The organism is Clostridium sp. NSJ-49 (assembly GCF_014287725.1).
Lineage (GTDB): Bacteria > Bacillota > Clostridia > Clostridiales > Clostridiaceae > Clostridium > Clostridium disporicum_B.
The window spans coordinates 1-57,671 of sequence record NZ_JACOOP010000018.1; the positions used below are offsets into that span (position 1 = coordinate 1).

The 57,671-nt window shown below is 27.4% G+C and carries 65 protein-coding genes and 1 pseudogene (1 of these 66 running past the window's edge); 2 read left to right on the plus strand and 64 right to left on the minus strand.

Annotation, left to right across the window (positions count from 1 at the left end):
- Positions 1-283 precede the first annotated feature (283 nt).
- The 17 genes and pseudogenes from H8S10_RS08070 to H8S10_RS18355 all read right to left on the minus strand — a co-directional run.
- Entirely contained in the window at positions 284-1,456 is a 1,173-nt protein-coding gene (locus H8S10_RS08070; protein WP_186838531.1) for a MalY/PatB family protein, read from the minus strand.
- A complete protein-coding gene (locus tag H8S10_RS08075) occupies positions 1,446-2,306 on the minus strand; it encodes a DUF3737 family protein (protein WP_186838532.1) in 861 nt (286 codons plus the stop codon). The genes H8S10_RS08070 and H8S10_RS08075 overlap by 11 nt, the downstream gene beginning before the upstream one ends.
- Positions 2,307-2,575: 269 nt before the next feature.
- Positions 2,576-2,983 (minus strand): MerR family transcriptional regulator, encoded by a 408-nt coding sequence (locus H8S10_RS08080; protein ID WP_186838533.1) that lies wholly within the window; start codon positions 2,981-2,983, stop codon positions 2,576-2,578.
- 173 nt (positions 2,984-3,156) lie between these two features.
- Positions 3,157-3,735: a sugar O-acetyltransferase gene (locus H8S10_RS08085; RefSeq protein ID WP_186838534.1), complete on the minus strand. Its 579-nt coding sequence runs from the start codon at positions 3,733-3,735 to the stop codon at positions 3,157-3,159.
- 116 nt (positions 3,736-3,851) lie between these two features.
- Positions 3,852-5,111 carry an MFS transporter gene (locus tag H8S10_RS08090; protein ID WP_186838535.1) on the minus strand — a complete coding sequence of 420 codons (1,260 nt, stop codon included), beginning with the start codon at positions 5,109-5,111 and terminating at the stop codon, positions 3,852-3,854.
- 85 nt (positions 5,112-5,196) lie between these two features.
- Positions 5,197-5,997, minus strand: a complete 801-nt coding sequence (locus H8S10_RS08095) for an MBL fold metallo-hydrolase (RefSeq protein ID WP_186838536.1) — start codon at positions 5,995-5,997, stop codon at positions 5,197-5,199.
- A 500-nt stretch (positions 5,998-6,497) separates the two neighbouring features.
- On the minus strand, positions 6,498-7,514 hold the full coding sequence (locus tag H8S10_RS08100; RefSeq protein ID WP_186838537.1) for an oxidoreductase: 1,017 nt from the start codon (positions 7,512-7,514) through the stop codon (positions 6,498-6,500).
- Between the two features lie 9 nt (positions 7,515-7,523).
- Positions 7,524-8,348, minus strand: coding sequence for a Gfo/Idh/MocA family oxidoreductase (locus tag H8S10_RS08105; RefSeq protein ID WP_186838538.1), 825 nt, complete (start codon positions 8,346-8,348; stop codon positions 7,524-7,526).
- 1 nt (position 8,349) lies between these two features.
- Positions 8,350-8,811 (minus strand): heme-binding protein, encoded by a 462-nt coding sequence (locus H8S10_RS08110; RefSeq protein WP_186838539.1) that lies wholly within the window; start codon positions 8,809-8,811, stop codon positions 8,350-8,352.
- Positions 8,812-8,928: 117 nt separating this feature from the next.
- A complete protein-coding gene (locus tag H8S10_RS08115) occupies positions 8,929-9,765 on the minus strand; it encodes a MurR/RpiR family transcriptional regulator (protein WP_055266844.1) in 837 nt (278 codons plus the stop codon).
- Positions 9,766-9,814: 49 nt separating this feature from the next.
- Positions 9,815-10,126: a MerR family transcriptional regulator gene (locus H8S10_RS08120; protein WP_347707672.1), complete on the minus strand. Its 312-nt coding sequence runs from the start codon at positions 10,124-10,126 to the stop codon at positions 9,815-9,817.
- A gap of 645 nt (positions 10,127-10,771) precedes the next feature.
- The gene (locus tag H8S10_RS08125; protein ID WP_186838540.1) at positions 10,772-12,049 is read right to left on the minus strand and encodes an FAD-dependent oxidoreductase; all 1,278 of its coding nucleotides are present in this window, start codon (positions 12,047-12,049) and stop codon (positions 10,772-10,774) included.
- Positions 12,046-13,038 carry a sulfide/dihydroorotate dehydrogenase-like FAD/NAD-binding protein gene (locus tag H8S10_RS08130; RefSeq protein ID WP_055265760.1) on the minus strand — a complete coding sequence of 331 codons (993 nt, stop codon included), beginning with the start codon at positions 13,036-13,038 and terminating at the stop codon, positions 12,046-12,048. The genes H8S10_RS08125 and H8S10_RS08130 overlap by 4 nt, the downstream gene beginning before the upstream one ends.
- 299 nt (positions 13,039-13,337) lie before the next feature.
- Positions 13,338-14,081: a hypothetical protein gene (locus H8S10_RS08135; RefSeq protein ID WP_186838541.1), complete on the minus strand. Its 744-nt coding sequence runs from the start codon at positions 14,079-14,081 to the stop codon at positions 13,338-13,340.
- Between the two features lie 115 nt (positions 14,082-14,196).
- Positions 14,197-15,531: an APC family permease gene (locus H8S10_RS08140; protein ID WP_186838542.1), complete on the minus strand. Its 1,335-nt coding sequence runs from the start codon at positions 15,529-15,531 to the stop codon at positions 14,197-14,199.
- Positions 15,532-15,550: 19 nt separating this feature from the next.
- The gene (locus H8S10_RS08145; protein WP_055265766.1) at positions 15,551-16,153 is read right to left on the minus strand and encodes an NUDIX hydrolase; all 603 of its coding nucleotides are present in this window, start codon (positions 16,151-16,153) and stop codon (positions 15,551-15,553) included.
- A gap of 477 nt (positions 16,154-16,630) precedes the next feature.
- Positions 16,631-17,332, minus strand: a pseudogene (locus H8S10_RS18355) (D-alanyl-D-alanine carboxypeptidase family protein); the annotation flags it as partial.
- 895 nt (positions 17,333-18,227) lie between these two features.
- On the opposite strand from H8S10_RS18355, the gene ytfJ reads away from it, so the two are divergent.
- Positions 18,228-18,653 (plus strand): GerW family sporulation protein, encoded by a 426-nt coding sequence (gene ytfJ, locus H8S10_RS08160; protein WP_055265772.1) that lies wholly within the window; start codon positions 18,228-18,230, stop codon positions 18,651-18,653.
- A 94-nt stretch (positions 18,654-18,747) separates the two neighbouring features.
- On the opposite strand, the gene scpB is transcribed toward ytfJ, so the two are convergent.
- From scpB to H8S10_RS08400, 47 genes are all read right to left on the minus strand, one after another.
- The gene (scpB, locus tag H8S10_RS08165; RefSeq protein WP_186838543.1) at positions 18,748-19,365 is read right to left on the minus strand and encodes an SMC-Scp complex subunit ScpB; all 618 of its coding nucleotides are present in this window, start codon (positions 19,363-19,365) and stop codon (positions 18,748-18,750) included.
- Positions 19,358-20,122, minus strand: a complete 765-nt coding sequence (locus tag H8S10_RS08170; RefSeq protein ID WP_055265776.1) for a segregation/condensation protein A — start codon at positions 20,120-20,122, stop codon at positions 19,358-19,360. Before H8S10_RS08170 ends, scpB begins: the two co-directional genes overlap by 8 nt.
- 68 nt (positions 20,123-20,190) lie before the next feature.
- Positions 20,191-20,850 carry a hypothetical protein gene (locus tag H8S10_RS08175; protein WP_186838544.1) on the minus strand — a complete coding sequence of 220 codons (660 nt, stop codon included), beginning with the start codon at positions 20,848-20,850 and terminating at the stop codon, positions 20,191-20,193.
- A gap of 12 nt (positions 20,851-20,862) precedes the next feature.
- Positions 20,863-21,774, minus strand: coding sequence for a permease (locus H8S10_RS08180; protein WP_186838545.1), 912 nt, complete (start codon positions 21,772-21,774; stop codon positions 20,863-20,865).
- Between the two features lie 22 nt (positions 21,775-21,796).
- A complete protein-coding gene (locus H8S10_RS08185; protein ID WP_055265782.1) occupies positions 21,797-22,420 on the minus strand; it encodes a GTP-binding protein in 624 nt (207 codons plus the stop codon).
- Positions 22,421-22,434: 14 nt separating this feature from the next.
- Entirely contained in the window at positions 22,435-23,379 is a 945-nt protein-coding gene (locus H8S10_RS08190) for a GTP-binding protein (protein WP_186838546.1), read from the minus strand.
- A gap of 918 nt (positions 23,380-24,297) precedes the next feature.
- The gene (gene mgsA, locus H8S10_RS08200) at positions 24,298-24,666 is read right to left on the minus strand and encodes a methylglyoxal synthase (protein ID WP_055265788.1); all 369 of its coding nucleotides are present in this window, start codon (positions 24,664-24,666) and stop codon (positions 24,298-24,300) included.
- 86 nt (positions 24,667-24,752) lie between these two features.
- Positions 24,753-25,382 (minus strand): hypothetical protein, encoded by a 630-nt coding sequence (locus H8S10_RS08205; RefSeq protein WP_186838548.1) that lies wholly within the window; start codon positions 25,380-25,382, stop codon positions 24,753-24,755.
- 104 nt (positions 25,383-25,486) lie between these two features.
- On the minus strand, positions 25,487-26,710 hold the full coding sequence (locus H8S10_RS08210; RefSeq protein WP_055265792.1) for a D-alanyl-D-alanine carboxypeptidase family protein: 1,224 nt from the start codon (positions 26,708-26,710) through the stop codon (positions 25,487-25,489).
- A 91-nt stretch (positions 26,711-26,801) separates the two neighbouring features.
- Positions 26,802-28,106 (minus strand): pyrimidine-nucleoside phosphorylase, encoded by a 1,305-nt coding sequence (locus tag H8S10_RS08215; protein ID WP_055265794.1) that lies wholly within the window; start codon positions 28,104-28,106, stop codon positions 26,802-26,804.
- A 22-nt stretch (positions 28,107-28,128) separates the two neighbouring features.
- On the minus strand, positions 28,129-29,298 hold the full coding sequence (locus H8S10_RS08220; protein ID WP_186838549.1) for a phosphopentomutase: 1,170 nt from the start codon (positions 29,296-29,298) through the stop codon (positions 28,129-28,131).
- Between the two features lie 56 nt (positions 29,299-29,354).
- The gene (locus H8S10_RS08225; RefSeq protein WP_055265798.1) at positions 29,355-30,233 is read right to left on the minus strand and encodes a tyrosine-type recombinase/integrase; all 879 of its coding nucleotides are present in this window, start codon (positions 30,231-30,233) and stop codon (positions 29,355-29,357) included.
- A 71-nt stretch (positions 30,234-30,304) separates the two neighbouring features.
- Entirely contained in the window at positions 30,305-30,940 is a 636-nt protein-coding gene (gene spoIIM / locus H8S10_RS08230) for a stage II sporulation protein M (RefSeq protein WP_055265800.1), read from the minus strand.
- Positions 30,941-31,021: 81 nt separating this feature from the next.
- Positions 31,022-31,693 carry an HD domain-containing protein gene (locus H8S10_RS08235; RefSeq protein WP_186838550.1) on the minus strand — a complete coding sequence of 224 codons (672 nt, stop codon included), beginning with the start codon at positions 31,691-31,693 and terminating at the stop codon, positions 31,022-31,024.
- A 198-nt stretch (positions 31,694-31,891) separates the two neighbouring features.
- Positions 31,892-32,698, minus strand: coding sequence for a sporulation transcription factor Spo0A (gene spo0A, locus H8S10_RS08240; RefSeq protein ID WP_186838551.1), 807 nt, complete (start codon positions 32,696-32,698; stop codon positions 31,892-31,894).
- Positions 32,699-32,942: 244 nt separating this feature from the next.
- Complete coding sequence (spoIVB, locus tag H8S10_RS08245; protein ID WP_055265806.1) at positions 32,943-34,133, minus strand: SpoIVB peptidase; 1,191 nt, start codon at positions 34,131-34,133, stop codon at positions 32,943-32,945.
- 179 nt (positions 34,134-34,312) lie between these two features.
- On the minus strand, positions 34,313-36,013 hold the full coding sequence (gene recN, locus H8S10_RS08250) for a DNA repair protein RecN (RefSeq protein ID WP_186838552.1): 1,701 nt from the start codon (positions 36,011-36,013) through the stop codon (positions 34,313-34,315).
- A gap of 23 nt (positions 36,014-36,036) precedes the next feature.
- The gene (locus H8S10_RS08255) at positions 36,037-36,486 is read right to left on the minus strand and encodes an arginine repressor (protein WP_055265810.1); all 450 of its coding nucleotides are present in this window, start codon (positions 36,484-36,486) and stop codon (positions 36,037-36,039) included.
- Position 36,487: 1 nt separating this feature from the next.
- Positions 36,488-37,339 carry an NAD(+)/NADH kinase gene (locus H8S10_RS08260; RefSeq protein WP_055265812.1) on the minus strand — a complete coding sequence of 284 codons (852 nt, stop codon included), beginning with the start codon at positions 37,337-37,339 and terminating at the stop codon, positions 36,488-36,490.
- 41 nt (positions 37,340-37,380) lie between these two features.
- Entirely contained in the window at positions 37,381-38,190 is an 810-nt protein-coding gene (locus tag H8S10_RS08265; RefSeq protein WP_055265814.1) for a TlyA family RNA methyltransferase, read from the minus strand.
- An 11-nt stretch (positions 38,191-38,201) separates the two neighbouring features.
- Positions 38,202-40,061, minus strand: a complete 1,860-nt coding sequence (gene dxs, locus H8S10_RS08270) for a 1-deoxy-D-xylulose-5-phosphate synthase (RefSeq protein WP_186838553.1) — start codon at positions 40,059-40,061, stop codon at positions 38,202-38,204.
- Between the two features lie 17 nt (positions 40,062-40,078).
- Positions 40,079-40,948 (minus strand): polyprenyl synthetase family protein, encoded by an 870-nt coding sequence (locus H8S10_RS08275; protein ID WP_055265818.1) that lies wholly within the window; start codon positions 40,946-40,948, stop codon positions 40,079-40,081.
- Positions 40,938-41,153 carry an exodeoxyribonuclease VII small subunit gene (gene xseB / locus H8S10_RS08280; RefSeq protein ID WP_055265820.1) on the minus strand — a complete coding sequence of 72 codons (216 nt, stop codon included), beginning with the start codon at positions 41,151-41,153 and terminating at the stop codon, positions 40,938-40,940. Before xseB ends, H8S10_RS08275 begins: the two co-directional genes overlap by 11 nt.
- Positions 41,153-42,367: an exodeoxyribonuclease VII large subunit gene (gene xseA, locus H8S10_RS08285; protein ID WP_186838554.1), complete on the minus strand. Its 1,215-nt coding sequence runs from the start codon at positions 42,365-42,367 to the stop codon at positions 41,153-41,155. The genes xseB and xseA overlap by 1 nt, the downstream gene beginning before the upstream one ends.
- Entirely contained in the window at positions 42,357-43,205 is an 849-nt protein-coding gene (locus H8S10_RS08290) for a tetrahydrofolate dehydrogenase/cyclohydrolase catalytic domain-containing protein (RefSeq protein WP_186838555.1), read from the minus strand. The genes xseA and H8S10_RS08290 overlap by 11 nt, the downstream gene beginning before the upstream one ends.
- A gap of 30 nt (positions 43,206-43,235) precedes the next feature.
- Positions 43,236-43,640, minus strand: coding sequence for a transcription antitermination factor NusB (gene nusB, locus H8S10_RS08295; protein ID WP_055265826.1), 405 nt, complete (start codon positions 43,638-43,640; stop codon positions 43,236-43,238).
- A 191-nt stretch (positions 43,641-43,831) separates the two neighbouring features.
- Positions 43,832-44,221 carry an Asp23/Gls24 family envelope stress response protein gene (locus H8S10_RS08300; RefSeq protein ID WP_055265828.1) on the minus strand — a complete coding sequence of 130 codons (390 nt, stop codon included), beginning with the start codon at positions 44,219-44,221 and terminating at the stop codon, positions 43,832-43,834.
- An 87-nt stretch (positions 44,222-44,308) separates the two neighbouring features.
- Complete coding sequence (locus H8S10_RS08305; protein ID WP_055265830.1) at positions 44,309-44,812, minus strand: SpoIIIAH-like family protein; 504 nt, start codon at positions 44,810-44,812, stop codon at positions 44,309-44,311.
- 54 nt (positions 44,813-44,866) lie between these two features.
- Positions 44,867-45,472: a stage III sporulation protein AG gene (spoIIIAG, locus tag H8S10_RS08310; protein WP_055265832.1), complete on the minus strand. Its 606-nt coding sequence runs from the start codon at positions 45,470-45,472 to the stop codon at positions 44,867-44,869.
- Entirely contained in the window at positions 45,473-46,060 is a 588-nt protein-coding gene (locus H8S10_RS08315; RefSeq protein ID WP_186838556.1) for a stage III sporulation protein AF, read from the minus strand.
- A 3-nt stretch (positions 46,061-46,063) separates the two neighbouring features.
- Positions 46,064-47,251, minus strand: a complete 1,188-nt coding sequence (gene spoIIIAE / locus H8S10_RS08320) for a stage III sporulation protein AE (RefSeq protein WP_055265836.1) — start codon at positions 47,249-47,251, stop codon at positions 46,064-46,066.
- Between the two features lie 9 nt (positions 47,252-47,260).
- A complete protein-coding gene (spoIIIAD, locus tag H8S10_RS08325) occupies positions 47,261-47,644 on the minus strand; it encodes a stage III sporulation protein AD (protein ID WP_055265838.1) in 384 nt (127 codons plus the stop codon).
- A 9-nt stretch (positions 47,645-47,653) separates the two neighbouring features.
- Positions 47,654-47,851, minus strand: a complete 198-nt coding sequence (gene spoIIIAC / locus H8S10_RS08330) for a stage III sporulation protein AC (RefSeq protein ID WP_055265996.1) — start codon at positions 47,849-47,851, stop codon at positions 47,654-47,656.
- Positions 47,852-47,872: 21 nt separating this feature from the next.
- Complete coding sequence (spoIIIAB, locus tag H8S10_RS08335) at positions 47,873-48,391, minus strand: stage III sporulation protein SpoIIIAB (protein WP_055265840.1); 519 nt, start codon at positions 48,389-48,391, stop codon at positions 47,873-47,875.
- Positions 48,376-49,299 (minus strand): stage III sporulation protein AA, encoded by a 924-nt coding sequence (spoIIIAA, locus tag H8S10_RS08340; protein WP_055265842.1) that lies wholly within the window; start codon positions 49,297-49,299, stop codon positions 48,376-48,378. Before spoIIIAA ends, spoIIIAB begins: the two co-directional genes overlap by 16 nt.
- Positions 49,300-49,451: 152 nt before the next feature.
- On the minus strand, positions 49,452-49,814 hold the full coding sequence (locus H8S10_RS08345; RefSeq protein WP_055265844.1) for a CD1247 N-terminal domain-containing protein: 363 nt from the start codon (positions 49,812-49,814) through the stop codon (positions 49,452-49,454).
- A 133-nt stretch (positions 49,815-49,947) separates the two neighbouring features.
- Complete coding sequence (gene efp / locus H8S10_RS08350) at positions 49,948-50,505, minus strand: elongation factor P (RefSeq protein ID WP_186838557.1); 558 nt, start codon at positions 50,503-50,505, stop codon at positions 49,948-49,950.
- 162 nt (positions 50,506-50,667) lie between these two features.
- Positions 50,668-51,015, minus strand: a complete 348-nt coding sequence (locus H8S10_RS08355) for a hypothetical protein (protein WP_055265848.1) — start codon at positions 51,013-51,015, stop codon at positions 50,668-50,670.
- A 2-nt stretch (positions 51,016-51,017) separates the two neighbouring features.
- The gene (locus tag H8S10_RS08360) at positions 51,018-51,410 is read right to left on the minus strand and encodes a hypothetical protein (RefSeq protein ID WP_055265852.1); all 393 of its coding nucleotides are present in this window, start codon (positions 51,408-51,410) and stop codon (positions 51,018-51,020) included.
- Positions 51,391-52,038, minus strand: coding sequence for a hypothetical protein (locus H8S10_RS08365; protein WP_055265854.1), 648 nt, complete (start codon positions 52,036-52,038; stop codon positions 51,391-51,393). Before H8S10_RS08365 ends, H8S10_RS08360 begins: the two co-directional genes overlap by 20 nt.
- A gap of 8 nt (positions 52,039-52,046) precedes the next feature.
- A complete protein-coding gene (locus H8S10_RS08370) occupies positions 52,047-52,481 on the minus strand; it encodes a prepilin-type N-terminal cleavage/methylation domain-containing protein (RefSeq protein WP_186838558.1) in 435 nt (144 codons plus the stop codon).
- A complete protein-coding gene (locus tag H8S10_RS08375) occupies positions 52,472-52,939 on the minus strand; it encodes a type II secretion system protein (RefSeq protein ID WP_055265858.1) in 468 nt (155 codons plus the stop codon). The genes H8S10_RS08370 and H8S10_RS08375 overlap by 10 nt, the downstream gene beginning before the upstream one ends.
- 4 nt (positions 52,940-52,943) lie before the next feature.
- Positions 52,944-53,345 (minus strand): prepilin-type N-terminal cleavage/methylation domain-containing protein, encoded by a 402-nt coding sequence (locus tag H8S10_RS08380; RefSeq protein ID WP_186838559.1) that lies wholly within the window; start codon positions 53,343-53,345, stop codon positions 52,944-52,946.
- Positions 53,346-53,358: 13 nt separating this feature from the next.
- On the minus strand, positions 53,359-53,805 hold the full coding sequence (locus H8S10_RS08385; protein ID WP_055265862.1) for a type II secretion system protein: 447 nt from the start codon (positions 53,803-53,805) through the stop codon (positions 53,359-53,361).
- On the minus strand, positions 53,798-54,832 hold the full coding sequence (locus tag H8S10_RS08390) for a type II secretion system F family protein (protein WP_055265864.1): 1,035 nt from the start codon (positions 54,830-54,832) through the stop codon (positions 53,798-53,800). Before H8S10_RS08390 ends, H8S10_RS08385 begins: the two co-directional genes overlap by 8 nt.
- Positions 54,798-56,219 (minus strand): GspE/PulE family protein, encoded by a 1,422-nt coding sequence (locus H8S10_RS08395; protein ID WP_231071617.1) that lies wholly within the window; start codon positions 56,217-56,219, stop codon positions 54,798-54,800. The genes H8S10_RS08390 and H8S10_RS08395 overlap by 35 nt, the downstream gene beginning before the upstream one ends.
- Positions 56,220-56,297: 78 nt before the next feature.
- A complete protein-coding gene (locus H8S10_RS08400; RefSeq protein WP_186838560.1) occupies positions 56,298-57,299 on the minus strand; it encodes a hypothetical protein in 1,002 nt (333 codons plus the stop codon).
- Between the two features lie 165 nt (positions 57,300-57,464).
- On the opposite strand from H8S10_RS08400, the gene H8S10_RS08405 reads away from it, so the two are divergent.
- Positions 57,465-57,671 carry the start of an NFACT RNA binding domain-containing protein gene (locus tag H8S10_RS08405; protein WP_186838561.1) on the plus strand. It continues 1,530 nt past the right edge of the window, so only the first 207 of its 1,737 coding nucleotides appear in the window; its start codon is at positions 57,465-57,467; the stop codon falls past the right edge of the window.

Below are 57,671 nucleotides of genomic sequence, written 5' to 3' on the forward strand. Positions count from 1 at the left end.
AGAAATGGTATATTATTGCATGAAAAGAAAATAGCGTAAAGGTATATTTTTACAGAGAATAGGAGGCTTATAACCTCCTATTTGTCGTGTCAAAAAACTTGTTCATTTAGAAATAATTTCATATAAATATATGAATAAAAAATAAAAAGACCGTCTACTGAAATGATTTTAAAAATCATTTCAGAGACAGCCCCATTTATTATATTTCTATTAGATTATTTATCTTATATCTAACTTCTTAAAATTAAACTTGGTTATATTGGTTTTTCTTACATAAAATTACTTATCTTTTATTTTCAATATAACTCTTAATTCCAGCTTCAAGTCTTGATAATCCGTCTTCTAATCTGATTCTTGGGCATGCTATATTCATACGCATAAATGTTTTACCATTTCCACCATAAACATATCCATTAGATACATATAATCCTGTATTGCTTCTTATATATTTGCACAATTCTGCACTATCTTCTGTTACTTTGCTACAATCAATCCATAATAAATATGTTGCATCAGATTTAACAACCTTAAGCTCTGGTAGTTTTTCATTAATAAACTCAAGTACTACACTCTTGTTTTCTGATAAATATTCAATTAGGCCATTTAGCCAAGGCTCTCCTTTTGTAAATGCTGCTATTGTAGCCTCCATTGCAAAGGCATTAGGTTCTGCAACTTCATCTGTATTTATTCCTCTATTCACTTTCTTTCTTAGCTCTTCATTTGGAATGACAATACTTGCTGTTTGTAACCCTGCTATATTAAAGGTCTTTGTAGGAGCTATACATGTTATGCTATTTTGAGCAATTTCTTTAGAAACTGATGCAAATGGAATATACTCTTTATTGCCATAAGTTAAATCACAATGAATTTCATCTGAAAGTACAGTTACATTATGCTTTAATGCTAAATTACCTATTCTTTCAAGAGTTTCTCTATCCCAAACCTTTCCTATAGGATTATGAGGATTACAAAGAATCATTAATGTTGTTTTATTATCTGAAAGCTTTCTTTCTAAATCATCAAAATCAATATAATAATTGCTACCATCATAACATAAGTCACTAGAAAGTATCTTTCTATCATTATTAACTATTGAATTATAAAAAATATTATATACAGGTGCTTGTACAACTACATTATCTCCTACAGATGTTATTTTTCTTACTATTGAAGATATAGCTGGAACAACTCCTGTACAGAATAATATCCATTCCTTCTCTATTTTAAAGTTATGCCTCTTCTCCCACCAGTTGCTTATTGATAAATAATACTCTTCTGGAATGACTGTATAGCCGAATATACCTAACTTAACCTTATTAGAAATAGCTTCAATTATCTCAGGAGCTGTTTCAAAATCCATATCTGCCACCCACATTGGCAATTCATTTTCTTTAACATCCCATTTTAATGAATTAGTATTAAATCTATTTGTTAATTTAGAAAAATTATACTCCATCTACTCCATACCCCTCTTCAATAAAAATCTTTGTATTTAATTCATCTATATCAATATCATCCATAATTACTTCATCAATTGATTTTGCTTTGATTTTACCCTTTATAGGATTCTTTACACTTTCAATTGAAGTTGAACTTTCAACATCAATAGTTGAATATTCGAAAGCAAGATCCGTCTTTATAAATTTCGAATTTTTAATTACTAGATTTTCAACATAGCATAACCCTTGTTCACTTTTAATAAAGCAATTAATAAAAGTTAAGTTTTTTGAATTCCACCCTAAATATTCTCCAATTATTGTAGAATTATAAACTGTAACATTTTCACAGTTCCAAAATGCATCCTTTGAAATTATTTCAGAGTCGTAAACTTTTATATTTTTACCTCCATCAAAAGCATAATTACCTGATAAATTCAAATCTCTAATGTCTATATCTTTACTATTTATTCCAAAGTAATCACCTTTTGCACTTACCTTATTAATCTCAATATTATTACAATTCCATAATGTCTCTAAAGCATTAGGCATAGTTACATTTTCTAATGTAATATTTCTAGATCTTCTAAATGTTTTAGGTGCATCAATTGTACTATCTTTAATATTAATATTATCTGTATACCAAATCCCTGATCTTGCCGTTTCTAAAAATGTAGTATTTTCAACATTAATATTTTGGCAATACCATAAAGGATATTTCCATTCAAAAACACAACTTTTAATATTAATATCGCTACTCTCTTTTAAAGGCGATTCTCCATCAAAAAAATTTGAATTTACTATATCTAAATTTCTACTTTTAAAAAGTGCTCGTTCACCTGTTAATAGCTCTTCATTAATTAATTTCATAACTCTCAATCCTCTCTTTTACAACACTTCTTTTTAATATCTTAGCTATATCTTAAAAGAAACTCTTACTAATTATATCTGTGCTCAAATACCTTGTTATTATAAGGCCTAAAGTTAACTTTCACTCAAGATATTTTTTTTAATATTTTTATATATTATTTACTAAGGAAAAACACCAGGAATTATCCTAGTGTTTTCATTTTTTCAATAAATATCTATCAATAATATTTATTAAATACTTCTGTATTCATATATAATTTATCAAATAGTTATTTACTGCTTAAATCTTTATTATCCTTATGAATTGATTCACTTCCAGCCTCAATTGCTGTTTCGTAGTACCAAATTTTATGCTTAATAAGTTCCATAATATTATTTAACTCTTCTATTTGTTGCTTTACAATTTTTTCTCGTTCATGAAAAACTTCTAACCTTGCTTGTAAAGTACTATCACCTTCCATACACATATCCATATATCTCTTTATATCTTTTATTGGCATACCAGACCTTTTCATACATGATATTATTTCTAACCCTTTAAAATCTTCATCTTTAAATACTCTAGTTCCATTTTCTTTTTTTTCAATAAAAGGCATAAGTCCTTCTTTATCGTAATATCTTAATGTCGGAACTGATACTCCCATTTTTTCTGCCACTTCTTTTATGGTATATGTCATATAAAAAACTCCTTTTTCAGTGATAATTATACCTTTCTCTACTTAACTTGTAATTGTAAATTTTACATTTAAAACTTAAAAGTTGCATATTTGACGTTAAGGAGAAGGTATTTCGTTTCATTTGTATATATCATACAGGATAAAGTTAACTTTATGTCAAGACTATATGATATTTAAATTTCCGACTCTACTTCTATATTTTTAATAAATTTTGCTGGTACTCCTGCATATACACAGTTATCTGGTACATCTTTAGTGACAACTGAACCTGCTCCAATAACAGAATTTTCTCCAACTGTTACCCCTGGACAAATTATTGCTCCAGCTCCAATCCAAGCATTACGCTTAATTTTTACACTTTTTATAATTACACCACGTCTATTTTGTGGTTCTATAGGATGGTTAAGTGATAATATTTTTACCTCTGGTCCAACTAATACATTATCCTCTAAGGTGATACCACCTAAATCAACAAACATACAAGATTTATTAATAAATACATCCTTACCAATCTTTATATTTCTTCCAAAGTCAGTATTAAAAGGTGTTAAAACTTGTACAGAATTATCAATTTCACTATCTGTTATCTTTGCTAAAATCTCTCTTACTTCCTCTGGAGCTTTATACCCTAAGTTTAATTCATTTGTTAATTTTAATGTTTCTTCTAAAATTGCATTAATTTCAGTAAATATTGCATCTTTATGTGATATAAATTCCATAGTCTCTAATCTTTTTAATAAGTCCTTGCTCATATTTCCTCCTAAATTCATCATAAGCAATAAATTAATTTCAATGTCATTATATCCCTAAAGTTAACTTTACCTGCAATATATTTTTATAATTTTTCATTTTTTATCTAATATTTTTTTTATAAATTAACTACAGCATTTTCAAGCTTTAATTTTTTTGCAACTAAATAACTTTTTACTACTATATATAATAAAATTAAATTAGCGACATTAATAGTTAAAGCAATAATAAATGCATACACATAAGACCCAGTAAAATCATAAATATATCCTACTAAAGACAATGCAAATGCTCCTCCAAAATTAGTTGCAAATGAAATAATTGGATAAACAGTTGAGTAATTCTCCACCCCAAAGAAATGCTTTGTTAATAAAGCAAAACCAACTGCGCCAACTGAATAAACCGAGCCAAATAAAAATGATCCAATTAATAGTACTGTTGATGATGGTGCAAGCAATAATATAACAATTGATATAATATTTATAGCTATCATAATAATAGTTGCCTTAACTGGACCTAGTTTATCACTTATTAATCCAATTACAAGCTTTGATAAAATATTTCCAACCATACTTGCTGATAACATCATTGCTCCAATAGTTGCACTATAATTTAGAGTTTCTGCAAAACCTGGTAAATGTTGAGTTATACCTGCTATTGCTGTGTGTAATATAGCAAATACAAAAAAGCATACAAAGCTTACAGTAAAGAAATTAAAATTGTTATTATTTTTCACGACATCATTAGTTCTTTTACTTTCCTTCTCATTATATCCATATGCTAACAATCCTATCTCTTCAGGATCAATAGAAAATGGATATATTACTGCTGGAATACATAATACAATTATACTTATTCCCATTATTATATAAGCTATTTCCCATCCAAAACTCTGTATACACTTAGTAAATATAGGTGAGCATACTGCCCCCGCTATTCCACTAAAGCTTAATACAATACTTGTAGCTAAACCATGATTTTTATAAAACCACTTATTAATAATCATTGTAATAGGAACTATAGCAAACAAACCTGAACTAACTCCTCTAATAGCACCTAAAATATAGAAACCTAGTACTCCTTTAGAAAATGCCATTAAAATTGTTGAACCACCTGCTACTAATACACTAAATATTAGAATTACTTTATAAGAATACTTTTTCATAATTGCTGGTACAAATAATGATATAACTGCTGTTGCTAATAATGATATAGTTCCATGCATCGAAAAAGTTCCTCTCATTATACCTAAGCTTTCAGATACAGGAGTATAAAAAACTCCAGCTGAATTGACACAAACTCCTATTGAACTAGCTGCTAATCCACAACATACTATTAATACGATTAAATGTTTTATACTTCTATTTTTATTGTTCATATTACCTCTCCTAAAACTCATATCCCTATATACTTTTTCTATTAGCTCTTTTATATTAACCTATAGATTAAAAACATAGCCTAATTTACAATTTAAAAGCTTCTCCTGGTGCCATTATATAAATTCTATCTTCATTAATAACTTTTCCAATTAAAGCTGCTGGGTCTGCATTAAATGCATCCATTTCAGGTGCATCTACACTTCCCCAGTGTGAAAGTATAAGCTTTGCATCTGGATAGGCATTAGCAAGTTTAATTGCATCCTCTAAACCGATGTGCCATGAGTTATTAGAAAAATCAAAGATAATAACATCTGGATTTTTCATATTAAGATGCTCTTCTAAAAGACGTGAATCTCCTGGTGCCCATATAGTTCCATCCTTTGTTTCAATCCAAAATCCACAATAATCTTCAAAGTTAAACTTTCTTATTTTGCTATATTTACTACTTTCATTTTGCCATGCGTGATCTGCCGGTGTTAATGTTATATCCATATCTCCAATTTTAAATGTTTCTTCTATATTATGTCCTATCCCTTTAAGTCCTTCTTCTCTCATAAGCTCTGCAACATAATGAGGTCCATGATATGAATTACAAACCTCTGATAATTCTCTACAGGTTACTCTACTAAAATGATCATTATCACAATGTGTTATTAATATTCCATCTAAATGAGATATCTCCTCAACACTTATAGGCATATCAATTAATAATGGCATATCGAATCCTTTTAAAAGAGGATCTATCATTATACAAGTTCCTCTACTATTAATCATAACACCAGCGTTACCTAGCCAACGGATAACTGTATCTTTACTTTTATTAAACGCTTCTTTACCAAAAGCTTTTGTTTTTGGTGCTACTGCTTGTTTTATTGTTTTATTCATAAATTTTCTCTCCTTAGTTTTATAATCTTATTTAAAATACTTTTTACCCTTCTATAAATACTTTTTGCTATTGAAAAAAAATTAGATTCTTTTCCATAATTTTATTTGTTAATTATATAATAACATAAACAAATTCCATGTCTAATACTTATATTAAATACCTATATATGCTTAAAAAGCATTGTATATTGTAAGTATGTAATAATTGTACATTAAAGCAACCATCTTCATACTCAATGTACTTTTCTGTTATTCTATAATTATTGATAAATTAAACCCTTTTATTTCTTCATAACTTTCTCTCTATTTATATTTTGTATAAGATTATTTTTTAACCTGGCCTATTGATAAACACTTAATAAATCTGTCTGTAAATCAATAATTAAAATATAAAAAAATCACCGATGCTTTAGATATTAATACACCGGCGCTTATAATAAACTTACAGATTTTCCTATTAACTTTTAGTAAACTAGCTACATAAACGTAAGTATATATTCCTATTTTAAATCTTTTATACCTTGCTCTAGCATCTCCATTTGTAATAAAGTTTGTTCATCTGTTATTGTTTTTTCTTTACCGTTTATTATTGCATTATATAAATCATCGTAGACTCTCCCATAATCACCTTTTTCCGATTTTACCTTTTCTTCATGGTAATTTCCTTCATTATCATAATAAGTTAAAGTACCATAATGCTCTGGTAAATCAATACCAAAGTCCTCATTATGAGGCATATAGAATAATTTTAAATGTTCTTCTTGTCTATCCTTAGTCTGTTTTACAAAGCATCCTTTTTTGCCATACACAACAAAACTTGGTCTTTCTTTCACTCTAAAATAACTTGATTTTACCGATACCTTTAATGTTTCATAATATAAATCCAAGTCAAAATAATCATTCATTCTACCTTTACCTAATAACTGACGTACATCATAATGAATATTATCAGGTTTACCAAAATAGCTTATAACTTGATCTAAAGTATGACACCCATGTCCATATAAATATGAAGATGATGGTATGAAGTTATCAACTGATTCTGGTATATATGGTCTATAGTAGTCATAATGCATTTCTACTTCTAATAAATCTCCCAGCTTACCACTCTCAATAACTTTTTGTACTGTCAAAAAATCACTGTCAAATCTTCTATTTTGATAAGCTTGTACTATTAATCCTTTTTTCTTTGCTAGTTGAAATATTTCTTTAGCTTCTTTTGATGTTTCCATAAAAGGTTTTTCAACTAAACAATGTTTATTATGCTCTAAAGCTAATTTTGCATATTCATAATGACTATCATGTCTAGTACATACAACTATTAATTGAATTTCTTCATCATTTAATACTTCATTCAAATTAGAAGTATAAGTCACACCTTCAATTCTATCCCATGATTCATTTTTAGGATTTCTTTGATAAATTGTTTTCACCTTTATATTTTGTCTTTGTAATACAAATGGGAGATGATATCTATTTGTACTTTTTCCATTACCTATATAACCTATTGTTAACATAATTACCTCCTAAATTATCTCTATTCCAACTTGCTTTCTAGCTTCGTCTAATATTTCAATAACATTTAATGTATGATTATTATATTCCGCAACTACTTCATAATCTTTTTCTTTAATAACTCTTGCAAACTCTTTAATTTCATAAAATAATCTATTTTTATTGCTATTAAGATTATAATGTTTAATTTCACCTAAATTACTGCCTTTAATAAAATTATTAAATACATTAGCTGGCTCATCACTATGAATAAATCCTTTATCCCCTTGAATATTTATAGTGACAGGCGCTTTACAATCCTTGGCACCTATTGATACACATTTAAATGTTGGATATTCTAATGTAAGTATTCCTGATGTATCAATATTTCTTTCAACATTTGCAATATACTGTATTTTATCTGGCTTTCCAAAAAGACCTAAAATGAAATGAATATTATATACATTAAGATAATTTGGTAAATACTCATTTGAAATCGCCTCAAAAATAAATAGTTTCTTCTCATTTGCAAAACCTATTAATTCTTTAGCTTCTTTATATGAAGATACAAATGGCTTTTCAAGTATTACATTTTTTCCCGCTTCTAATGCTTCCATTGCAAATTTGTAGTGAAGGCTATTTGGTACAGCTACATATACTATTTCAATATCATCTTTAAGCATATCACTATAACTTGTGTAAATATTATTTATAGTATTTTCTTCTGCTAACTTTTTCATTATTTTTAAATCTGATTCTTGTCCTGATATACTAACTACTTCTATATCTTGAATTTCTTTTGCTGCATTTAAGAAATCTGGTACTATAGTTCCTGCACCTACAATGCCTAATTTCATATTATTCATCTCCTCTTGATAATAAGTATTTTAATCCTTTAATAATAAGTCCATGATCCTCTTCTGAAGATAATCCTGAAACTGATATTATTCCAACCGTTCCTACACTTTTAACCCTTATAGGTACTGCACCTGGAGTTACCGCATATTCTCTAGCATCACCATATTTTTCATCAAAAGTTAAATTTTCAGATTTAAGTTTATACGCAATTAGTGCTGAACTTTTATCAAATCTTTTCACAACATTAATTTTCTTTTCTATCCAATAAAAATTATTAAACGATGCATTATCATTTAAATACTCAAAAACTATATTATTATTTTTAATTATTCTAATTGCAACAGCATAATTTTTAGATATTGCAATTTCACTTATGTATTTTCCTAAAATAAATGCATCCTTATTCATAAAAGAATCTAATATAATCTCACTATCCTCTTTAAGTAATTCTTTATAATCCATGTATACTTCTCCCCTTTCAACTTCATGTTATCATACTAAAATATCTATATCTATAAATCCTAGAATTCTGAAAAAAAAGTTCAGAATTTGCACTCTAAGAGAATACAAACCTGAACTTTATTTTTGTTCTAACTTTTCTATTTTATATTTTTTATTATAATTTTTTCTAAAATCGCTGGCAAAAATAATAGCATAAATACAATTTAAAATATAATTAATTGCTATTTGAGAATAATATGTAGCTATTTTTCCTTCAACTGCTTCTCTATTAGGAAATATTATAGTTCCATCATATCCAGATATATTCTTATCGGCAGTTATAATTAATATTTTACATCCACTTCTCTTTAAAACCCTCATATATCTATCTTGAATTAGATTTTTCCCTGAATATGATACAAACAAAGCTACATCATCTCTTGTAACATTATAAGTATTAGTAGAAATCTCACCATATTGATTTGCTATAACAGTATTTATTTTTAATTTACTCAATCTATTTGCAAAACCTATTGAACTTATAAGAGAATCACCATTTGCATATATATATGTACTATTAGCATTTATTATATATTTAGCTACTTTTGAAATTGCTAAAGAATCTATTGATTCATAACATGTATCAATAGCCTCTTTAGATAAATCAGCTATTCTCTTAATTATCTCCTCTTCACTTTCTTTTTCACCAAAAGGATGATTTATATCAACATCGCTCTTTTCTTTTCGCCTTTTTTCCACTTCTTTAATAAACTGAACTTTAAATTGTCTGTATCCACTTAATCCAATTTTACGACAAAGTCGTACTATCGTTGCATTAGAAGTAAAAGTTATTGCTGCTAAATCTGATATATTAAGATTTATTATTTTATCTTGATTTTCTAATATATATCTAACTAGCTCACACTCAACAGGAGTTAAATCATCTTGAGATTTTAATCTTTCTATAATTGACATTACATTTTCCTCCTAAAATATCAGCTCTAACCTTATTAAATTCATCTATTTACTGATTTACAGCTTTCTTACGATAATAAAAAAACTGTAATCTCTCTTCTAAAGTATCGTCATCTACTAAACACATATCCATAAACCTCTTAATTTCCTTAATTGGCATACGAGAGCTTTTCATATATGAAATCATTTGTAGTCCTCCAAAATCCTCATCCTTAAAAACTCTTGTTCCGTTTTCTTTTTTATCAACAAATGGCATAAGTCCTTCTTTGTCGTAATATCTTAATGTTGATACACTTACTCCTAATTTCTCTGCCACTTGTTTTATTGTATAATTTATAGAGCTGTTCCTTCCTGCATTAATTAAAACTCATCTTATATACATCTTTAATTCTTTACTTACTATTACATTTAATTATAGTTTACTTTTAATATATTTAGCAATTGCTATCTTTAATCTATTAAGCCAATCTTCTAATCTTTTTCTTAGACATACAATTTTTATTCTTATAAATTTTTGTCCATTTAATTTAAACACTCTATTCCTAAATAGATTTTAAATTAAGCTTCATCTATATAAATATTATTATTTCTTCATATATCCCCTCAATAATATCTAATTATCAAAATGATAAGCTTTAATTATTTATCACATTAACCACATGCTGAACTGCATTCTGTTGGTTTCTTTTCTGGTTGTTTTCATTCCTCAGCACCACATTAACTACCATAGCTAAAAGCATACGCATTGTTTTTTCATCTAATTATTTGATTATTTAATAAGGGTTCATAAAAATAGAACTTTGTACTTCCCTATTGCTAGATATAAGTACAAATTATTTTCTTCAATATCTTTTATTCCCCCATAAAATCTGCTTTTTATTACTTATTCATTACCTTAACTTCTGTATCTTTAAATCTCATTTTAATTAGATAAAATATATTAGTTATATTTTAAAATTAAGCTTAAAAGCCGTTACACTAATGTAACAGCTCCTTAAATTGAAATCTATACAAGTTTTTGCTCAAATATATTATCTAAATTAACTTTCTTAATCCTATTATTAATTTCATTTATATCAGTGGTATAAAGACCTAACTCTTCCATCCTCTTTAAATATCCTGCTCCTGCAAAAGTATATCTATTCATTCTTCCTTCTCTTGTCGCTGCTTTTTCATTTGCATATCCAATTAAATCTCCTATTGCTATTGATGCTGGTAATATTAACAGCGGCATTCCTAACATAAGTCTTACAGCATTATGACCTGCTAGTGATCCTGTACATATTGCTTCTGTATGACCAACAAATAATCCTGATTTTTCTCCTGCGCAGAATAAATTATCTACTCCTACTACCTTCATATCATTAGTTCTTGGAGCTACTGAAAGGTATCTTATTGAGTTTCCTTTACTTCCTGCATAAGGATCAACGTACTTAGCATACTCTAATCCCTTAATCTTTCTAAGCTTTTCTAATGGATAATAAGTTGTCATAAGCTTAGCATGACCTGTATCTAGTAATACAATATTTTCTGCAAATTCTTTTAAAGCATATTGTTGGCATACCTTTTTATTTAACTTATCGTAGTTTACATCCTCCTCTGGAACCTTTAATACTACAACACCCTTTTGATCTAATTCATTTCTTATATCTTCTGATAAACTTTCTTTTGCAAGTTTACAAGATCCTGAAAATGCTCCTAAAGAATCATCTGCTCTTTCCCCTTGTATATCTTGAACACCGCATCTTGCACTTATACTTAGTCTTGGTCCAAAAGCTGGACACCTTAATATGCACATTGAGCATCCATTACCATATCTTAAGCAATTACCCATTGGTCCTGTAGAGCCTGTAGTTTCAATAAATACATCTCCACTTACATAAGTATCATCACTTAATAATATTCCATTTATCTTATTTTTTTCAATGTCTACATCCTTTACTCTCTTTTCGAGATGTAGTTTTATTCCCATACCTAAAAGGTATTCTCTTACTTTTCCTTCAATTATATTTACATCATATAATGTTGCATGCTTATGACCTGGAAAATCTATATTTCTGTGTTTTGCCCATTTATCTGTAAGCTTTATTAAATCTCCTGCTCCTAATGCAATAAGTTCTTCTGATGCAGTATATCTACCATTATTACGCATTATACCGCCAACATTCCCAAGTCCTAAAAGCAAATCTGTTTTTTCGTATATATGGACTTCTGCTCCTGCTTTTTTTGCTGTAATTGCAGCTGCACAACCAGCCCATCCTCCACCTACTATAATTACCTTCATATAAATCTCCTTCCCCCAAAGATACTACGCGGATCTGTTTGAACTTTGCAAAGCCTCTTTACTCTGTGACCACTAAATCTAGCGGTACAACTACCACATATTCCTTCTCCACAACACATCTTCATATTATTACAACATGATAAATCTATATCTTTTCTTTCTAATTCATCTAAATAATCTATTACTTTATAAGTTAATATATCTGCACCAGCTATATGGATTAAAGATACATTATTATATTTTATAAGTGATTTAATAGCTACTTTACCTTCTGGTGATAATTGTCCCTTTTCAATTAAATTCATCTCTTGTGGAATTAGTCCTAACTTATCTAGCCATTCTGTAACATATATATCTTCAAATGGTTGCTTATCAACAATTAAAGTAACTTTATTGTCATTTTGAACTAATTTTTTTAATACAGGTATCATTGGTGCCATACCTATTCCTCTTGCTAATACCAAAACATGATTATCTTTTTGTTTTTCTATGTTCTTTATCCCAAATACTCCGTTCCAATAAGGACCTCTTATTACTATATTTCCTTCCTTTTTTAAATCTAATATTTTCTTTGTTTTAATACCTCTTACTTCAATCATTACAGTGATTACATTATTATCTATATCAGATTCTAATATTGATATCGGAACATCGTAATAAATATTTTCATCACTTCTTATAAATATGAAACTACCTGGTTTAGCTAAATCTATTGCTAATTTATGAGGTGCTTCAAATTTAATTATTAATAATGAGTCTTCATATAAAATTCTATCTACTACCTTACAAGTATAGACTTTTCTTTCTTCTTTAGGTTTATTGCCATTATCATGAAACTCTTGGTATATGCAAACCCCTTTCCAGTTTAAGCAATCACAAAAGTTGCTTCCATGAAGCTGTGAACATAAAATACATTCTCCAGATGCTGCTAAATGACAAGGACAATACTCAGTACCAGCATCAATGCAATCTATAGCTTCCTTAAACATGCTAGCTCCTTAATTAATTTATATACACTATATAGATTATTTTCAAAATAATAAAATGTTACAACGTGTAATTTATTATAAAATTTTATTATAAAAAATATTATTTTTATAACTTAAATAATTAAAACTCTGATAAATGCTTACTTGATATAATTTAATAAAGTATAATTTTTGATATTAAGATATTAATTTCAATAAATATTTTCTCAGAAATTAATGATAAAGTTTGCTAAAACAAAAAACAGGAATTCATTATAATAATGAATTCCAATTTTACTTGATACTACTAAAAGTAATATTTATTTAACCATTTTTATATACATCTTAAAATTACTTAAAGAAATGTTATGATCTTCTAACATTTCTATAATAATATCTCTAGAATCATTTTGCTTTGATTTCTTACCAATCACTTTTTTATCAGTATTTATATTGTTAAAGTTAAGATTCTTATCACATTTGAATTTCTTATTAAGAATATCTGCTGTCTTAACTATAGTATCATCCCAACCATCAACACACTCTTCATAGTTTTCTAGTTTCAATTTACATGGTTCATAGCCTGTAAAATCTTCATAAATAAATTTTTCTATATAATCATCTAATTTTATCTCATCTGCATCTAAAGCATTCTCTTCATCGTAAGTAATTTCTTCTTTTTCTACATTTTCAACCTTTTCTATTGCTATATTTTTTTCATTGTGATTTTTTAGATTTTTATCCATCCAATTGATATATTCATTTATATCTTTATTAATCTCATATAGTTTTTGTGAAGTCTCTCGATATTTTCCACTTAACTTATAATCTCTACTTACTTTTATAACTTCAGTAGACCTATCTTCAATTATATCAATTGATTTATCCAGAGTATTTATTAAGTTATCTAATGCATCTTTAATATCTTCTCCTAATTGTGGAAATTCATTTATTACGAATTTTATAACTTCTAAATCTAGTATGTTTTCCTTCTTTTCTGTTGCTTCTGGAGTTAAATTTTCATTTTCCTCTATGTTGCTTGTAACCTTTCCAAACAATTTCATACTAATTCCTCCAAAATTATAATTTATTTCTCTTTACTAACTTATTATTCTAAAACTTGTTTTATTACAAAAAAATAAAGGAGAGATTAAATTTAATCTATCCTAAATTCTTTTGTTATGCTAATTCTAATTCTCCAGCTCTCTTCTTCCAAAAAGCTACTGAAGATAAAATAACCATACCACATACTAATGCATATACAAAGAATAATTCATTACCTAAACTACCTGTAAGTATTATTAAAGATCCAATAATAGCTAATATAGGATTTATAGTTCCTCTCCATAATCCTTTAACTTCTCCCTCACGTCCAAGTTTAAAAACTTTTACATATAAAAGAATATACATAACATAGCTTACAGTAATTGATATCTCTGAAATATCTGAATTAGATAATAATCCAAATTTTGTAGTTAAGTAATGTACTATTGTCCAAAAAATACATAAAGCAAATGCTACCATTGCTGAGTTTAGTGGCATATTTATTTTTTTATCTAATTTAGAAATATTCTTAGAATTTGGGAACATTTCTCTAATTGCTAAAGAGTATGGTAATCTTATTAATCCTAAGATTAATCCATTAACTGTTCCAATAATTGATATTATTACAAATATTAAGATTATCTTTGCCCCAAAAGGTCCTAAAATCTTATTTGCAATTAAGTCAACATGTCCATCTCCTAAGCTCATTACTGCATCAGGTCCTAAATATGTAGATACACCAACAAAGTATATAATATATACTAGTAGGATAAATATTGGTGCAATAATTAATGCTTTTGGTAAATTTCTTTTAGAATCTTTAATTTCATGTCCAATTGATGTTGCTACTATCCATCCATCAAAAGAGAATGCTATAGGAGCAATTGCTGTTATCCATCCAGCTGATTGCATTGTTGTGACATCTGAAAATGATACCTTAGATACATCACCAAATATTAATCCAATTATAGCTATAAATATTAAAGGTATTAGTTTGATTATCGTTGATGCATTTTGAAAATATCCACCTAATTTTGCTGAAAGTGTATTTGTAATAAATAAAACTATTGTAATAGCTAGTCCAATAAATATTTGTACATTTAATGTACTTTCAAATCCAAACAACATACAAATATATATACCTGCAACCCATGATACTACAGCAATTAATGTTGGAAAATATAAAAATGTTTGGAACCATCCAAATGCACATGCAACTGATTTATTATAAGATTCTTCTGCATAAGCTATAACTCCTCCAGCTTGTGAAGTTCTTGACGCTAGTTCAGAAATAGTTAAACTTCCAAATATAATTGCTATAGCTGCTAAGCCGAAAACTAAAACTCCTAAACTAATGCTTCCACCAGTTGCAACTAAAATGTTGTCGCTCTTAAAGAATATTCCAGATCCTATCACTACGCCAACTATCATAGCAATAGCTGTAAATAAACCATATTCATTTTTCTTCATAAGTAATCTCCTCTATTCTTTAGATATCTGTATTTATATTAATAAATGATTGTAAAACCATAAGACATTTAATGTCTATTTTACTATCACTTTCTAATATAGCTTTAGCTTCTTCTTTTGATATTAATAATGGCTCAAGATCTTCATCCTCTTCTAACCCATCTTTTGAAATATCACCTTCACAAGTACAATAAACTAGATTTACTGACTCATCAGTCATTCCAGGTGATAAATAAACTTTATCTCTTCCTATACCTGGTATAATTTCAACAAGATCTAAACCTGTTTCTTCTTTTAATTCTCTTTTTAATGAATTTAAAGCATCTTCTCCCTGATCAACTAGTCCTGCAGGAAGCTCATATATATAATCATTAATTGGAACTCTAAATTGTTTAACTAAAACTAACTTTTTTTCACTCTTATGAAAAGCTACTATAACTACTGCATCAACTTTATCTTCTTTTCCTTGAAGTAATGTTTCATTTAAAACTTCAGTTCCTTTTCTTGAAGCAATAGTCCAATTTTTTTCTCTACCATTCTTATTTTCATATTTTGCATTATATAAACTTAAAAATTTTGTTCTAGCTAAAACTTCAACATCTTTAATTTTAGTCTTCTTCATAACCTAACTCCTTTTATTTAACAACACTCCTATTTATTACTTAACATTGTATACTAATAAAACCAATATTTGAATATATTTTTTTCATTTTTTATTACTTTTTTTTAGATATCGTTTTCTTATTTTAAATTTCAAATTATTACTTCAATAAAAAAGAAGATACTAACTTTCACTAGTATCTTCTTTATCAGAATGACTCATAGATAAAACCGTATCGTATTTATCTTTTGAAATATTCTTATTGCATCTAATTTCTTGTCTTAAAACTTCATTTCCCTCATCTTTTAATGAAATTTTACCTATAATATCACCTTTTAATACATTCATTATAGGTTTAAAAACTTCAACTTCTAAGTTTGCCTTTTCTTTACTACCATACTGAAAATCCGCTTCTTCAACGATAGATCCTAAATTAGAAATAGCATTAGACTTAATTATCTCACTATTACTTTCTTTCTTAAAATCATAGTTTGTACAAACATAATTAAATATTTTTTCTGTAACATTCCATCTATCGCTGCAGTTTAATACTACAATAATTATGTTTCTTCCTTCATGCTTAACTGAAGATACTAAGCATTTTCCAGCACCGCCTGTATATCCTGTTTTAACTCCATTTGCATCAGGTATCTTCCACAATATTTTATTTATATTTTGATACTCTCTTGTAAAGTTATATTTATCTTGTGTAATTAATTTTTCTCCACAAATCTCTTTAAAAGTATCATTTTCCATAGCTTTTGCAGTTAATATAGCTAAATCATAAGCTGATGAATAATGTTTTTGGCTATCTAATCCATGAGGAGTTTCAAAATGTGATGTAGTTAACCCTAAACTTGTAGCATAATGATTCATAATCTTAGAAAAGTTTTCAATACTTCCTCCTAAACCTTCTGCAATAGTAATAGCTGCATCATTTCCTGATTTAAGCATTAATCCATATAAAAGCTCTCTTAGCTTAATAGTTTCTCCTGCTTTATATCCAACCTTTGACCCTCTAATACTTGCAGCATTTTTAGTTACAGTAAGTTCTCTATCTAAATCACCTTCATTTAAAGCTACTAAAGCTGTAAGAATTTTGGTCGTGCTTGCCATAGGAACTACTTCATAACAATTTTGTTCATATAAAATTTGTCTTGTTGTTCCATCTATAGCTATAGCGTTTCTTGCATTTACTCTTAATTTATCTAAAACTAAGCTATTATCTACATCATTTATCTCTCTATCTTCTGTTATTATTATTTCATCTTCCATTTCTTCACTATCTTCTTCAAAGAGAACACTAGCACTGCAAATAGAATAACTTTGCATAATTAATAGAATTGAACATATTACCTTTATAATAGTTTTCCTATTCATTCTATTCACCTCCATTTGTCTATCTGATATCTAGTTTTTTCAAAAATCTTATTTTTACTCCCAATACAATATAAATTTTATTGTTTATTTTTCATATTTTTGGATATAATCATAAAAGAGTTTAGGAGAGATTTTTATGATTTTTTTTATATTATTATTATTCTTTATTTTTATAATTTTATTACCAATTCCAATAAAGGTTAGTGCCCATTATAGCAATGATAATTATTATTTAAAGCTATATGGAATTAATCTTTATTCTAATAATGATGGTATCATACGTAAATTACTAAATCGTAAATCTAATTCTTCTAAAAAAAATAATAAAAATCAAAAAGTAAATAATGCTAAAACTAAAAATAAAGAAAGTAATAAAAAATCATTTTCAATGAAAAAAGTTTATTATAGGCTAAAAATTAATAAGTTTAAGCCTTCAATAAAATTTTCCCTTTTAGGAAATTATAGTTTTAGTGACGCTGCATTAACTGCTATGTCATATGGATTTTTTAGCAATTTAAACTTTATATTCCTTAAAGTTTTTTCTGATTTTTTTAAAGTAAAAAAATTTAACTATTCCTTAAATCCAAACTTCAAAAATAAATTTAATATTAATTTGACTTTAAATTGTATAATTACTTTTAATTTTGCACAAATTATTTATATATTGTTTTTGATACGAAAAAAGGAGGTGTCCCTATAGTTTTAGGGCAAAGCTATGGAAAATAAACACGAACTTGAGAATCTTATGAGAAGTACTATGGAAAATTTAAGAGATATGATAGACGTAAATACCGTAATTGGTGATACTATAGAAACCGCTGACGGGAATTATATAGTTCCAATATCAAAAGTTTCTTTTGGTTTTGCTTCTGGTGGAAGTGAATTTGGAACTTTAGCTAAAAGAGATGATTTTGATAAATATCCTTTTGGTGGAGGGTCTGGTGCAGGTGTAAGTGTTAAACCAGTAGCCTTTTTAGTTATAAGAGGAGATAGCGTTAAGTTGTTACCTATGGATTATGATACAACAGTAGATAGAATTGTAGATTCAATTCCTGATTTTTTAGAATCTGTTAAGAGTTTATTTAAGTCTAATAACGAACCACTAAATAACTCAAATAATAATAACCTTAACGACCTTTAATATGTAATTATAAATATCTTATAAATATATTATTTCCTTTATTAATTAATTTTTATCTACATTTAAAAATAAAAGATAGGATTCTTCCTATCTTTTATTTATCTATATCTTTAAAAACTTGATCCATTAATTCTATTGATTCCTCTGTCTCTTTATCTTCATAAAGATCTAATGACGGAAGCTCTTTAAGATTTTTTAATCCAAATTGTCTTAAAAATTCATCAGTAGTTCCATAAAGAATTGGTCTACCTGGAACTTCTAGTCTTCCTACTTCCCTTATTAAGCTTCTTTCAACTAATCTTTGAAGAGCAGATTCTGATTTTACTCCTCTAATTTCATCTATATCAATTCTTGTAATTGGTTGCTTATAAGCAATTATTGCTAAACTTTCTATTGAGGCTTGTGATAATGAATGTTTTCTATTCTTTTTTAATAACTTTTGAATATAATCAGAATTTTCTTCTTTAGTAACTAATTGATATCCACCATTTATCTCAATTAATCTAAGTCCTCTATCTTCCTTTTTATATTCTTCCATCATTTCATTTATTATTTCTAGTATAAGCTTATTATCTATTTCTAAGTTTGCCATTAATTCTTTAGCCGGTAATGGCTCTCCACTTACAAATAACATGGCCTCTATTGCAGACTTCATTTTAGGCTTAATCGATACTTCTTCAAACTCAAACTGTTTTTCATCCACCCTATTCATTCTCCCTTCTTCTTTTCATTAGTATATTTCCAAAGTTATCTTCTTGATAAACTTTTATTACTCTTATTTTAATAAGTTCAAGTACTGCTAAGAATGTAACTACTGTTTCCATTTTACATTCACTTTCCATCATAATAGATGAAAACTCAACAACTTCATCATTTTCAAACTTTTTAATCAGAGTATTCATTTTATCTTCTATTTTATATTTATCTACGTATATTCTTTTTTGAACTACATTTGCAACATTTTGTTTTTCTCTATAATTCTCAAGTATTCTATTGTAAATATTATATAAATCTAACAAAGTAATATTTTTAAAAATATCTTCAAAGCTTTCAACCACTTTTTCTTCTGGTTTTTCTACTTCTTCTATTACTTCCGGCTTTTTACTATAAACCTCTCCAGCACTTGTATATCTCTCTTTAAAGAATTCAGATACACCTTTAAATTTCTTATATTCTATAAGTTTTTCCATTAAGCGTTTTTCGATATCTTCTTCGTTTTCTTCCTCTTCTTCCTTTACTTTAGGAAGTAACTTCTTTGATTTAATTTCAATTAACGTTGCAGCTATTACTACAAACTCAGATGTAATCTCTAAATCCATCTCTTTCATTTCATTAAGAGATTCTAAATATTGATTGGTTATTTTATATATTTCTACATTATATATATCCATCTTATTTTTCTTAATTAAATGTAATAACAAATCAAAGGGTCCTTCGAAATCTGCTACTTTTATCTTTAGCAATTCCATATATAACTCACCTCATTACAGTTAAATGCTATAACTATAATATCAATTTTAATAAAAAAGAACAAGCGTTATAGCTTTTCATGAAAATATATTTCAATTGGTTCATCTATCTTTTCGTATTCTATACATTCTAAGTATGTTTCATCAATATATTCTACTTTACCAATTACTTTAACCCATGTACCTTTATTAATATTATTAATTCCCTTAACTTTAATTTGTATTAGTGATTTATCTGATTGGCAACAATTTACTACTTCTCTTCCTAAAATTATTTCATTATCATTATTCGTTTCATATACAAACCCTGTTAGCTCAATAATAGAATTATTATACTCATCCATATTATATAAAATTTCATAGTTATCATTAGTTACTTTTATCATACCTTCATATATATTTTCATTGAGCATACTTACATTATTTTCTACAGCTTTCAAACTCTTGTAATTAGGCATAACATATAAAAATACTGCACATAAAACAATTACTGAAAGTATAGGATAAAATTTGTTAGTAATATAATTCCTATTTCTCACTGTAAATATTTTTCTACTTTGGGCCAAAGCATACAACATTAAAATTATTACAGACATATTGAAATATATCATCATTTTACTACTTATAAAGTATGTTATCTTTCCTGATACCTTTAAATATATCATTAATATAATAAGTGTTAACTGAATTATAAACCAAATAAACTCATCCATATTAAATTTTTTCATATTCTTCCTCCTTTACAGTATTGATATAAGTAAAGCAAGAGCTGTAACTAATATTGTTATAATTAAAATTAATCTAGAAGCAAACCTATTCTTAAATACCCCAAAAGCCAAAAACGCATTCTTTAAATCCATCATAGGTCCCATTATCAAAAACCCTACTATTGCTCCGACTCCAAAGTTGTTTAAAAATCCTTTAACTACAAAAGCATCAGCTTCAGAACATAATGACAATATAAAAGATAAGCCTATCATAAATAAAACACCAACTAAATTATTAGTATTTATTATTGCTATTACTTCATTATTCATCAAAGCTACAAATATGCTTGATATAAATGCACCTATTATGAAATACACACTAATATTTAAAAATTCATTTGATCCATGATTTATTAGATTTAATATTTTCTCACTTTTGGTTGTTGCAAATTTATTACTTACACAACAATCACATCTAATTGTCATTATATTTTCTTTTAAAATAACTTCTTTCTTTTTACCATTATATAAATACCCCATAATTAAACCTACTAACAAAGCTATTAATGCACCACCTAATGTCCTTAATAATACTATTGATATATTATTCGGAAATGCATAGTATGTAGACATTATAACAATTGGGTTAACTATTGGCACAGCAAGCATAAAGCTAATTCCAATACCTACTGGTAACCCCTTTTTTATTAAGCTTCTAGTAATTGGTACTATAGCACATTCACATATTGGAAACAATATCCCTGAAAGAACAGCTCCTAAATAACCTAATATACTCACTCTAGGAATAAACTTTCTTATTAATTCTTCTGTTAAAAATACTTGAATAATTGCAGAAACTAAGGAGCCTATTATTATAAATGGTAGCGATTCTACCACTATACCTAAAAAGCTCCATATAAAACTCTCTAAAATACTTGTATCCACCATACCACACCTTTTCTAAAATTTAATTTCTCTCTCCCCTTATGTTCATATATAATCTTTTAATTCTTTTTTTACTAAATAAGTTACTTTTCATTATTGTATTTCCTATATCTTCATTATTTTCACATTTTAAAATATGTCCGTTTAAATTAATCTTCTTTATTAATGATATAATTTCATTAATCTTGTCCTCTTTTTTGTCAAAACAATTATTTATAAGTATTAAATTACTACTTTCTAAAGCAGGTATAATAAAATCTCCCATATTTAAAATATAAGATTCTATTACATTTGCATCAGCTATAAAATAAATATCATTTATCTTATATTTTTTTCTTGTATTATGGATACTTAAAGTATATTGTAATTCTTCAAAAGATTCTGTTCCATTATACTCTATTATGATTCTTGTACAATTAGATTCTTCTATAGTATTATTTATAAAAGAATCTAATTTACAAATCTCATCATCATACATAAAAGTTTTAACATTAATAAAATCTTTTCTTATCTTTGTTTCACCATCTTCTAATTGTATAACTACCACTTTTTCATCATTTGTAATAGTTTCGGCAATAATATTATTTATAAATACACTTTTTCCACTTCCTAAAAAACCTGTGACAATATCTAGTTTTACTTTCATAATTTCACCTATTATTACTGAAAAAATCTTTTTATTTCATCTTTATTTAAATCTACACCGATAAAAGATATAATCCCATCACCTTCATAATTTACAGCTTCAATTGAAAATTCATCTAAAGAAAAATCAAATTGCTTCATTGTTTCATCATTAAGTTTTACTATACCTTTAGCTCTTATAATTTCCCCAAAGCTATGTGTATTAGCTACAAAATTAAATTTACTAATAAGCTCTTTTTCAGAAATTGCTCTATTTAAGCTCATAGCAAATGTTTGGAATGTATCATCTGCAGAATCAATATGAGCTGATACTCCTTTATTATTTTTAACATAGGCTCTTCTAAAAATCTTATTATCACCTTTCCTATGCTCTCCTATTGGAATAAGTTCTTGTGCATTTACTTTACTCCACTCTTTATCTACTACTATAGCTTTTGAATTCAAAGCTTTAATATCAGCTACTATCTTATCCAATTTATCTTTATCTATAAATTGTACCCTACTAATAACTATTACATCAGCAGCTTTAATTTGATCTACGAAGAACTTTCTAAAATTATTTAAGTATATATAAAATCTTTCTCCGTCTACAACTGTAATTAATTTATCTATCTCTACAACTTCACTAAGTTCTTTTTCTTCAAATACTCTTTTTAATTCACTAAGTTTAGCGACACCAGTAGGCTCAATTATAAGCCTATCAACTTCATAATTATTAATAATATTAGATATAGCTTTTTTAAAATTTCCACTTACTTGACAACAAATACATCCTGAATTAATCTCTGTAATTACAGTGTTTGTTTCTCTTAAAATAGCACCATCGATACTTACTTCTCCAAATTCATTTTCAACTATAGCTATCTTTTCTCTATAATACTTATCATTAATTAACTTTTTAATAAGTCTTGTTTTTCCTGCGCCTAAAAAACCTGAAAATACATCTACTTTAACTTTCATTTTTACTCACATCCTCTAATTACTATCCTTAAACCATTTTATGTTTTTGATATTATAAATATGTTTAAAGTAACTTTTTTTATCATATTATCCCAGTATCTTTATATACTTTAATATAATAATTGTTATATTGAGGATGGTGTTTATGAGTAAGTTTTTTAGCTTAAGTAACATAGAGGTAAATTATCAAATAACTTTCTTTGAAAAGTTCACCCCTATCTTTATTCTTATATTTATAATAATTACACTTTATTTAATGAGGAATAAACTCAGAAATAATAAATTATTAGATAAAAAACTTAGATACTCTTTTGCTATAATATCTTCAATTTTTCTAACACTTTACTATATATTAGAATGGTCTAGTAATGGAGTAACTGTATATAATCTCCCTCTTCATATTTGCTTTATTAGTAATATCCTTTGTATAATATTATGTTTTACTAAAAATAAAAATCTGTTTAATTTTGTTGTCTTTACTGGTGTATTAGGTGGAATAAGTAGCCTTTTAGCACCTGAATTAGATCTTTCATTTAAATATTTTAGATACTACCAATTTATGATTTGTCATCTATCTATCATTTTAATTCCAATCTATTTTATTTTTATTTACAAATATACCGTAACTATAAAAGATACTTTTAAAGTTATATTTCTAACTGAAATTCTAGGAATTTGTCTTGGTATATTTAACGAAATATACGGTTCGAATTATATGTTTGTAAGCTTTACTTCAAATTATGCTGCTAAAGATTCTGTTTTATCTTACATAGGAGAAGGATATTTTTACTTTATAAATCTACAATTCCTATTCCTAATTACAATGTTATTATGGTACTTAATATTAAAATTTAGCTATAAATATTTAAAATAAAAAAAGCCAGCAAAGCTGACTTTTTTTATTATGTATTTATTTAACTACTTTATAGTTGTTGCCTCTAGTAAAAGCTCTGCAGTTCCAATATTTGTTGCTAGTGGTATCTTATAAACATCACATAATCTTAATAATGCACTAATATCTGGTTCATGAGGTTGTGCAGTAAGTGGGTCTCTTAAAAAAATTACCATATCAACTTCATGTTCAGATACTAAAGCCCCTATTTGTTGATCTCCTCCTAATGGTCCACTCTTAAATCTTTTAACTTGTAAAGATGTATTCTCCATAATTCTTAATCCTGTTGTTCCTGTAGCAACTAAATCCATATTTTTTAATATGTCTTCATTTTTCTTAGTAAATTCTATCATTTCTTCTTTCTTCTTATCATGGGCTATTAACGCTACCTTCATATACTCTCCTCCAAAAATTTTTAATTTTTTATTGTAAATTATAAGTTATTCATCTTGCCTATTGCTTAAAACAATACTTATAATTTCTATATAATATTAACTAATAACTTGTCTTTATCTTGAACTATAGTAATAGTAAACTTTGATAAAGATAAAAAGTTAATATTATCCCCTGAAATATATCCAGTCATATTTAAAATAACTGAATCTTTTATTCCCTCAACTTGTCCATCATAACTAACTTTAGAAAGCCTAAAATAAATTGGATCTTCATTATTTAAATACATCTGCTCTCTTAAAAATTGTAATGATTCTTTTAATCTATCTTTTTCATCATTATTAGCTTCTTTATATCCTACATCATATTTATCATCAAGAGTTATTAAATAATTATAAACGCTTTGATCTCCAGATAAATATTTCTCAATAAAATCATTAGCATAGTCTACTTCCATATACTTACCGGTTTCATATATATTATTAGTTAAGTTATTAAATACTTCCTCACCTTTTTCGTATAATGTAATATCTTGATTTTTCTCATAAACATTATCTAAACAATTAAATACAGTATAATTTTCTTCAATTATTTCTTCATCTTTCTCTACTTCTTCTGTATACATTCCATTGTTATCTATACTTTCTTTATTTTTATTACTACAACCTATAGTTAGCATAGTAATTATAATCAAAGCTAAAATACTTATTCTTTTCATAATATCCACTCCTATAGCTTGATTATATCATATAATGCATATTTGTATAAACAAATCAAGCACATAATATACAAAATTTAGTATATTATGTGCTCAAATTTTTATTAGATACCTTTTTTAAATAGATTTTTCATATTATATTTGAAGTTATCTAGGAAATTAGCTTTTTCTACATCTCTATCTGCATAAAGTAATCCTTCACCAACTTTGTTTTCTCCCATATAAACTTCACATTTTCCTACAACTTCTCCCATAGTATATGAGTCTTTTAACTCATCTAATACTACTTTAGTTGTTGGTTCACCATCAGTTCCTTTAGGTACTACAATAACTAAATCATCTTGAGATTTTGCTATAAAGAATCTGTCGGTATTCTTGCCTAAATAAATCTTTTCTACATCAGCATCTTTATCAAAAATCTTTTTGCCTTCAAATTTTGAGAAACCATAATTTAGAAGCATGCTAGCATCTCTATTACGCACCTTGTATGTTGGCGCACCCATAATTATACTTAACATTCTTACACCATCATGAACTGCTGTTGCAGAAATACAATATTTTGCTTCATCAGTAAATCCTGTTTTTAGACCATCACATCCATTAAAGAAACGAACTAACTTATTATGATTTACTAATTCTATTGGAGTTTTACGACCTTCTGATATTGTTTCCATGTATGTTCCAGTATACTTTAAAATACCTTTATGTTTTAAAAGTTCCATTGACATTGTTGCAATATCACGTGCGGTTGAAAGATGTCCTTCTACAGGTAATCCATTGCAATTTTTAAAAGTTGTATTAGTCATTCCCAGCTCTTGTGCTCTTTTATTCATCATTTCAACAAAAGCTTCTTCTGTACCACCTAAAAACTCCGCCATAGCAACTGCAGCATCATTTCCTGAAGCAATAGCAATTCCTTTTAATATTTCTTCTACTGTTCTTACTTCTCCTGTATCTAGTAGCATTGTGCTACCACCCATTTTTTTAGCATTTTCACTACAAGTTATTTTGTCTTGTAAAGATATTTTACCACTATCTACAGCTTCCATAGCTAAAAGCATTGTCATTATTTTTGTAACTGACGCTGGAGCAAACTTTTCATCTATATTTTTTTCATACAAAATAGTGCCACTTATTGGCTCCATTAAAAGTGCACTTCTCGCTTCAACTACTATATTACCCTCTTCATACACTGAATTAGTAGTAATTTCATCGTAGAATTCTTCCTCTAAGTTTTCTCCATTTAAGCTTGCGCTAACTGTAATATTGCTTAAAGATAATAAACATAAAAGTACAAAAGAAATAATTTTAATAAAATTTTTGTTCATCTATGTTCCTCCTTTCAAGCTTATTATTACCAAAAGAAATAAAAATATGATAGAAAGAATTATTATTTCTCTCTATCATATTTTTTTATAATTATCTAATTATTTCATATACTACTGGAATATTTAAGTCATAACTATCATTTATAGTTATATTGCTTAATATATCCTTTTTAGCTTTTTCTATCTTATCTTCGTTATTTGCATGAATATAAGCTAGAATATCACCTTTAGAAACTTTATCTCCACGTTTCTTATTTAAAACTATACCAACAGCTAAATCTATTTCGCTTTCCTTAGTTGCTCTTCCTGCACCTAATTCCATTGCTATTAGCCCAAAAGCTTCTGCTTTAATTTTTGTTATATATCCATCCTGTTGTGCTACTACAGGTTCAATAAATTTAGCTTTTGGTAAAAGATCTAAGTTATCTATTGGTGCCACATCTCCACCTTGAGCTTTTATAAATTCTTTTAGCTTTTCTAAGCCTTTACCATTTTCTATGTTTTGAAGTAATAATTTTCTTCCCTCTTCTACAGTATTAGCCTTCTTTGCGCATACTAACATATTAGAACCTATAGTTAAAGTTAATTCTAATAAGTCTTTTGGGCCATTACCTTTTAATAGTTCTATAGCCTCTTTAACCTCTAAGCTATTTCCTATAGCATATCCTAAAGGTTGATCCATATCAGATATTACAGCTATAGTCTGCCTATCTAAAGCATTACCTATGTTAACCATCTCTTGTGCTAAACTTCTAGCATCTTCTGGTGTTTTCATAAAAGCTCCATCTCCAACTTTTACATCTAAAACTATGGCATCTGCTCCTGAAGCTATCTTTTTACTCATTATACTTGATGCTATTAAAGACATATTATCTACTGTCGCTGTAACATCTCTTAATGCATATAGCTTTTTATCAGCTGGAACTAGGTTTCCACTTTGCCCCATAATTGCTATGTTTATTGAGTTAACATTATTAGTAAATTCTTCTTCTGTTAATTCTACAGAGAATCCTTCAAATGTTTCAAGCTTATCTATAGTTCCTCCTGTATGTCCTAAACCTCTTCCAGACATTTTAGCTACAGGCACATCTAATGATGCTACTAAAGGAGTTAAGCAGATTGAAGTTTTATCACCAACTCCTCCAGTTGAATGTTTATCTACTTTAATTCCATTAATTTTACTTAAATCAATTTCATCTCCTGATTTTACCATAGCCATAGTTAAATCTGCAGTTTCTCTTTTATTCATTTTATTAAAGAAAATAGCCATTAACAAAGCTGAAACTTGGTAATCCGGAATTTCACCTTTTGTAAATCCATCTACAACAAAATCAATCTCTTCTTTTGATAATTCATTACCTTTTCTTTTATTCATTATTATGTCATACATTCTCATAATTAATATTCCTCCTAAGAAACTACTTTAGCTTATCTAAAAAGCTTTCACCTTTAATTTCATTATCTATATTAAATAAATCTAAAATAGTCTTTCCTATATCTGTAAAGCCTTTTCTTGTTCCTAAATCTACTCCACCTTTAAGTTTTTTACCATAAACTAATACTGGAATATATTCTCTTGAGTGATCTGTGCTATCTGTTGTAGGGTCACAACCATGATCTGCTGCAATTATAAGCATATCATCATCGCTCATATTGTTATATATTTCTTGTAATCTGCCATCAAAATCTTCTATAGCTTTTCCGTAACCTTTTGCGTCATTTCTATGGCCATATAACATATCAAAATCTACAAGATTAGTAAAGATTAATCCCTCTTCTACTTCTTTCATATATTCTAATGTTTTATCTACGCCATCCATATTATTTTTAGTATGCACAGCTTTAGTAACACCTACTTTATTATAAATGTCTTCTATTTTACCTACTGCTGCTACTTCTTTACCGTTTTCTTTTAAATATTCAAGCATAGTTTTAGAAAATGGATTTAACGCATAATCTCTTCTATTAGATGTTCTTGTGAAGTTACCTTCTTCACCTATAAATGGTCTTGCGATTACTCTACCTACAGCCTTGTCGCCTACTAACATTTCCCTTGCAATTTCGCACATTTTATATAATTCCTCTATGGAAATAACTTCTTCATGAGCTGCTATTTGAAATACTGAATCTGCAGAAGTATAGATTATTGGGTATCCTGTTTTTACATGTTCTGCACCTAATTCTTTAATTATCTCTGTCCCTGAAGCAACTACATTACCTAATATACCTTTTTGATTTGTTTTTTCTAAAAATTCATTTATTATTTCATCTGAGAATCCTTCTGGATATGTGTTTAATGGTTTATCTAAGATAACCCCTCCGATTTCCCAATGTCCAGTAACTGTATCTTTACCTTTAGAAAGTTCCATAGCTCTACCATATGATCCTTTTGGACTATCACATTTATTAGGTCCATTAACGCCTTCTATATTTCCGATACCAAGCTCCTCTAAATTGTTAATATTTAATCTTCCGCAAACTTTATATATGTTGTCTAGCGTATGGCTTCCAACATCACCATATTCCTTTGCATCTGGTAATTCTCCTACTCCTAAACTATCTAATATAACTAGTATAGCTCTCTTCATTTTTGTTTCTCCTTTCCTACTCTTAAATATGCTCCCTATACTCATGTCTTATTGCCTTATGCTCTCGGATGGGAGTTCTTGTAAACTAAATTTATCTTATCATTGTTTATTATTTCATAGTAAGTATCCATATATGTTAGGACTTGATTTCCTAATAATTTTTGTACTGCTCTTACATTAGCTCCATTTTGTAATAAGTGTACAGCAAATGAGTGTCTGAAAGTATTTAAGTTTACATCTTTCTTTATTCCAGCTTTGTGAGAATACTCTTTTACTATTCTCCATACACCTTGTCTAGTTAATTGTTGACCATTAAGATTTACAAAAAGATTATCAACTCCACTTGCTGCAATAAGATCTCTTATCTTTAAATATTCTTTTATTGCATTTTTAGCACTTCTGCCAATAGGAATTACTCTTTCATAATTTCTATTATCATGACATACAACGTATGATAAATCAAGATTAACACATTCTACTTTTAATCCTATTATTTCTGATACCTTCATACCAGTTGCATACATAAGTTCTAATAGTGCGTTATCTCTTATACCTTTATTACAATCCTTATCCACTACCTTTATTATCTTATCAACTTCTTCAACTGTAAGAATTTCTGGAAGTTTCTTTGTGCTATCAGTTGCCTTATAATATATTTTAGGAATATCTCTTATTATCTTATGATCTTTTAAAAAATTATAAAAACTTCTTAAACTAATTACTATTCTATTTATTGACCTTTCAGATTTCCCTTCATCTAATAGATATTGTATATAATCAGATACTGTGTTATTATCTGATTCATTTAGATAAATATCCTTGCTATTTAAATATTTAATATATAAATTTACATCTGTAACATATGCATAAACAGTATTTTCACTTTTATGGCTTTGTAACAATGATTCCCTATACTCGTTTACTATCTCTTTCATAATTCTCCCCATTCCCATCTAATTTATATAATTCGACATTTTTTTATATTTCCCTCTATATTTATATTCTGTTAAACAATTTTATAAACATTTGTTAAAATAAACTTAATTAAGTTTGGACAGAGATAAGTTTCAACTATCGTACCAACAATAAATACACACAAGAATACCCCTACTTTAAAAATTATTTCCTTCTCTACTATTGTATTTACTTTTCCTTTATTAAAGAACCTATCTCTAAGTTTCATTGAAGAAAATTGTATAAAAACTATACTTAATGCAATGAAACATGGTATATAAATTATGTTCTGAGGTAAAGTCGATGCTACTGCAAGCCAAATTCCCTTTCCATCAAAGCTAGTTAATAAAAAACTAAATGTATAACCTAAGGTAAATCCCTTAATTAAGTCTATTAATAAAATTAATGGGGCACCAAAGATTGTAAAGCCAAATAATACGATTGCTGTTAGCAGAATCAAATTTTTCTTTAAGACATCTAGTAATAAAACTTTTGTGTTAACTTGCTCTGAAACTATACTTTTAGTAAAAGTTAAAAAGTAATCTGTTAAGTCAGTAGCATCATTATAGTTCATATACTTAACCATAAAAGTTCCTAAAGTAATTCCTACACAAAAAAATATGAATACCATAAAATAAAATATTTTATTTTCTTTATAATTATGTTGTGCCTTATTAATTATATTCATTTTAATCCCTCCAAAATCATTCTACATTGAATAATATGACGAGATTAACAGTATTATTCATAAGTGAATATATGTAAAATACTATTTATTTAAATTTTTCAGTATTTTTTCAACATTTTCCTTAGCTTGAGTTACATCTACATTATAATTTCTTTTTAAAATATCTAAGATTTCTAGTACATCTAAAACTTCCTTACTCTTTTCTTCATATGTTTCTTGATTTCTTCCTAATCTATCAGAAATAAATAATAATGCCATATCATTAATATCTACATCATTTATCAAGCCTTCAACATTTCCATAAGGTAAGTTTTTTATAATAAATAAATGGTGCATATGATATCTAACCATATTACAAACCTTATCAATTTCATCTTCTTTAATATCGTAGTTTTTTAATATTTTACGAGCTAAGTCAGCTCCAATTTTATCATGATCGTAAGATATCCATCTACCGCTTCTATTTTTTTTAGTTGCTGCTTTTTTTCCTACATCATGTAATAAAGCTGCTAACATTAGACTCTTAGGACTATTTGCATACTCTCTTATAGTAGCAGCTTGATCTACAACTAATAATACATGATTCCACACATTTCCTTCTGGATGGTGTTTTTTTTCTTGTTCTACCGATTCTAATTCTATCAGTATCTCTAAAGGTGTATCTTTTAATGATTCTTTAATACTTTTTAAATAAATTGATGGTTTAGCATCAGCTAAAAGATGCTCCATTATGTATCTTAATAATGTACTCAAATTTATACCTACTTTCTTTTTAACATATTATTTTAAATTTATAATTTTAACTATATTATCCCTCTCTTTTTTATCTATATTACTAAATTACTATTAAGTTATAAAACAATAATAATCAAATAACATAAAAAACAGCAACTAAAATGCATTTAACAAATTAGTTGCTGTCTTAACCATTCTTATTTAGCTTTTTAATTATTAAGAAACTTTATTCTTAAGTCTTAGCTTGTCTGCAATTATAGCGATAAATTCACTATTTGTAGGCTTTCCTTTATCATTATGAACTGTATATCCAAACAATTTGTTGATAGCTTCTATTTGCCCTCTTCCCCACGCAACTTCTATAGCATGTCTTATAGCTCTTTCTACTCTTGAAGCTGTTGTATTGTATTTCTTAGCTATTGAAGGATATAATTCCTTTGTAACAGCAGATAGAAGTTCCATATCATTAACAACCATAGTTATAGCTTCTCTTAAATACATATATCCTTTTATGTGAGCAGGCACACCAATCTCATGGATAATATTTGTAATTTCAGTTTCTAAATCCATTGGCCCATTAGATGACACTACTTCGTTTACAGGTACTGATATAGGTTTCTTTATAACTTCTGTTGTAACAACCCCATTAAACATTTCCCTTATTCTCTTTGTAAAAATATCCATATCAAATGGTTTTACTACATAATAATCTGCACCTAAAGTTATAGCTCTTTGAGTTATCTTATCTTGTCCTACTGCTGAAAGAACAATGATTCTTGGAAATTTCTTTAAATTCATTGAATGTAATCTTTCAAGAACTCCAAGGCCATCTAAATGTGGCATAATTATGTCTAAAACAACTAAATCTGGTTCTTTTTGTTCAATAAGTGCTAAAGCTTCCTTTCCATCTTTTGCAATACCTGTTACAACAATATCTCTCTGATTTAATAAATAGTCATTTAAAATACTGCAAAATTCTTTATTATCATCTGCAATTAATACTGAAATTTTGTTTGATTCCATTTCCCTTTCTCCTTTACCATGATTTTACATAAAAATATAAACCATATTCAATGTTATATAAAAAAACCCTTCAATTTAATAGATTTTTAATTATTTGTAAAATTTATGTTTTTTATAATACAAATCACATTATATTTGTATTATAACACAATAAAAAAAAACATAATAGTCCTTTTTACATAATTTTGAAATTTTTCTGCCTTTTTTTAAACAAAAGCCTACTTTAATAAAGTAGGCCTTGCTTTTATGGTAAAATTTCAGCATCTTTTAACATCCATTCGATATATATACCATATCCATAATCGGGTTTATTTATCAAAACGTGCGTAACTGCACCAATAATTTTATCATTTTGTATTATTGGACTTCCACTCATTCCTTGAACAATTCCACCTGTACGACTTAATAACTCTTCATCAGTTACTTTGATTATCATACTTTTTGCCCCCGGTTTATCTTGAGGCAATAATTTAACAATTTCTATATCATATAATTTTGGACCATCTTCTCCTATAGTTGTTATAATTTTTGCTGGTCCTTCATTTATCTCATTCCTATAACCAACTTGCATAGGTTCATTAAATACAGGATTTATTAATGGTTCAGAGGTCTTTCCATATATTCCTGATCCCATATTTCTACTTATACTTCCAATTGATTCTTTTTCATTGAGGAATAATCCTTTCAATTCTCCAGGAGCTCCTCTTTGACCTTTTCTAACACTTAAAATGGATGATCTAAGTAATTCACCATTTTTTATTGAAAATACTGTATTTGTATCAGAATCTGTTATTGGATGTCCTAATGCACCAAAAGTATCACTATCTTCATGATAAAATGTTAATGTTCCAATCCCTGCAGTAGAATCACGCACCCATAATCCTAATTTATATTCTTCTCCTTCTTTTAAAAGTTTAATTTCTTTTGTTAACTTACTTTTACCTCTTAAAATTTCAACATTTATAAAATCACTATTACTTGATTTAACTTTAGATATCAAATCCTTAGAACTTTCTATGTCAGTTCCATTAACTTTTAATATCATATCCCCTAGCTCTATACCTGAACTTTTACCTGGGCTATCTTCTGTTCCATTTAGTGTCTCCACATTTGAATATCCTACAACTAAGACTCCATTTGTGGATAATTTGACTCCAACACTAGTTCCACCTGGATATACCTCTAAATTTGGAACTGTTTGAACAGCTACAGATTTTATAGGAAAAAGTCCTAAAAAGTCTATATTCAATTTATCGTTATTTAATTTTATTTTGTTTAGAAAGCTAGTATCATGTAATGAAAGGTCTGTTAACTTTGATTCTTCATTAATGTATATTTTATCTGGTATCCTTGAGATACTTAGATAAGTAATTAAAGTCAAAATAAACATTGGAGCAGCTATTATGCTAAAGCGTTTAATGAACTTTTTAATCATTTTATCTCCTCCTCCTTTGCTTCTGACTTTAATTTTCCCTTATAGAATTTACAATATGCTGTAGTAACTTTGTTATTAAAGTTAAAAATTATTAAGAAAAATAATTTTTTATAAAAAAAATAAAACCATGTTTTTTTTCCATGATTTTATTTTTTGCAGTATTGCTTAATCTTATGTAACTATATATGATTTTTTTTAATTTCTTCTTTTTTTAAATCAGCAAATCTAACCATTTCTGAAGCATTTTCTAAAGCTACGCTACTAATTTCATCTCCACCAATCATTTTAGCAATTTCTTTTACTTTTTCATCTTTAGGTAATATCTTAATGCCAGTAAATGTTTTATTATCTTCAACCTTTTTTGATACAAAGTAATGGTTATCTGAAAGTGCAGCTATTTGAGGTAAGTGAGTTATACATAAAACTTGATGCTTTGTAGAAACTTGATACATTTTTTCTCCAACTCTTTTTCCAATAGTACCACTTATACCTGTATCAATTTCATCAAAAATAAGTGTTGGAATTCTATCTCTATCAACAAATACACATTTTAATGCTAACATAATTCTTGATAATTCTCCTCCTGATAAAACCTTCTCTAATGGTTTTAATGGTTCTCCAGGATTTGCAGATACTAAAAATTGAACATCATCATAACCATATTGATTAAAGTCTTCACATAATTCAACTTCTATCTTTATGATTGCTTTTTCTAATCCTACATATGAAAGCTCTTCTTTTATACTTTTCTGTAAAATTTCAGCAGCTTCAACTCTTAATATATGTATCTCTTCTCCAACTTTTCTCATTTGAACTCTTAATTGTTCTAATTCTTCTTTTAATTTATTAATTATAACTTCAGAATTTGTTAACTCTTCATACTGCTCTTTTAAATTTTTTAAATTATTTAAAATATCTTCTATAGAGTTTCCATATTTTCTTTTGTAAATATCTATCTGATATATTCTTTCATTAATTTTAGCTAATTCATTTTCATCATAATATACTTCATCGCCAATATCTCTAATCTCACGTGAAGCCTCTTCTATAACATAATACGCTTCTTCTATTTCAACTCTTCTATTTTTGATCTTCTCTGAATGACCTTCAACAGATGATAACTCACTTATTACCTTAGATAAACCTTCTAATACTGATATTCCATTATTTGAAGTATGTAAATAGCTATAACTTTTAGAGAGACTTAATGATATTTTTTCAGCATTATTAAGAAGATTAAACTCCTCTTTTAATGCTTCATCTTCTCCAATTTTCAAATTAGCTTTTTCAATATCATCTATTTGAAACTTAATATAATCTACAAGTTTTTCTCTATCTTCGCTTCCTTTAAGTCTATTTAATTTTTCTATTAATTCTATATGTTTACATCTTAACTTATCAAATTTACTCAATAATCCTTTTAATTTATCCATATAAAATTCATCTAAATATAAAATATGAGTTCCTTTATTAAGTAAATTTTGATTTTGATGTTGTCCGTGTATATCAAGAAGCTTTTCTCTTATTCTTTTTAATTGTGATAACACAATAGTTCTACCATTTACTTTTATAAAGCTTTTCCCAAAAATTGTAGTTTCTCTTGTGATTATTAACAGTTCATCTTTCTCTATTCCTAATTCGTCTAAAATTTCATATATTTCTTCATTTTCTATAGAGAAAATAGCTTCAACATATGTTTTCTCTTCTCCATATCTTATTAAATCTTTAGAAAACTTTCCACCTAAAACATAATCAATAGTATCAATTAATATAGATTTCCCGGCACCAGTTTCTCCTGATAATATATTAAATCCTGCACCAAATTCAACTGAAAGTTCTTGAATTAACGCAAAGTTCTTTATATTTAATCCTATTAACATTGTACCCCACCTTAATATCTATTTTAAGAAATTATCTTTCTTACCTTTAAAATAAGCTCTTCTGCCTTTTCATCTGTTCTTACTAAAATAAATATTGTATTGTCTCCTGCAATCGTTCCTGCAACATCCTCTGTATAAAGATTATCTATAGCCTCTGCAACTGCTGAAGCAGTACCAGTTAATGTTTTTAATACTACAAACTTATCCACTTTTTCTGCTGAAATTGCTGCATTTTTTAAAATGCTATATAATTTATCATTTAATCCACGCTCTTCTTTACTTGGCGCTACATATCTATATTTTCCTGATGAACTCTGCATTTTTACAAGTTTTAATATCTTTATATCTCTTGATACTGTAGCTTGAGTTACATCAAATCCATTTTTTTTAAGCTCTTCTGCTAATTCTTCTTGTGTTTCAATTTCGGATTGGTTTATTATTTCTAGTACTTTATTATGTCTTTTTGACTTCAAACTAATTTTCCTCCCCTTCTACTTGATTATTTAAGATTTTCTTACGTAACACCTTAAAATAATCATAATCATCTAATAGTAATATTTTTGCATTTTCTTTTGCTTTTTTTATTTTAATAATACTTTTATCAATATTTTTTAAAGATTTTTGTCCATCAAAAGTCAAGTATATCTCTTCACTATAACTATCTGCTTTAATTTCAATTTTACTTTTACTATTTAAAACTATTGGTTGCATACTCTTAGTATGCGGACAAATAGGTGTGATTGTAATTACGTCCATATCTGGATAAACAAATGGACCTCCTGCTGAAAATGAATATGCTGTAGATCCTGTTGGAGTAGAAATTATTAGTCCATCACCTTTAAAAGTATAGTATAACTTATCATCTATAAACACCTTAAATTTCATCATTCTAGATAATGTCCCTCTAGCTATAACTATATCATTTAAAGCCTTATTCACTTCAAAATTACCTTCTATATTACTTTCACACTCTAATAAAATTCTTTCTTGAATTATGAATTCATTATTTTTAATTTTTTTCAAAGCATAATCTAAATTATCTATTTCTATACTTGCAAGAAATCCTAAATTACCGATATTAACTCCTAAAATAGGATAATTGTATTTGTCGTTTATATCCCTCGCTACACCTAAAATAGTTCCATCTCCACCTAATACAATAATTAAGTCAAGCTCTTCATCAATATTAATAGAACTTATATCAAAACTATTTAAAACTGTAATTTTAGAATCTAAGAATACATCATTTAATTTTAATAATATCTTTTCTAGTATTTTCCCATCTTTATCTTTTGAAGGATTTAACGCTATAGCAATATTTCTCATAATATTTCCTTTTTTAATTCTCCTATACCTAAAGCCAGCTATTATAGCTGGCTATGTGATTCTTCTATTATATCATTAATTTTATCTAAACTAAAATCTGATTCTTTTTCTTTATCTTTTGAAAAATACACAAGATATTCTCTATTTCCTTCTGGCCCTTTAATAGGTGAGAAACTCATACCAATTATATTAAAGTCATTTTCTATTAAATAATTAGCTATGTTGGATACAACTTCTTTGTGTACTTCTTTATCTCTAACTACACCCTTTTTACCAACTTTTTCTCTTCCTGCTTCAAATTGTGGTTTAATTAAAGCCACGACTTCACCATTGTCTTTTAATAAATTTTTAACTGCAGGCATTATAGTTCTTAAAGAAATAAATGAAACGTCTATAGAAGCAAAATCTAATTTATCTCCTATATCTTCAGGAGTCACATATCTTATATTAGTTCTCTCCATACAAACAACTCTTTCATCAACTCTAAGTTTCCAAGCAAACTGTCCATATCCTACATCTACTGAAAACACCTTAGCTGCGCCATTTTGAAGCATACAATCTGTAAATCCACCAGTAGAAGCACCTATATCCATACATACCTTATTATCTAATGATATATTAAACTCATTCATTGCTTTTTCTAGCTTTAATCCGCCTCTACTTACGTATTTTAACTCTTCGCCTTTAAATATAATTTCAGCATCTCTGTTAACTTTCTCTCCAGCTTTGTCAACTCTCTGTCCATCAACAAAAACTAATCCAGCCATAATATTAGTTTTAGCTCTTTCTCTTGAATTACATATGCCCTTCTCAACTAAAAGTATATCTAATCTCTCTTTCTTTGATGACATCTTTATCTCCTTTATCCTTGTATCTCTACTATGCAATCTTTTATTCCTTTTGGATCTAATCCTGCATCCTTATAAAGATTTGTAACATCTCCATGTGGTACAAATTCATCTTTAAATCCTAATGATCTAAATCTACCTTTAAATCCTAATTTATTTAATTCCATAAGTACATATGAACCAAATCCACCGTTTACTATATTATCTTCAATAGTAACTATATTAAATCCTTTTTGCACTAATTCATTTAGCATTTCTAAATCTAAAGGTTTTATAAATGTAGCATTAATTATAGTTGGATTATATCCAAGTTCTAATAACTTGCTTCTAGCAATTAGTGAATGCTGAACCATTTTTCCTGTAGCTATGATTGCAACATTCTCTCCATCTATAATTTTTTCCCACTTTCCACAATTTATTTCACTTACAGGTATAATTTCATCACAACAATCTGAACCTCTAGGATATCTTATAGCCACTGGTCCATTTTGATTTATAGCCCATTTCAGCATTAATGATAATTCCTCTAAGTGCTTTGGTGCTAAAACCTTTAAGTTAGGTATTTGCGAAAGATATGATAAATCAAAAACTCCTTGATGAGTTTCTCCATCTTCTCCTACTATTCCTGCCCTATCTATTGCAAAAACTACAGGTAAATTTTGTATACATACATCATGAATTATCTGATCAAATGCTCTTTGTAGGAAAGTTGAATAAACCGCAAATACAGGTTTTAATCCGGCACTTGCCATACCAGCTGCTAAAGTTGTTGCATGCTCCTCTGCTATTCCTACATCAAAAAATCTATTAGGATATTTTTTTGAAAATTCTTTTAATCCAGTTCCGTCAGGCATTGCTGCTGTTATAGCTACTACTCTATTGTCAACTTCAGCAAGTTCCATCATAGTATCTCCAAAAACTTTTGAATAAGTCTTTTTAGGATTTATATTAGTTTCTCCACTTTCTAAGTCAAAAGGTGATACTCCATGATATTTATTTGGATTTTTCTCAGCGAATTCATATCCTTTTCCTTTTTGAGTTATTACATGTATAATAACTGGACCATTAATACGCTTAGCTTTTGTTAAAACATCGTTCATCATATTAATGTCATGTCCATCTATTGGTCCTATATATTTTATTCCCATCCCTTCGAAAAACATTGATGGTACTAATAATTGCTTTATACTATCTTTAACTTTATGTATAGAATGACTTAATGCTTTTCCAACATTTGAGGCATTTAAGGTTGAATTTATGTCTTCTTTTAACTTATTATATCCAGGTCCAACTCTAAGTTTGTTTAAGTGATTTGATAATCCTCCAACATTTTTTGATATAGACATTTGATTATCATTTAACACAATAGTAAGATTGGTTTTATTAAATCCTACATCGTTAAGTGCTTCTAAAGCCATTCCCCCTGTTAATGCTCCATCACCAATAACTGCTACAACATCATAATCCTCTTTTAATACATCTCTAGCCCTTGCCATTCCTATAGCTGCTGAAATAGATGTACTACTATGCCCTGCTCCAAAAGCGTCATATTTACTTTCAGATCTTTTAGGAAATCCACACAATCCTTCATATTTTCTTAAAGTGTCAAACTTTTCTTTTCTTCCTGATAATATTTTATGTACATAAGCTTGATGTCCAACATCCCATACAATCTTGTCTTTCTCAAGATTGTATGATTTGTATAGACTTAAAGTTAATTCTACTACCCCTAAATTAGAAGATAAGTGTCCTCCCGTTTTTGAAACACTATCTATTAAAAATTCTCTAACTTCTTCGGACAATTTATATAATTCTTTACTACTTAACTTATGAATATCATCTGGAGACTTTATATTATTCAATATATTTCCCATACATACCATTCCTTTGTTTAATATTCTCTATCTAACAACTCATATGTTAATTTAATTAAATCACTAGCATCAACAGATAGAGTCTTAAGTATATCAATACAATTCTCCGTTAACTTTTTACATTCTATTTTACAATATTCTAATCCATAAAGTGATATGAAGTTTGTTTTATCATTATTCTCATCACTTAATGTATTTTTCCCTAACTTATTAACATTGCCTTCTACGTCAAGTATATCATCTTTTATCTGAAAAACTAAACCTAATTTTTGTCCAAATTCATTTAGTTTATTTTTATCATCTTCATTAGCTCCAGCAAGCATAGCTCCAACTACAACCGATGCTCTTATAAGTTCACCAGTCTTTTTTAAATGCATATAATTTAATACATCTTTTGAAACTTTCTTTCCTTCACTTACAATATCTACAACTTGGCCACCAATCATGCCTTCGGGTCCTGCAGCTTCAGCTATTTCAATTGCTGCTTTTAAAGCATTTTCTCCATTTTTAAGTGCAAAGCTCATCATTAATGACATAGCCTCATTTAATAGCGTATCACCAGCTAATATAGCTATTGCCTCACCATACTTTTTATGATTTGTTGGCATTCCTCTTCTTAAATCATCATTATCCATAGCTGGTAAATCGTCATGAATTAATGAATACGTATGTATCATCTCCATAGCTGCAGCTACAGGTAAAATATCTTTCCAATTATTCTTATACATACTATAACTTAATATCATTAATATAGGTCTAATTCTTTTACCACCTATATTTAAGCTATAGCTAGCTGAATCATATATTATCTTATTATAATTGCCTTTATCATTAAAATAATTTTTCAAATAATCATTAAGCGATTCCCTAATCTCTTTATTCTTCATCACTATTCACCGCTTCATTTTCTTCTTTAATATTTATAAATTTACCTTCTAATGTATTTAATGTTTTATATAATTTATTTATAAGCTTACTACCTTTTTCATATTCCTTCATTGATTCCTCAAGGGTAAGCTCAGAATTCTCTAAGTTTCTTAGAATATCTTCTAAGTTTTCTAACATCTCATTATAACTCTCTTTTTTTGCCATTATAAATCTCCTCCCCTTTCTGTCAAGATAAAGCTTCCTTTAACATATCCATCCCTTAAAGTAATATTAATCTCCTCTTTATCACTAAAATCCTCTACATTTTTTAAGATATTATCATTCTCATCCTTAATTATAGCATATCCTTTTCTTAATATATTTATAGGGCTACGAGCTTGAAGAATTTCATTTAAAGATATTAATTTTTGTTTTTCCTTATCTATCTTATTCTTAATACTAAAATCTAATCTTTCTTTTAAGTTTTGAACTTCTAAATATCCATTTACAATCTTATTTAAAGGGGATTTTAATCTTAATACTTCATCATAACTTTCTAAGAGATTTTTTTCGATTTCAAATTTTCTTTGCATTATTGTGTTTAGATTATATTTGTTAATTTCTATTCTCTTATATATATCTTCTTCTAAAGGAGCTACCAATTCTCCCGCCTGTGATGGCGTTGCTGCTCTTATATCTGCTACAAAATCTGATATGGTAAAATCTACTTCATGTCCAACGGCTGACACAATAGGAATATTAGAATTAAATATTGTTTTAGCTAACTCTACTTCATTAAAGTTCCATAACTCTTCAATGGAGCCTCCACCTCTACCAATAATTATTACATCTACATTCTTTTTTCTATTAAAATACTTTATACCTTCAATTATTGTCTTGTACGCTCCATTTCCTTGAACCTGAGCTGGATAAAGCATTATATCTACTAATGTATTTCTTCTTCTAATAACATTCTTTATATCTTGTATAGCTGCTCCTGTTTCAGATGTTACTACACCTATTGATCTTATATCTCTAGGTATATCTTTTTTTAAATCTTCATCAAAATATCCTTCTTTTGCTAGTTTAGACTTTAACTTTTCAAATTTAACGTATAGTTCTCCTATACCTTCTTTTTCAATTTCATCACAATATATTTGAAATGTCCCACTAGCTGTATAAACAGAAGCTCTACCTCTTATAACAACTTCCATTCCATCTTCTAAAGGAAATCTTAAATCATAAGCTCTATTTTTAAACATTATACAGTTTATCTTGCCAGCAGAATCTTTTAACGAAAAGTATATATGTCCACTTGAATGAAGCTTTAAATTAGAAATCTCCCCTTTTACAGAGAGATTATTTAAAATAAAGTCATTATCCAATATTTTTTTTATATAGTTATTTACTTCTGATACAGATAATGTCTTAATCTTCATCTTTCTCTAATGCCTCACATGAATTTTTTATTAGTAAAGTGGTAGTTAATGCTCCTACTCCTCCTGGAACAGGTGTTACAAATGATGCTTTATCAATAACTTTATCAAAGTCTACATCTCCTGTTATTTTCCCATCAACTGAAGATGTCCCAACATCAATTACTATGGCTCCATCTTTTACAAATTCATCATCTATAAACTTAGGCTTTCCAATAGCACTAATTAATATATCGGCTTCCTTACAAACATCTTTTAAATTCTTAGTTTTCGAATGACATACTGTAACTGTACAGTTTTCATTTAATAATAATGTACTTAGAGGTTTACCTACAATATTACTTCTCCCAATTACTACAGCTCTTTTACCTTCTAAAGTAATATCTAAACTCTTTAAAATTCTTATAACTGAGTTTGGGGTACATGGAAGAAAACATTTTTCTCCTATATATAACTTTCCAACATTCTCATATGTTAAGCAATCAATATCTTTATCTGCTGAAATATTAGAAATAACTCTTTTCTCATTCATTTCTTTTGGTAAAGGTAATTGAAGTATTATTCCACTAATATCTTCTCTATTATTTAAATCTATAATCTCGTTTATTAATTCTTCTTCTGAAATAGAACTAGGGAATAATATTTTATCAAACCCAACACCTAATGACTTAGATATTTTTTCCTGATTATTTATGTAATAAATAGACCCTCCATCTTCTCCAACAAGAATAGATGCTATTTTAGGTATTATTAAATTATTAGCTTTTCTAAAATTTACAAACTCTGATATATCTAGTTTTATTTTATCAGCTATATTTTTTCCTTTAATTATTTCTCCCATATGTATACCCCTACTCACCTATTCATATAATTAAATACTTTTAAACGCTTTATCTAATACACCATTGATAAATGATACGCTCTTTTCATCAGAGTATTTTTTAGTTAACTCAATCGCTTCATTTATAGCAACTTTTTCTGGTACATCTTCAACATAAAGCATTTCACCAACAGCTAGTCTAAGTATTGTTAGGTTAACTCTTGAAATTCTATCTAATTTCCAATTCACTAATGATTCTGTAATTATTCCATCTATCTTTTCTAAATTATCAGTTACAACTTTCACTGTAGATTTAATATACTCTAAATCTATAGTTGTAAGATCCATTTCATAGTCTTCTACAAAGTTTTCTATTGTTTCTTCATATGAATTTTTACTTAATTCCATTCCGAATAATAATTCCATTGCAATTTCTCTTGATCTTTGTCTTTTCATAATTTCCTCCTAAGTACTAATGCATATATTATATCTATATAAACACTTACTTTATTAATATTATAAACTTATATTTATTAATTAAACATATGTATATTACAATATAATCTTACTTGTGTCTATAATAAATCAATTTATTAACTAAAATTTCTCTAAATAATGAGAAACCCTCTGATGATCAGAGGGTTTTACTAATCTTCTTTTAGATTTTCTTGTTCTTGCTTTGGTACATATATGTTTTGAACACTTATATTTACCGCTTCAACACTTAACCCAGTTATAGTTTCAACAGTTTTCTTTACATTTTCTTGTACACTATTAACTACATCTGGAATCTTAACTCCATACTCAACTGCTACAGATAAGTCAATAACAGCCTTGTCTTCTACTAAAGTAACTTTAACGCTTTTTCCTAAGTTATTCTTCTTACCTTTTAATATTTGTGATATGTTATTTCCAACGCCTTGTGGAAGCTCTATTATTCCATCAATTTCTTCTGCTGCTATTCCTGCAATTACACTAACAACTTCATCAGAAATCTTTACGATTCCTAATGCTGAATCAGTCTTAACATTTTCCATATTAAACCCTCCTCAAGGTTTACATTTTTGTAAAACCTCTTTTTTCTTATGTTTATTATATCAAAATACTTTTACTATTACAACGAATTATTTCTTTGTTTCTATTTGTATATCACTTAATGTTGTAATATCTTCAACTAATTGTTGTAATAAAGCAGTTTCCTCTGTAGTAGGAGTTTCCTTTACTTTAACATATACTGTAACCTTATTAGAATCTATCATACAAATAGCATCTTCATACCCTTTATTCATGATTCCCATTTCAACTCTTGATTCTTGTTCTTGAAGTTGAGCTTTTTGAATTAACGAATTATTTGCTATGTCTTTCGCCTCTTGAGAAGCACTTGCATCTTCAGTAATTGCTTTCATCTCATCTTTAATTTTTGCATCAGATTGAGCTTTTTGTGTTCTTAGGTTATAGAAATAATCTTGAGTACTCATTGTTTGTTCTTCTGTATCATTTTCTAGTAACATTGCACCTAAATCTGTTGGATCTGTTAATCCGCTTTCATTTAATTTCATTGATAATACTCCAACACATACTATCAAAGCCATAAGTGTAAAGATAATCCCAAATTGTTTTTTTGTCATTTTAAAAATCCCCCTATACATTTTTCTATTTTCTATTTTTCTATAAATTATATGCTAGTTTTCCATAGGATATACATTAACCTTGTCTAAACTTAAATTATATAAAGTAGAAACTGCAATTTGAATATCATATCTTAATTTACTATTACTTGCACCTTCTGCTACTATAATTATTCCTGTTATCTTAGGCTTATAAGTCTGTACTATAAACGGTTCATTAGTACTTCCATCAGAATACATAACAACGGTATCTCCTCCAGTTTCTTGTATTGTAGATCGTGTTCCACCTTGTGAATCCTCTTCTCTAGTTTCAGCGGTTTGTGTTGTAGAATTATACGCTGGAACCTTTACTTCTCCACTTTCAAAGTGCATCTTAACATCCACCTTCCCAACACCTTCCATCTTAGATAGTATATCTTGCAGTTCTTGCTTTTGTTCAGCTTCATAATCTAAAATTTCTTTACTTATTTCAGCTTCCTCTACAGTTACTTCTTGTGCACCTTTTGGAGTTAAACTTGATTTTTCATTGCTACTACCAGTAAAAAATGCAGTATAAGCTAACCATAGAAATGCTATAACAAGTAAAACTGCCAGTGCATTAAAAAAAGTTTTATTATTAACTATTTTCTTTAGTTCGTTATTAAGTTTCTCTTTATCCATTTACTCACTCCTCTCCACTTTATATACCTCTATTTTTTCTCTAGAAACATTAAGTTCTTCTGTCAAGTAATCGATTATTTCTTCGCTACCTTCTATCTCTTCATTTGATGACATAACTTCAGTACTTTTACTTATATCTATCTTAATCTTCTCTATAAGTTTTATTTTGTTATCTTTTACTCCAACATTTATTTTTTCAATATTATATGTCATATTTTCTAAATCAATTGTGCATATAACATCACATTCAAATTTTTCACCATCAAACTTATCTTCTAGAAGCATTGCACAGTTTTTGTTTAAATTCTCCTTAAAAGCCTCTACCCTCGTATCATTAACTGCACTGTTATCATTTGAAATTGTCCCCTGAGATAAAATTTGTTCGTATTTCTCAATAGCTCCTATAATTTCCCCTTCCCCTTTTGTAAAAAGATAAACAATAGGATTTAACAATACAGAAACAAGGACCAAATTTAAAACAAACTTTATATATTTTTTAATAGGTTTATCTGGAGCTATCATTTCTACTGCGGTTATAAATATTATTGTTGTAACTAATGCAATTATAAAGCTTTTAATATACTCCATACACTATCCCCCTATTACAAACTTTCCTGCTTGTACCATCATTGCAATCAGTAAAAAGAACATTAAACTAACGCATAATACACAACTCATTATTAATGTTAGCGATTCTCCTGCTGCCGCTATAGATTTTGTTATACGCTTGTCTGCTATTGGTTCTAAAAGAGATGCAGACAATTTGAATATTATAGATGATAAAACTATTTTTATTATCGGGTACAATATTATAAGTATAATTACTATAAGCCCTATTGATCCTATAGCATTTTTTATAATCAACGAATAACCAGCTACAGATGATATAGCATCTGAAAATGATTTCCCAACTATAGGTATAAAGTTATCAATAGCAAACTTTGTTGTTTTTAAAGTAACAGCATCAATCGTAGAAGATGTAATTCCTCTAACCGTTAACAATCCTATAAATATTGTTATTATTATTCCCTGTATCCATATTGTACTTTTTTTTGCTATATCACATAAATTACTTAACTTACTTCCATTAGTCATATTGTTTGCAAACTGCAATACAAAGCTTGATAAAATAAGTGGTATTATTATATTTAAGTATAGTTGTGGAATTAAAATTGTAGCACCTAAAACTATAGGATCCATTGTAGCTGCTTGAGTTAACCCTCCAGCTGCACCTAGCATCAAAACTAATACAGGTAACAATTTACTCATAAATTCCACTACATTTGTTATAACATCCTTCGCCATATCTAAAGATATCAAAAAGGTTTTTGTAAGTATTACTATCATTAAAGCATAACAGGCATAAAAAGCTACTTCAGATATTCCCTCTGAATTAAATGCTTCTTGCAGACTTTTTAGCAATGCACTAATTATTCCTATTGCAATAATCGAAAAAGATAAACCTAAAACACTTTTGACTTCCTTTAAAAGTAAGCTTACAACAGCTCCCCCTATCTTTGATAAGCTAATATTCCCTTTACCATCTTCCATATAAGCTTTAATATAACTTACTGGATCTAATTCATTCATAAGCTCTATATCACTCTTCATAGTGTTTATATAATTATATAAGCTGTCTACTTCACTTTGTATCTCATCATTACCTAGAACTGATGTTATATTATCTTCTGCAAAAGATATATTTGTCACTGAACCAAAACTGAAAAGTATTATTGAAAAAATTAAACTTAAAAATATTCTTTTTATTTTTTTATTCATATCTAACACCTACAATATCTGAAGGATTGAATTTAATACTGCCATCAGTATCGGTATAGCTAATGCTAAAATAAGTATCTTTCCAGCAAACTCAACTTTAGATGCTATACTTGTAGCACCCGCGTCTTTACATATCTCACTACAAAATGTTGAAAGATATGCAATGGCAAGTATCTTAAGAACTATTCCTATATAAACCATATCTATATTAGCTTTATCAGCAATAGTATTAATAAAATTTATTATCTCGCTTAGTTTATCTATTAGAGCTAAAAATATTATTGCTCCTGCGATAATAGCTACCAAAACTGCCAATTCTTTTTTTCTCTCACCTAGAAGCATAAATATAAATAGTGCTGCTAAAGCAAAAGAAACTACTTTTATAATCTCCATAAAATACTCCTATAAAGTAAATAGAGTCTTCACTGAATCAAATAATTTATATATTATACTTAGTACTGCTATTAAGATTATTACTATCCCTGCTAAATTAGTTAATACAGATATATCCTCTCTTCCTCCGCTTTTTAGAACCTTATCGATTATTATCAATAAGACCCCCATAGCTCCAATTTTAAATAATAAACTAAAATCCAACACCACTTTTAAATATCCCCCTTTTTATATGAAAAATATAGCTATTATTGCTCCAACACAAACACCAATACCCCTATACATTTTTCTATTAACTTTACACTCTTCCTCAGCTTCAAGGTATTTTCTTTTCAATTCTTCAGAAGTTAAATTAAAAATTTTCTCCTGCCCATAAACTCCAGATTCACCTAATGAAAAGAAGAAATCTTTAATTATATTAAAATCATCTGCCTTTAAATGAAACTCATCTTTATGGTTATTATAACTTTTATTAAATCCTTCATATACGCTATATATCTCTCCAACCTCCAGCATATCGGCTGTTTCTTTAAAAACTTTACTAAAAGGACTTTCAAGCTTATAGCTAATATTTAATAACGCTGTAGGTAACGGTGTACTAGAGTATAAGACCTCAGTATTCATAAGCATTAATGCCTTTTGGAAATCCTTAAGCTCTACGCTTCTATGTTTAAACACTTCTCCAAAATAGAATCCTATATAGATGCATGCTAGAAATACCACTAAAATAACTATAATTCTAAACATTTAATTTCACCTCTTTCTATTTTGTATATTCTTTCAATAGTACCTGCTCCTTTTCTACTACTTAATATCACTACTCTTTCTATTATTGATTCATCAATTAACTCTTTAAAAACTTTTCTACTATATATATCTTCTATGTCAAAACCATGAACTGTTACAACTATATTTACTCCTGAATTAAATGCCATATTAAGAGCTTCAACTTCTCCTAAAGTACCTATTTCATCACATATCAATACATCTGGTGACAGACTTCTTATCGCCATAATCATCCCTGTTTTTTTCAAACAGTTATCTAGTACATCCGTCCTAATACCCACATCCATCTGAGGTACTCCATTATAACAAGCTGCTACCTCACTTCTTTCATCAATAATAACAACCTTTTTTCCTTTTAACCCAAGAGAATATACTCCATTTGAGATATTCTTTGCTATATCTCTTAAGATAGTTGTTTTCCCACACTTAGGTGGAGAAACTATAAGAGTATTATAAATTCTGTCACCTCCAGTTATAATAGGCATGATTTTCTTAGCTGATCCTACAACTGCTTTAGATATACGTATATTCAATGAAGATATATTTTTTATAGTTTTAATCTCTCCATTAGAAATAACACACTCTCCAGCTATCCCAACTCTATGTCCACCTTTTATTGTTATATATCCTTGTTTTATTTCCTCTTCATAAGCATATAAAGAATAGTTTGATATCTTTACAAGTATTCCTTTAACTTCATCATTAGTTGTAACATAATTTAATACCTTCTCCTCATTTGATAATATTAATATTATTGGTTTACCAACCTTTATTCTTATCTCTTGTATAGTTCCATCGCTTATAAATTTTTTTGTTTCATTAGCAATTTTTTCAGGAAGTATTCTTATAACTTCTTCTCCATAAACCATTTTAATCACTTCCTCTTCCACCGTTCTATATAATTTTTATTTCACACACTTTATAATTATTCTTAATATAAATAAAATATGTAAAATATTTTTATTATTTAGATAACATATTTTTATAAAAAAAAGAAACTGCAAATCTTTGCAGTTTCTTTTTAATTAGCCTTATTATTACAAAATGGACATGGAATATTATTATTTTTATTTAAAGCATCCTTTTCAACAAAAAGTGGTTTTCCACAACATTTACAGCTAATCTCAATATATTCATCTTCAATATCCATTAAGTCTTCAAAAGTTACTTCTTCAAATAATTCATCTTGTATATCTGTTAAATCTTCACCTATGTATCCAACATTCTCTTCTAGAGACTCTTGTTTAACTATAACTTCTTCTACTTTATCACTTAAATTAATTAACAAATTAGAAATTTGATTGAATAACTCTTTATATTTCTCATCTTGTATACTTTCTATACTATTTTTGATATTATCTATTTCATCAAAAATCTCTCTCACTTGCTTTCACTTCCTTAAAAGTTAATACTCTTATCTAAATTATACCCTTTTTGTAAAATTTATTATCAACTTATTATTAAAAATAGATATTAAAAAATGCTAAGTTCTAAGGAACTTAGCATTAATTAAGATATTAAACTCTTTCCATGTATTCGCCAGTTCTAGTATCTACTCTTATAGTATCTCCTTCATTAACGAACATTGGAACGTTAACTACAGCTCCTGTTTCTAATGTAGCTGGTTTCATAGCATTTGTTGCTGTATTACCTTTGATTCCTGGATCTGCTTGAGTTATTAATAATTCAACGAAGTTTGGTGCTTCAACTGAGAAAGCATCTCCTTTGTAGAATTTAATTATAGCAAACATGTTTTCTTTTAAGAATTTTATAGCATCTTCAACTTTTTCATAGTTTAGTGGAATTTGCTCATAAGTTTCTTGATCCATGAAGTAGTATAATTCTCCATCAGAGTATAAGTATTGCATTTCTTTTCTTTCTATTACTGCTTCTTGTAATTTAGCAGTTGGGTTGAAAGTTGTATCTGTAACTCCACCTGAAATAACGTTTCTTAACTTAGTTCTAACGAATGCAGCACCTTTACCTGGTTTTACATGAAGAAAATCGATTACTGTAAAAACTTGTCCTTCATATTCAAAAGTAGTACCTTTTCTTAAATCACCTGCTGATATCATATAAGTTCCCTCCAAATAACTTGAATTCATAATTATTATGACCGTAAAACTCGATAAATAGTCATAACTATATTGTTGCATAATGACACAACAAAAATATTCTATCAAAATTACTAAAGAAATGCAATTATTTCATAAATATCTGTTGAATTTTTAATTATTTCATCTACATATGTCCAATAAAACCTGAAAATCATTAACATTTCCATCAATTTTATAATTAATTATATTATAATTTTTTAGTAATTCTATACTATTCAATACTTCTTCCTTACTACCTGACAATAAAACTTTACCACTCCATATCTCTCCATCATCTTTTAACTCTAATACTTCTAAATTTTCTATTTCATTTAACTCTATATCAATCTCTTTAAAATTTCCTTTTACTCTAACTTCATTACTAGAAATAACTTCTGTTGTTTTGTTATCCTCATTAAAATATAAACAAATTTGTATAATAGTTATCGCAAATATAACAATATAAATAATCATTTTTCTTTTAATCATAATTATCTTTTTATCACCCTTAAAATCATATTATCTTCTATCCTCTTATACTCTTTTATATCAAACCCTTCTTCCTCAATGTTATATGCAAATTTTCTATCTTTTAAATATATTTCTCCATCGTTGTTTTGTATTGAAATATTTATATAGTAATCATCATTTATATTAATCCATTCTTTTATACTTTTTATTTTATTTTCATAGTAATATATATCATCTTCACTAAATACTTCTATATCTTTATCATAATTTATCTTATTTAAATTTAAAGGTAGTAAAATACTATTTAAAAAAATCATCAGAAATAATGCTCTTTTATTACTTCTCTCAAATTCACTAACTTTCTTTACTCTAATATTCTCTGGTAAAAAATCTTTATATTTTTGATATTTCATATTCTACCTTCTCTTTCAAATTTATAAAATTAATCTCCTTAACGACTTCATTTTCTGAAATACTTTCTATAATTATATCCTTCAAATTAATATCGACTAATAAATCTTCTCCTACTAATTCTTCAAGAAGTAACTTATGTAAAGTATCTTCTCTTTCTTCCATGGTTTTCGAGTAAATTAATATTCCACTTTGAACCCGAATAAAATATAAATAATTATTTATTTTAACTAAAGCTTTATAGGTTTTCTTATATTTAAACCTTTTCTTTATAATGCTTATTAAAGTATATTGAATAGGTTCTACACGCATCTTTTCAGCTTTATATAAAATTCTACTTACTTTATTTCTCTGTTTAATTGAATATATGTATATTTTCTTTGATTTTTTATCAATAATGTAATCCACTAATGTATCTTCATCAATAATCAAATTATTTTGTATATCTTTTTCTATATCTTTATTAATATTTATATCTATCTTTTCACAAATTTTTATTAATGGATTTTCTGCTAATATTACTACTCTAATATTTTTACCACATTTACTTGTCAGACTCTCTATATCATTATCTTCATATATTTTACCTTTATAGACATACTTATTCTTTTCTATAACAACAGTATTCATAAACTCTCCTATTTATTAGTGTATGCTGTGATATATCTCGTGGGAATTAATTTAATCTTTTCAGGCTCACTTACAACCTCATATTCCAATTTTCTATATTTCTTCTCTAAATTTTTCTTATGAATCAAATATATATCCTTATCTAATAACTCTATATATAAATTATTATCATTTGATGAAGTATATATTATTTTTTCTTCTATTCCCTCTTCTTCTAGCTTTCTCATAAGCTCTATATCTAAAGAAATTTTATTTTCTGCCACTTTTATCAACTGTTCTTCTTCACTATTAAGTGTTAAAATATCTTCTTTTATCCCATAATAATTAGATTTTCTTAGGTTTACAAAGTTTTGTTTTGCATATAAGGATATAAGAACTATTAGAATGCTTATAACGATTAAAGTTTCTAATAATGCAAACCCTCTCTTTTTCTTTATATACATCTTATTCTTCTCTCTTCACTCTTTGTAATAATTTCAAAATATATAAGTTCATCTTTCTGTAAAACATTAAAGTCTTTAACATTCTTTAAAAGAACATTGTTTCCTGTGCTAGTATCTAAATCATCATTTATTAAAGTTTTAACCATTAAGTTATTATCTTTTTTATATATAATCTTTTTCTTAATACTTTTACCTTTATGAACCATTTTTGATACAATCTCAATTTTGTCCCCTTCTACATTGATAGCTATTATATAATCACTTCTAAGAATATTATCAATATTTATAAGACAATTATCCAAATTATCTAATTCCGTGCTTTTATTTATATATAGAACGTATTCTTTAGTAGCAGAAATAATTATATTAAAAGATACCGTTGTTATTATAGTAAAAATACCTAAAGAAACTAATAGTTCTATTAATGTAAATCCTCTTTTATTCTTTTTTTCTTTCAATAAACTACCTCCACTTTATAAACTCCCTTTCTTCTGTAAAACCATCTTCATAAATTGAAATTTTAACATTTAAGCTATCATCACTATTATTAGAAAATGAAATAGTGATTCCATTACCTTTATCCATTTCAAATAAACCTTTACATTTTAAATCCTCTAATATATTATCATAATTTTTCAATTCTATTTTGTTAGCATTACTTTGTGAAATAATATTTTCCTTAGTACAGTTATACTTTAATTCGTTCATAATACAGTATGTTATTCTACTCAATTTTTCTTTGGTTTTTCTACTAGTAAGATTAATATTATAATCTTTAACTAACGCTACAAATAATGTTATAACAATCATTAAAATCATCAAACTTACTATAGTTTCAATCAAAGTAACACCTTTTCTTTTCATTTATCCACCTTTATTAATAAATATTTACTAAATCTATCCCAACTGAAATTGTTACTTCATGATATTCTCCAGTTAAACTTTTAAAAATTATAGAATTGCTAGAAACTACCCCTTTACTACTTACAGGTATTTTAAAATCAGATACAAATTTATATCCCTTTGGTAAAGTTACCTTCGCAATTATATTCTTTGTAATTTCATTTTTTGTATCTATAAAAAGTATTTCTCCACTTAAAGTATTTATCTCTAATCTGCCAGTATTTCCAGTATTATAGCTATAGTGTTTAGCAAAACTAATTATATTAGCTATATCATTCTTTAAACTTTTTGATGTAATAGTATCAATAAGTTTATATGTTGACTTACCATTTATAAATATCGGCATAATTACTAATAATATTGCTATTACAACTATAACCTCTATCAATGTATATCCTCTTTTTCTCATACTTCTATCCAATCAACCCTTCAAAAACAGGTAGTATAACTATTAAAATAAAGCTTATCACTAATCCTCCTATAAATACTATTGTTATTGGTTGTATAAGCTCTAGTATCCTATTTAGTTCAGTATTTAATCTATCAAAAAGTTCATCTTCTAATGTAGTCAATACAGTTTCAAGGTTCCCACACTCTTCTCCTAATCTTATATGTGCTAATGTATACCTAGTAAATCCAGAAGTCCCCTCTAAAGCTAACGTTAACGACTTACCTTCTAAAATTGCTAAATTAATAAATTTAAAATCTTCTTTTATTCCACCTAATAAATCTATATCCATACAACGTTCTAATCCTATAGATAAACTAATACCACTTTTAACAATTATAGAAAGTAAAACTACGGAAACATATTCTTTAAATCTTCTTATTAAAGGAGTTTTATATATAATATTAGCTAAATTATTTCTGAAGTAAAAAATAACTGTAGCCGGTGCAAGTACACCCCAAAAAGAGAAAAATACTATAAATAAGATTGGTGATTTATCAATAAATTTTTTTAATAAAATAGAAAGTTCTATGACTTTTGGTATTTCCTTTTCCATAGAAATAAAGATATCTTGGAACGTCGGTATTACAACCATTACAAAAAAACATACTAATAAAATTGTTATAAACACTAATATAGCTGGATACGTTAAAGAGCTTTTTAATCTTCTTTTCATCAAATTCACCTTTTTGTAATATACATATAATCCATTTAAAACATCGCCTAATCTCCCTGTCTCTTCCCCTACTTTTAACATAGATAAAAAGAATTTTGGATATAATCTATCATATTTGCTAAAAGAATAATATAATCCTTCACCCTTCCCTAAGTCTCCTCGTATATCTGTAATGCTTTTCTTATATTCTTTTGTTAAAGGTAATTCTTCCATCAATTCAAAAGAATTAAATAAAGGTATTCCAGATTTATATAGATTATATAAATTTTCTATAACTATCTGTAAATCTCTATGTTTTGTGTTTAGGAGTGTATTTATCCTCATTGTCAAACTCAATCTCCTCTACTTCTAAAAACAGATTATAATCATTACAACTAATTAGCCCATCTTTTAAAAGTTCCTTCAAATTGTCTACCATCTCTTTATTACTTAGTAATCTATCATCTTCATTTAGATTAACTAATTTCCGTTTATTTTCTTTATTCATATGATGTATAGCTGCTACTAATGCTCTTCCTCTATACCCTGTAAAATTACACCTACTGCATCCTCGTTTTTTATATACATTGATTTTTTTGCCTTCACTCTCAATTTCACCTTCTAATACTTTACAATCATCGCAAAGTATCCTTATTAGACGTTGTGAAATAATTCCTACTAAAGAATCTTTTATAATATAATTCTTTACTCCCATATCTTCTAATCTAAAGAAAACCTCTCTTGCTGTTTTAGTATGTATAGTCGAATATACCTTATGTCCTGTTATTGCAGCAGTAGCAGATATTACAGCAGTCTCATCATCCCTAATTTCACCAACCATTATTATATCTGGATCTTGCCTTAATGTGCTTCTTAAAGCCTCTGCAAAATTCAAATCAATAGTCTTGTTTAGAGCAATTTGATTTATACCTTGCATAACAACTTCTACGGGATCTTCAAGAGTCGTTATGTTTACCTCTTCTGTATTTACCTCTTGTAATATTGTATATAATGTTGTTGATTTGCCAGATCCTGTTGGTCCGTTAACTAACACAAGTCCATTGCTCACTTTTATTATTTCTTTAATCTTCTTCATTTGATTTTTAGTTAATCTTAAACTTTCCAATTTATAATTAAAAACCTGCCCATATAATATTCTTACTACAAGTTTTTCTCCAAATATTGTGTTAGTAAATGAAAGTCTTAAATCATAATTTTTATCCATTTCTTTAAAAGTAAGTTTACCATCCTGTGGTCGTCTTTTTTCTGTAATATCTAAATTACTTTTAACCTTTAACTTAGATATTATCTTTAAATGTTCTTCTAATGTTAAAATATTGGTAATAACAAGCTTACCATCTATTCTCATTCTAACTACTGTAAATTTCTCTCTTGGTTCAAAATGTATATCTGATGCATTTAATTCTATAGATTTTCTTATTATTATCTCTTCTACATCATCTTCTAAACCTACATATAATCTTTCTATCATTCCAAAAAGAGTATTTTCATCTATTTCTTTTATCTCTAATTCTTTATCAAAAATAAATTTCAATTCATTTTTAATGTTTAGGTTTACATTAGAAGCAATAATATATATTTTTTCACCTTCATTCCTATAAGGAATAGCCTTAAGTCTCTTTGCATCGTCTTTTGTTATTTTTCTTAAAATTTTAATATTAATTTTTTCAAAGTCTATCAACATCTTTTCACCCTTTAAAGTAATTTCCAATTTATTACTTCTTTAATCATTACTTTTAATATTAAAAGTAAAAAAATAAAGATTTCAGACTTTAAAGTCTAAAATCCCTTAATTCATATTAATGAAAGTATATTTCCCTTTACTTTTTGATATTAAATTTACAGTTCCATCAGAATAACTGTATATATTTTGTTCATTATAATCTTCATTACTTCCCATAAACAATAATTCACCCTTTGGACTTACAGATAAACCTTTTTCTAAATTAATCATAAGCGGAAAATCATATACTACCCTATGTAAATCATTACCTAAAATTTCATAAATAGAATATACATCATCTTTTACTTTTCCTAATATGTATATATTTTCATCTATTTTTATTATATCTTTTATATCTATTATTTTTTCAGTAATTTCTTCAAAGCTATTATTTTTTTCTAAGGAAATTAATATTTTCCTATTTTCCATATTATCTTCTATAAACACAACTTCATCGTCTATAGCCTTTAAAAATGAAACATATCCCTTATTTATTTCATATACTAGCTCTTCTGTTTTATTTGATAAGTCATACGTAAAAATTCCACTTTTTTTATCTTCATTTCTTATTCCATAATAAATAAGTGTATTATCTGCTACCCAATCAGCAAATTGACCTGAAATCATAACCTTATTATCAATAATTACTTCTGTTTCATTTTCCAAATCAATAACTTTTGGCTCTAATATTCCATTATCACAAAAATAAAATATATATTTTCCATCATTAGATAACTTAGGCGATTTTATCTTATTATCATTAATTCTAATATTTTTACCTAAGTAGTTAATAAACACATCATCATCTTGGATAAAAATATAATTTCCACTTTCACTATTATATGAAATCACCAATTCTTCAGTATCTATCTTTTCATAGATATTATCTTCATTTAAAGAATATATACTATTGCTTTCTAAGTTCCTATAAGAACCTTGACTTAACGTAACTCTCTCTTTTTCTTCTCCCGTTTCCCTTTCTTTTTCTTTTTCTGCGCACCCAAACATTAGCATAATTATAGATATAACTATTACTACAAACTTTAAATTATTACTTTTCACTTTCATCTTTACCTCATTTACTTATAAACTATCCCCCACATTTAAGTTATATCTTAGATACATATAATCTCTTATAACTTTTTTACTTATACCTTACCCCTTGTTACCTTGAATACCTATGCATAATAATGTTATACTATCCTTAAAACAGAAAAAGAGAGGAAAACATTTATGGCATTAGATGGTATCTACTTATATAGTTTAGTCCAAGATTTGAAAAAATCAATAACAAATTCAAAAATTGATAAAATAAATCAACCAGAAAAAGATGAAATTATTGTAACATTAAGAAAAGACAGAAAAAATGTTAAACTTTTGATTTCTGCATCTTCAAAATATCCTAGAATTCATCTTACAGAAGTTAGTAAAACTAATCCT

Coding starts and splice junctions, on each gene's coding strand:
- H8S10_RS08210 (WP_055265792.1), bottom strand. CDS start 26,710: ATGAACAAAAATTTTATTAAAATTATTTCTTTTGTACTTTTATGTTTA.
- H8S10_RS08315 (WP_186838556.1), bottom strand. CDS start 46,060: ATGGAGTATATTAAAAGCTTTATAATTGCATTAGTTACAACAATAATA.
- H8S10_RS08085 (WP_186838534.1), bottom strand. CDS start 3,735: ATGAGCAAGGACTTATTAAAAAGATTAGAGACTATGGAATTTATATCA.
- spoIIM (WP_055265800.1), bottom strand. CDS start 30,940: ATGAATATAATTAATAAGGCACAACATAATTATAAAGAAAATAAAATA.
- H8S10_RS08090 (WP_186838535.1), bottom strand. CDS start 5,111: ATGAACAATAAAAATAGAAGTATAAAACATTTAATCGTATTAATAGTA.
- nusB (WP_055265826.1), bottom strand. CDS start 43,640: ATGAAAAGACAAAGATCAAGAGAAATTGCAATGGAATTATTATTCGGA.
- H8S10_RS08070 (WP_186838531.1), bottom strand. CDS start 1,456: ATGGAGTATAATTTTTCTAAATTAACAAATAGATTTAATACTAATTCA.
- H8S10_RS08275 (WP_055265818.1), bottom strand. CDS start 40,948: ATGAAGAATAAAGAGATTAGGGAATCGCTTAATGATTATTTGAAAAAT.
- H8S10_RS08130 (WP_055265760.1), bottom strand. CDS start 13,038: ATGTTTAAGGAAGCTATAGATTGCATTGATGCTGGTACTGAGTATTGT.
- H8S10_RS08140 (WP_186838542.1), bottom strand. CDS start 15,531: ATGAAGAAAAATGAATATGGTTTATTTACAGCTATTGCTATGATAGTT.
- H8S10_RS08080 (WP_186838533.1), bottom strand. CDS start 2,983: ATGACATATACCATAAAAGAAGTGGCAGAAAAAATGGGAGTATCAGTT.
- spoIIIAG (WP_055265832.1), bottom strand. CDS start 45,472: ATGGATAAAGAGAAACTTAATAACGAACTAAAGAAAATAGTTAATAAT.
- H8S10_RS08380 (WP_186838559.1), bottom strand. CDS start 53,345: ATGAAAAGAAAAGGTGTTACTTTGATTGAAACTATAGTAAGTTTGATG.
- H8S10_RS08125 (WP_186838540.1), bottom strand. CDS start 12,049: ATGAAGGTAATTATAGTAGGTGGAGGATGGGCTGGTTGTGCAGCTGCA.
- H8S10_RS08110 (WP_186838539.1), bottom strand. CDS start 8,811: ATGGATTATAAAGAATTACTTAAAGAGGATAGTGAGATTATATTAGAT.
- H8S10_RS08360 (WP_055265852.1), bottom strand. CDS start 51,410: ATGAAATATCAAAAATATAAAGATTTTTTACCAGAGAATATTAGAGTA.
- H8S10_RS08135 (WP_186838541.1), bottom strand. CDS start 14,081: ATGAAATTGTTTGGAAAGGTTACAAGCAACATAGAGGAAAATGAAAAT.
- H8S10_RS08220 (WP_186838549.1), bottom strand. CDS start 29,298: ATGAAGAGAGCTATACTAGTTATATTAGATAGTTTAGGAGTAGGAGAA.
- H8S10_RS08105 (WP_186838538.1), bottom strand. CDS start 8,348: ATGAAATTAGGCATTGTAGGTGCAGGAACTATAGTACCAGATTTCTTA.
- H8S10_RS08370 (WP_186838558.1), bottom strand. CDS start 52,481: ATGTATATAAAGAAAAAGAGAGGGTTTGCATTATTAGAAACTTTAATC.
- H8S10_RS08145 (WP_055265766.1), bottom strand. CDS start 16,153: ATGAAGAAGACTAAAATTAAAGATGTTGAAGTTTTAGCTAGAACAAAA.
- H8S10_RS08170 (WP_055265776.1), bottom strand. CDS start 20,122: ATGGAATTGCTAAAGATAAAAGTAGCAGATTTCGAAGGACCCTTTGAT.
- H8S10_RS08305 (WP_055265830.1), bottom strand. CDS start 44,812: ATGACAAAAAAACAATTTGGGATTATCTTTACACTTATGGCTTTGATA.
- H8S10_RS08190 (WP_186838546.1), bottom strand. CDS start 23,379: ATGAAAGTTAAAGTAGATGTATTTTCAGGTTTTTTAGGCGCAGGAAAA.
- xseB (WP_055265820.1), bottom strand. CDS start 41,153: ATGGCAAAAAAAGAGAGTTATAATGAGATGTTAGAAAACTTAGAAGAT.
- H8S10_RS08290 (WP_186838555.1), bottom strand. CDS start 43,205: ATGGGAGAAATAATTAAAGGAAAAAATATAGCTGATAAAATAAAACTA.
- H8S10_RS08265 (WP_055265814.1), bottom strand. CDS start 38,190: ATGTCATCAAAGAAAGAGAGATTAGATATACTTTTAGTTGAGAAGGGC.
- scpB (WP_186838543.1), bottom strand. CDS start 19,365: ATGAATAGGGTGGATGAAAAACAGTTTGAGTTTGAAGAAGTATCGATT.
- spo0A (WP_186838551.1), bottom strand. CDS start 32,698: ATGGAATCAAACAAAATTTCAGTATTAATTGCAGATGATAATAAAGAA.
- spoIIIAE (WP_055265836.1), bottom strand. CDS start 47,251: ATGAATAAAAAAATAAAAAGAATATTTTTAAGTTTAATTTTTTCAATA.
- H8S10_RS08115 (WP_055266844.1), bottom strand. CDS start 9,765: ATGTCAATTATAGAAAGATTAAAATCTCAAGATGATTTAACTCCTGTT.
- recN (WP_186838552.1), bottom strand. CDS start 36,013: ATGTTAATAGGATTAAATATAAAGAACTTTGCGTTAATTCAAGAACTT.
- mgsA (WP_055265788.1), bottom strand. CDS start 24,666: ATGAAGGTAGCGTTAATAGCCCATGATAAGAAGAAAGAAGAAATGATA.
- H8S10_RS08175 (WP_186838544.1), bottom strand. CDS start 20,850: ATGAAAAAATTTAATATGGATGAGTTTATTTGGTTTATAATTCAGTTA.
- H8S10_RS08260 (WP_055265812.1), bottom strand. CDS start 37,339: ATGAGAAATATTGCTATAGCGTTAAATCCTTCAAAAGATAAAGATGGG.
- H8S10_RS08100 (WP_186838537.1), bottom strand. CDS start 7,514: ATGTTAACAATAGGTTATATAGGTAATGGAAAAAGTACAAATAGATAT.
- dxs (WP_186838553.1), bottom strand. CDS start 40,061: ATGGGAAATATATTGAATAATATAAAGTCTCCAGATGATATTCATAAG.
- H8S10_RS08075 (WP_186838532.1), bottom strand. CDS start 2,306: ATGAAATTAATTAATGAAGAGCTATTAACAGGTGAACGAGCACTTTTT.
- ytfJ (WP_055265772.1), top strand. CDS start 18,228: ATGGAAAATAAACACGAACTTGAGAATCTTATGAGAAGTACTATGGAA.
- H8S10_RS08355 (WP_055265848.1), bottom strand. CDS start 51,015: ATGATTAAAAGAAAAATGATTATTTATATTGTTATATTTGCGATAACT.
- H8S10_RS08390 (WP_055265864.1), bottom strand. CDS start 54,832: ATGAGGATAAATACACTCCTAAACACAAAACATAGAGATTTACAGATA.
- H8S10_RS08215 (WP_055265794.1), bottom strand. CDS start 28,106: ATGAGAATGTATGACATAATAATGAATAAAAGAAAAGGTAATGAATTA.
- spoIIIAA (WP_055265842.1), bottom strand. CDS start 49,299: ATGGTTTATGGAGAAGAAGTTATAAGAATACTTCCTGAAAAAATTGCT.
- spoIIIAB (WP_055265840.1), bottom strand. CDS start 48,391: ATGTTTAGAATTATAGTTATTTTAGTGGTATTTCTAGCATGCATCTAT.
- H8S10_RS08365 (WP_055265854.1), bottom strand. CDS start 52,038: ATGAATACTGTTGTTATAGAAAAGAATAAGTATGTCTATAAAGGTAAA.
- xseA (WP_186838554.1), bottom strand. CDS start 42,367: ATGAAGATTAAGACATTATCTGTATCAGAAGTAAATAACTATATAAAA.
- H8S10_RS08185 (WP_055265782.1), bottom strand. CDS start 22,420: ATGAAAGTAAAACTAGATATTGTCACAGGTTTTTTAGGAAGTGGAAAA.
- efp (WP_186838557.1), bottom strand. CDS start 50,505: ATGATATCAGCAGGTGATTTAAGAAAAGGTACTACTTTTGAATATGAA.
- H8S10_RS08400 (WP_186838560.1), bottom strand. CDS start 57,299: ATGAAAGTGAAAAGTAATAATTTAAAGTTTGTAGTAATAGTTATATCT.
- H8S10_RS08095 (WP_186838536.1), bottom strand. CDS start 5,997: ATGAATAAAACAATAAAACAAGCAGTAGCACCAAAAACAAAAGCTTTT.
- H8S10_RS08300 (WP_055265828.1), bottom strand. CDS start 44,221: ATGGAAAATGTTAAGACTGATTCAGCATTAGGAATCGTAAAGATTTCT.
- H8S10_RS08205 (WP_186838548.1), bottom strand. CDS start 25,382: ATGAAAAGAATAAGTATTTTAGCTTTGATTATAATTACTATGCTAACT.
- spoIVB (WP_055265806.1), bottom strand. CDS start 34,133: ATGATTAAAAAGTTCATTAAACGCTTTAGCATAATAGCTGCTCCAATG.
- H8S10_RS08225 (WP_055265798.1), bottom strand. CDS start 30,233: ATGAAAGAGATAGTAAACGAGTATAGGGAATCATTGTTACAAAGCCAT.
- spoIIIAD (WP_055265838.1), bottom strand. CDS start 47,644: ATGGAGATTATAAAAGTAGTTTCTTTTGCTTTAGCAGCACTATTTATA.